This is a genomic window from Micromonospora sp. NPDC003197 (genome assembly GCF_053590565.1).
Genome location: NZ_JBSFTE010000028.1, coordinates 1 through 57671 on the forward strand (window position 1 = coordinate 1; position 57671 = coordinate 57671).

Annotated in this window: 52 protein-coding genes (1 of these 52 running past the window's edge); 37 read left to right on the top strand and 15 right to left on the bottom strand. The window is 69.2% G+C overall.

Annotated features, from left to right (window positions below):
• Positions 1–101 precede the first annotated feature (101 nt).
• Both ACWDV4_RS24870 and ACWDV4_RS24875 read right to left on the bottom strand, forming a co-directional pair.
• Entirely contained in the window at positions 102–824 is a 723-nt protein-coding gene (locus ACWDV4_RS24870; protein ID WP_449983080.1) for a hypothetical protein, read from the bottom strand.
• Positions 825–997: 173 nt separating this feature from the next.
• On the bottom strand, positions 998–1549 hold the full coding sequence (locus ACWDV4_RS24875; RefSeq protein WP_449983083.1) for a SigE family RNA polymerase sigma factor: 552 nt from the start codon (positions 1547–1549) through the stop codon (positions 998–1000).
• 125 nt (positions 1550–1674) lie between these two features.
• Between ACWDV4_RS24875 and ACWDV4_RS24880 the strand changes: the two genes are divergently transcribed.
• Positions 1675–2070, top strand: a complete 396-nt coding sequence (locus ACWDV4_RS24880; RefSeq protein WP_449983085.1) for a hypothetical protein — start codon at positions 1675–1677, stop codon at positions 2068–2070.
• 13 nt (positions 2071–2083) lie between these two features.
• On the opposite strand, the gene ACWDV4_RS24885 is transcribed toward ACWDV4_RS24880, so the two are convergent.
• A complete protein-coding gene (locus ACWDV4_RS24885; protein ID WP_449983087.1) occupies positions 2084–3265 on the bottom strand; it encodes a serine hydrolase domain-containing protein in 1182 nt (393 codons plus the stop codon).
• A gap of 111 nt (positions 3266–3376) precedes the next feature.
• On the opposite strand from ACWDV4_RS24885, the gene ACWDV4_RS24890 reads away from it, so the two are divergent.
• From ACWDV4_RS24890 to ACWDV4_RS24900, 3 genes are all read left to right on the top strand, one after another.
• On the top strand, positions 3377–3853 hold the full coding sequence (locus tag ACWDV4_RS24890; RefSeq protein WP_449983089.1) for a hypothetical protein: 477 nt from the start codon (positions 3377–3379) through the stop codon (positions 3851–3853).
• Positions 3854–4027: 174 nt separating this feature from the next.
• The gene (locus ACWDV4_RS24895) at positions 4028–4222 is read left to right on the top strand and encodes a hypothetical protein (RefSeq protein WP_449983091.1); all 195 of its coding nucleotides are present in this window, start codon (positions 4028–4030) and stop codon (positions 4220–4222) included.
• Positions 4189–6927 (top strand): helix-turn-helix transcriptional regulator, encoded by a 2739-nt coding sequence (locus ACWDV4_RS24900; RefSeq protein ID WP_449983094.1) that lies wholly within the window; start codon positions 4189–4191, stop codon positions 6925–6927. The genes ACWDV4_RS24895 and ACWDV4_RS24900 overlap by 34 nt, the downstream gene beginning before the upstream one ends.
• Positions 6928–6956: 29 nt before the next feature.
• On the opposite strand, the gene ACWDV4_RS24905 is transcribed toward ACWDV4_RS24900, so the two are convergent.
• From ACWDV4_RS24905 to ACWDV4_RS24920, 4 genes are all read right to left on the bottom strand, one after another.
• Positions 6957–7712, bottom strand: a complete 756-nt coding sequence (locus ACWDV4_RS24905; protein WP_449983097.1) for a hypothetical protein — start codon at positions 7710–7712, stop codon at positions 6957–6959.
• Positions 7713–7729: 17 nt separating this feature from the next.
• Positions 7730–8476 (bottom strand): amino acid ABC transporter ATP-binding protein, encoded by a 747-nt coding sequence (locus ACWDV4_RS24910; protein WP_449983100.1) that lies wholly within the window; start codon positions 8474–8476, stop codon positions 7730–7732.
• Between the two features lies 1 nt (position 8477).
• Positions 8478–9293, bottom strand: coding sequence for an amino acid ABC transporter permease (locus ACWDV4_RS24915; RefSeq protein ID WP_449983273.1), 816 nt, complete (start codon positions 9291–9293; stop codon positions 8478–8480).
• Positions 9294–9403: 110 nt separating this feature from the next.
• Positions 9404–10261 carry an ABC transporter substrate-binding protein gene (locus ACWDV4_RS24920; protein ID WP_449983103.1) on the bottom strand — a complete coding sequence of 286 codons (858 nt, stop codon included), beginning with the start codon at positions 10259–10261 and terminating at the stop codon, positions 9404–9406.
• Between the two features lie 165 nt (positions 10262–10426).
• On the opposite strand from ACWDV4_RS24920, the gene ACWDV4_RS24925 reads away from it, so the two are divergent.
• The 11 genes from ACWDV4_RS24925 to ACWDV4_RS24975 all read left to right on the top strand — a co-directional run bounded on the left by ACWDV4_RS24925 (position 10427) and on the right by ACWDV4_RS24975 (position 19087).
• A complete protein-coding gene (locus ACWDV4_RS24925) occupies positions 10427–10690 on the top strand; it encodes a phosphoribosyl-ATP diphosphatase (RefSeq protein WP_449983105.1) in 264 nt (87 codons plus the stop codon).
• Positions 10691–10734: 44 nt separating this feature from the next.
• Positions 10735–11580 (top strand): ATP phosphoribosyltransferase, encoded by an 846-nt coding sequence (hisG, locus tag ACWDV4_RS24930; RefSeq protein ID WP_449983108.1) that lies wholly within the window; start codon positions 10735–10737, stop codon positions 11578–11580.
• Between the two features lie 68 nt (positions 11581–11648).
• A complete protein-coding gene (locus tag ACWDV4_RS24935; RefSeq protein ID WP_449983111.1) occupies positions 11649–12122 on the top strand; it encodes a PH domain-containing protein in 474 nt (157 codons plus the stop codon).
• Positions 12123–12489: 367 nt separating this feature from the next.
• Positions 12490–13101, top strand: coding sequence for a translation initiation factor IF-3 (infC, locus tag ACWDV4_RS24940; protein ID WP_449983114.1), 612 nt, complete (start codon positions 12490–12492; stop codon positions 13099–13101).
• Positions 13102–13120: 19 nt separating this feature from the next.
• A complete protein-coding gene (rpmI, locus tag ACWDV4_RS24945; protein WP_449983116.1) occupies positions 13121–13315 on the top strand; it encodes a 50S ribosomal protein L35 in 195 nt (64 codons plus the stop codon).
• A gap of 33 nt (positions 13316–13348) precedes the next feature.
• Positions 13349–13741 carry a 50S ribosomal protein L20 gene (rplT, locus tag ACWDV4_RS24950; RefSeq protein WP_449983118.1) on the top strand — a complete coding sequence of 131 codons (393 nt, stop codon included), beginning with the start codon at positions 13349–13351 and terminating at the stop codon, positions 13739–13741.
• 34 nt (positions 13742–13775) lie between these two features.
• Complete coding sequence (locus tag ACWDV4_RS24955; RefSeq protein WP_449983121.1) at positions 13776–14636, top strand: TrmH family RNA methyltransferase; 861 nt, start codon at positions 13776–13778, stop codon at positions 14634–14636.
• Positions 14637–14848: 212 nt separating this feature from the next.
• A complete protein-coding gene (gene pheS, locus ACWDV4_RS24960) occupies positions 14849–15910 on the top strand; it encodes a phenylalanine--tRNA ligase subunit alpha (protein ID WP_449983124.1) in 1062 nt (353 codons plus the stop codon).
• 70 nt (positions 15911–15980) lie between these two features.
• Entirely contained in the window at positions 15981–18530 is a 2550-nt protein-coding gene (pheT, locus tag ACWDV4_RS24965; protein WP_449983127.1) for a phenylalanine--tRNA ligase subunit beta, read from the top strand.
• 4 nt (positions 18531–18534) lie between these two features.
• Positions 18535–18858, top strand: coding sequence for a S26 family signal peptidase (locus ACWDV4_RS24970; RefSeq protein WP_449983130.1), 324 nt, complete (start codon positions 18535–18537; stop codon positions 18856–18858).
• 19 nt (positions 18859–18877) lie between these two features.
• A complete protein-coding gene (locus tag ACWDV4_RS24975) occupies positions 18878–19087 on the top strand; it encodes a hypothetical protein (RefSeq protein ID WP_449983133.1) in 210 nt (69 codons plus the stop codon).
• 6 nt (positions 19088–19093) lie between these two features.
• Here the strand turns inward: ACWDV4_RS24975 and ACWDV4_RS24980 are convergent, their stop codons facing one another.
• On the bottom strand, positions 19094–19804 hold the full coding sequence (locus ACWDV4_RS24980) for a Crp/Fnr family transcriptional regulator (protein ID WP_449983135.1): 711 nt from the start codon (positions 19802–19804) through the stop codon (positions 19094–19096).
• A gap of 539 nt (positions 19805–20343) precedes the next feature.
• Between ACWDV4_RS24980 and ACWDV4_RS24985 the strand changes: the two genes are divergently transcribed.
• From ACWDV4_RS24985 to argH, 13 genes are all read left to right on the top strand, one after another.
• Positions 20344–21258 (top strand): hypothetical protein, encoded by a 915-nt coding sequence (locus ACWDV4_RS24985; protein ID WP_449983137.1) that lies wholly within the window; start codon positions 20344–20346, stop codon positions 21256–21258.
• 5 nt (positions 21259–21263) lie between these two features.
• Positions 21264–23528: a hypothetical protein gene (locus ACWDV4_RS24990; RefSeq protein WP_449983139.1), complete on the top strand. Its 2265-nt coding sequence runs from the start codon at positions 21264–21266 to the stop codon at positions 23526–23528.
• A gap of 2 nt (positions 23529–23530) precedes the next feature.
• Complete coding sequence (locus tag ACWDV4_RS24995) at positions 23531–24385, top strand: hypothetical protein (protein WP_449983142.1); 855 nt, start codon at positions 23531–23533, stop codon at positions 24383–24385.
• A gap of 277 nt (positions 24386–24662) precedes the next feature.
• On the top strand, positions 24663–25841 hold the full coding sequence (locus ACWDV4_RS25000; protein WP_449983145.1) for a macrolide family glycosyltransferase: 1179 nt from the start codon (positions 24663–24665) through the stop codon (positions 25839–25841).
• 38 nt (positions 25842–25879) lie between these two features.
• The gene (locus ACWDV4_RS25005; RefSeq protein WP_449983148.1) at positions 25880–27526 is read left to right on the top strand and encodes a DUF4246 domain-containing protein; all 1647 of its coding nucleotides are present in this window, start codon (positions 25880–25882) and stop codon (positions 27524–27526) included.
• Between the two features lie 146 nt (positions 27527–27672).
• Entirely contained in the window at positions 27673–28677 is a 1005-nt protein-coding gene (gene argC, locus ACWDV4_RS25010; RefSeq protein ID WP_449983150.1) for an N-acetyl-gamma-glutamyl-phosphate reductase, read from the top strand.
• Positions 28678–28720: 43 nt separating this feature from the next.
• The gene (argJ, locus tag ACWDV4_RS25015; protein ID WP_449983153.1) at positions 28721–29893 is read left to right on the top strand and encodes a bifunctional glutamate N-acetyltransferase/amino-acid acetyltransferase ArgJ; all 1173 of its coding nucleotides are present in this window, start codon (positions 28721–28723) and stop codon (positions 29891–29893) included.
• A complete protein-coding gene (gene argB / locus ACWDV4_RS25020) occupies positions 29890–30798 on the top strand; it encodes an acetylglutamate kinase (protein WP_449983156.1) in 909 nt (302 codons plus the stop codon). Before argJ ends, argB begins: the two co-directional genes overlap by 4 nt.
• The gene (locus tag ACWDV4_RS25025; RefSeq protein ID WP_449983158.1) at positions 30795–32090 is read left to right on the top strand and encodes an acetylornithine transaminase; all 1296 of its coding nucleotides are present in this window, start codon (positions 30795–30797) and stop codon (positions 32088–32090) included. Before argB ends, ACWDV4_RS25025 begins: the two co-directional genes overlap by 4 nt.
• Positions 32087–33067, top strand: a complete 981-nt coding sequence (gene argF / locus ACWDV4_RS25030; protein WP_449983161.1) for an ornithine carbamoyltransferase — start codon at positions 32087–32089, stop codon at positions 33065–33067. Before ACWDV4_RS25025 ends, argF begins: the two co-directional genes overlap by 4 nt.
• Positions 33064–33582, top strand: coding sequence for an arginine repressor (locus ACWDV4_RS25035; protein ID WP_449983164.1), 519 nt, complete (start codon positions 33064–33066; stop codon positions 33580–33582). Before argF ends, ACWDV4_RS25035 begins: the two co-directional genes overlap by 4 nt.
• Positions 33579–34790 (top strand): argininosuccinate synthase, encoded by a 1212-nt coding sequence (locus ACWDV4_RS25040; protein ID WP_449983167.1) that lies wholly within the window; start codon positions 33579–33581, stop codon positions 34788–34790. The genes ACWDV4_RS25035 and ACWDV4_RS25040 overlap by 4 nt, the downstream gene beginning before the upstream one ends.
• A gap of 38 nt (positions 34791–34828) precedes the next feature.
• A complete protein-coding gene (gene argH, locus ACWDV4_RS25045) occupies positions 34829–36292 on the top strand; it encodes an argininosuccinate lyase (protein ID WP_449983170.1) in 1464 nt (487 codons plus the stop codon).
• 57 nt (positions 36293–36349) lie between these two features.
• Here argH and ACWDV4_RS25050 read toward each other — a convergent pair whose 3' ends face one another.
• Positions 36350–37177: a DUF72 domain-containing protein gene (locus ACWDV4_RS25050; RefSeq protein ID WP_449983172.1), complete on the bottom strand. Its 828-nt coding sequence runs from the start codon at positions 37175–37177 to the stop codon at positions 36350–36352.
• 201 nt (positions 37178–37378) lie between these two features.
• Between ACWDV4_RS25050 and ACWDV4_RS25055 the strand changes: the two genes are divergently transcribed.
• From ACWDV4_RS25055 to ACWDV4_RS25065, 3 genes are all read left to right on the top strand, one after another.
• On the top strand, positions 37379–37804 hold the full coding sequence (locus tag ACWDV4_RS25055; RefSeq protein WP_449983175.1) for a helix-turn-helix domain-containing protein: 426 nt from the start codon (positions 37379–37381) through the stop codon (positions 37802–37804).
• 9 nt (positions 37805–37813) lie between these two features.
• Positions 37814–38230 (top strand): VOC family protein, encoded by a 417-nt coding sequence (locus tag ACWDV4_RS25060; protein WP_449983177.1) that lies wholly within the window; start codon positions 37814–37816, stop codon positions 38228–38230.
• A 132-nt stretch (positions 38231–38362) separates the two neighbouring features.
• The gene (locus ACWDV4_RS25065) at positions 38363–38713 is read left to right on the top strand and encodes an ArsR/SmtB family transcription factor (RefSeq protein WP_449983180.1); all 351 of its coding nucleotides are present in this window, start codon (positions 38363–38365) and stop codon (positions 38711–38713) included.
• On the opposite strand, the gene ACWDV4_RS25070 is transcribed toward ACWDV4_RS25065, so the two are convergent.
• Positions 38682–39584, bottom strand: a complete 903-nt coding sequence (locus ACWDV4_RS25070) for an aldo/keto reductase (RefSeq protein ID WP_449983182.1) — start codon at positions 39582–39584, stop codon at positions 38682–38684. The genes ACWDV4_RS25065 and ACWDV4_RS25070 overlap by 32 nt on opposite strands.
• Positions 39585–39801: 217 nt before the next feature.
• Here ACWDV4_RS25070 and ACWDV4_RS25075 point away from each other — a divergent pair, with 217 nt between their 5' ends.
• Positions 39802–40455 carry a TetR/AcrR family transcriptional regulator gene (locus ACWDV4_RS25075; RefSeq protein WP_449983185.1) on the top strand — a complete coding sequence of 218 codons (654 nt, stop codon included), beginning with the start codon at positions 39802–39804 and terminating at the stop codon, positions 40453–40455.
• 159 nt (positions 40456–40614) lie between these two features.
• On the opposite strand, the gene ACWDV4_RS25080 is transcribed toward ACWDV4_RS25075, so the two are convergent.
• Both ACWDV4_RS25080 and ACWDV4_RS25085 read right to left on the bottom strand, forming a co-directional pair.
• A complete protein-coding gene (locus ACWDV4_RS25080) occupies positions 40615–42783 on the bottom strand; it encodes an MMPL family transporter (RefSeq protein WP_449983189.1) in 2169 nt (722 codons plus the stop codon).
• A 40-nt stretch (positions 42784–42823) separates the two neighbouring features.
• A complete protein-coding gene (locus ACWDV4_RS25085; RefSeq protein WP_449983193.1) occupies positions 42824–43363 on the bottom strand; it encodes a TetR/AcrR family transcriptional regulator in 540 nt (179 codons plus the stop codon).
• A 233-nt stretch (positions 43364–43596) separates the two neighbouring features.
• Between ACWDV4_RS25085 and ACWDV4_RS25090 the strand changes: the two genes are divergently transcribed.
• Entirely contained in the window at positions 43597–46218 is a 2622-nt protein-coding gene (locus ACWDV4_RS25090) for a phospholipase D-like domain-containing protein (protein WP_449983196.1), read from the top strand.
• Between the two features lie 117 nt (positions 46219–46335).
• Positions 46336–46965, top strand: a complete 630-nt coding sequence (locus ACWDV4_RS25095) for a DNA-3-methyladenine glycosylase (RefSeq protein WP_449983198.1) — start codon at positions 46336–46338, stop codon at positions 46963–46965.
• A gap of 55 nt (positions 46966–47020) precedes the next feature.
• Here the strand turns inward: ACWDV4_RS25095 and ACWDV4_RS25100 are convergent, their stop codons facing one another.
• A complete protein-coding gene (locus ACWDV4_RS25100; RefSeq protein ID WP_449983201.1) occupies positions 47021–49672 on the bottom strand; it encodes an MXAN_6230/SCO0854 family RING domain-containing protein in 2652 nt (883 codons plus the stop codon).
• A 217-nt stretch (positions 49673–49889) separates the two neighbouring features.
• On the opposite strand from ACWDV4_RS25100, the gene ACWDV4_RS25105 reads away from it, so the two are divergent.
• Entirely contained in the window at positions 49890–50768 is an 879-nt protein-coding gene (locus ACWDV4_RS25105; RefSeq protein ID WP_449983203.1) for a glycosyltransferase family 8 protein, read from the top strand.
• A gap of 65 nt (positions 50769–50833) precedes the next feature.
• Here the strand turns inward: ACWDV4_RS25105 and ACWDV4_RS25110 are convergent, their stop codons facing one another.
• On the bottom strand, positions 50834–53095 hold the full coding sequence (locus ACWDV4_RS25110; protein ID WP_449983206.1) for a SulP family inorganic anion transporter: 2262 nt from the start codon (positions 53093–53095) through the stop codon (positions 50834–50836).
• A gap of 279 nt (positions 53096–53374) precedes the next feature.
• On the opposite strand from ACWDV4_RS25110, the gene ACWDV4_RS25115 reads away from it, so the two are divergent.
• Together ACWDV4_RS25115 and ACWDV4_RS25120 are read left to right on the top strand one after the other, a co-directional pair.
• A complete protein-coding gene (locus ACWDV4_RS25115) occupies positions 53375–54643 on the top strand; it encodes a M20 metallopeptidase family protein (protein ID WP_449983209.1) in 1269 nt (422 codons plus the stop codon).
• Positions 54644–54653: 10 nt separating this feature from the next.
• Complete coding sequence (locus ACWDV4_RS25120) at positions 54654–55577, top strand: GNAT family N-acetyltransferase (RefSeq protein WP_449983212.1); 924 nt, start codon at positions 54654–54656, stop codon at positions 55575–55577.
• Between the two features lie 170 nt (positions 55578–55747).
• Here the strand turns inward: ACWDV4_RS25120 and ACWDV4_RS25125 are convergent, their stop codons facing one another.
• Positions 55748–57671, bottom strand: partial view of a S8 family serine peptidase gene (locus tag ACWDV4_RS25125; RefSeq protein ID WP_449983215.1) — the 3' portion only. It continues 2285 nt past the right edge of the window; only the last 1924 of its 4209 coding nucleotides appear in the window; the start codon falls outside the window, past its right edge; it ends in the stop codon at positions 55748–55750.

Below are 57671 nucleotides of genomic sequence, written 5' to 3' on the forward strand. Positions count from 1 at the left end.
TGGTCGCAGAACCAGATACCGGAGACCTCTTCAGTTGTCGATCACCGCCACGCCGTGACCTTGATCAAACCCACCACTTCTGAAACACGCCTTAGTAGCTCCTAGGTTGGCGATACCCCGGTTGGGCAGGTCGGCACCGCAGTCGCGGAGGGTGTCACCGTTTCAGGTGGCGAACCATCCCTCGGGTTCTGCACACTGCCGCCGACGTGTGGACCGCCCGGGTCGATGTGCTGTGGCTGGCCAGTGGTGCCGTAGGCGGTGATCGTCACCCTTTCGGGTCCTTGGTATTCGCCCGAGGTCGTGAAACGGTCCGGCGGCAACGGCTTCGCCGAACGCTGGACCCAGAAAAGCGTCCACCCGGTCTCGGCATTTCGGGTGGTTTCGGCGTCTGCCGCGTGGCCTTCGGACGTGACTGTGATGCGGTGCGCCGTCCTGCTGTACAGCCCGACATCGAGCACACTGTTCGGTCCGAGAGCAAGCTGACTGCTGAAGAACTGGTGCGGCGGATCACCGTCCCGCTTGCCCGCAAGATCCCCACTGGGATCGCGTCCGAACCTGGACGTGTCCCAAACCTGGATCGCGCCGGTGTGCGGGTCACGGAACGCGACGACGAAGCTGGGCTGATCACGGGTTCCGATCAAGCCGATCAGCACGTCATATCGGGCGTTGACGTTCGGCGCATCCAGGGTGGCACCTGTCTCGACCAGAGGGCCAAGCCCAGCTATCTCGTCTTCCTGATGATCGGGGAAAAGGGGCCGGCACGCTGGCCCCCCAGACACCTGTCCAACATCGCCGGAAGTGGGGCCGGAACGACTGACCACCATGACAGCGGGTACGACTCCTATCGCGACGATGGCGGCAGCCGCCACGGCCAGTGTTACCCCCTGCCGAATCCGCACACCTTGGGCTCGGCGACGGATCAGTCCCGCTGGGATGTGCACCGTCAGGTCCGCAGTCTCGGCATCAAGCGCGTGACGCAGGTCATCGATATTTCTCATCAGGACTCCCGGGATTGCGCGGGGACAACCGCCCGCATCGACGGGGCGGTTGATCTCACCGGCTCGACGAGGTCTGGAGACACCCGAAGCTTGGCCAGGGCACGGGCGTTCGTGCTCTTGACCGTGCCGAGCGAGATGCCCAGCTCAGCTGCGGTGTCCTGCTCGGTAAGGTCGAGGAAGTAACGCAGGACCACCACAGCCCGTTCGCGTCGGGTCAGTTGGCGAAGCGAGCGGACAACGCTGTCCCGCCGCGCGATCTGGCCACTGTGGTCCGTACCGTCGGGAATGTCCGGCACCATGCCGGTAAGCATTTCGCGCCGGCGGCGCAGCCCACGCCACCAGTCGGTATGCAGGTTTACGATGGTGCGCCGGGCGTAACCGAACGCGTCTCCCGAACGCACCCGAGGCCAGGCCAGGTAGACGCGAGCAAGCGCCTCGGCGACCAAGTCCTCCGCTTGGGCAAGGTTCCCGCCGCTGAGCAGGCACCCGACCCGGTACAGCCGATGAGAGCAGGTGCGTACAAAGTCATCGAAACTTTCCGGTTCCGGCATCAACCAACCCCTTGGCTCGTGTGTCCTCTCGACATACGAATTGAAGGTCTGGAAAGGTTGCGTGACCGGCCGGACCAGTTCCTTGCCGGCCTCGTGAGGGGGAAAATTGCTCTACTATCGCCCAGATGACGAGCAAAGTCGATGTGGCGCAACGGAAACGACGTCTGCGGCTGCGACCGTTCCATGTCGTGCTGCTCGGTACGGTCGTCATCGCGATTCTGCTGCTCGCGCCGATCCGGATCGGGCCGGGGGATCACGAGCAGAACACCAGTTGCGGCAACGCCCTGGACATGGACCTGAGCCCGTGGCGGAACGTTCCGCAGTATTCGGATAAGGCGTACTACCTGGATCTGGCGTACAAGTCCTGCACCACCAAACGCATCGACCGGCTCGCCCAGGCGGCGGGTGTGCTGTCGGTGACCTTCCTGGTCGTGGCCTTCATGAACCGGCGCGACCGGCGCCAGAGTTCGTCGGCCGAGCCGGGCACCCAACTCAGCCCAACCCAGACCAACGATTCATGAGTTAGCGCGCTGGCTAATCCGGTTGGCGGGACACGACCGCCCGGACTGCCTCGATCAGGCTGGTCGTGCGGGGGTCCGGCTCCATGGTGACGCGGAGTCCGTTCATCACGTACCCGAAGGCGATGCCGTCGGCCGGGTCGGCGTAGCCGAGCGAGCCGCCGTGGCCGGGGAAGCCGAAGGCGGTCGGCGACCACCAGGGCTGGTCCGGCAGGGGGAGGCCGAAGCCGAGCGCCGGCCGGGTCGGCGTCAGCAGCACGCGGTCGATTCCGCTGGCCTGTTCGCGGGTGGCGGTGGCGAGGGTGCTCTCGTCGAGGATCCGTACGCCGTCGACCTCGCCGATCAGGCCCGCGTAGAAACGGGCCAGTGACGAGGCGGTGCAGATGCCGTTGACGGCAGGGATCTCCGCCGTCCAGGTGCGCGGGTCGGCGAGGTCGGGCGGTGGGTCGGTCACTGCCACCGAGCGGAGCAGCAGCGAGGTGGGATCGGTGTACGCGGCGAGCACCTCCCGTAGCGCCTCGGGCATTGCCTCGATGGTGGCGGCGGTGGGCGGGGTGACCGGCTGCTCGACGAGACGGGCGACCCGGTGTGCCTCGGTGGCGGGTAGGCCGATCCAGCAGTCCAGGCCGAGCGGTTTGGCGATTTCGTCGGCGAAGTACGTGCCGAGGCTGCGGCCGGAGACGCGACGTACCACCTCGCCGACCAGCCAGCCGTAGGTGAGTGCGTGGTAGCCGTGCGCGGTGCCCGGCTCCCAGATGGGTGCCTGGGTGGCCAGCGCGTCGATCATCGGCTCCCAGGCCAGCGCCTGCTCCAGCGGTATCGGACGGTCGAGTACTGGCAGCCCCGCCTGGTGGGACAGGAGCCAGCGGACCGGAATGTGGCCCTTGCCCGCTGCCGCGAACTCCGGCCAGTACTCGGCGACAGGTGCGTCCAGGTCGAGTTGCCCGCGCTGGGCCAGCAGGTGCGCGCAGGCCGCCGGCATGCTCTTGCTGGTCGAGTAGACCGCCTGGAGGGTGTCCTCCCGCCAGGCGCGGCCGGTGGTGGGGTCGGCGAACCCGCCCCACAGTCGGACCACCTCCCGGCCGTGTCGGTAGACGCTGAGGGCCGCACCGATCTCGGACCGCATCTCGAAATTCGCCAGGAACGCCTCCCTGACCGGCTCGTAACCCGGCGCCACGGTGCCGCTGACCACGGACATCTGCGCTCTCCTCTCAGAGCGTCGGCCCGGACGATGACCAGTCCGGGTAGTGAACGTCAGGATATCCTGACATCTCAAGTCAGGGAACCCTGACGAACATATGCTTACGGAATGGCGGAGGAGATGGTTCCCGGACATGCGGACCTCATCGGGTTCCGACTGCCGGACGGGACGCTGAGCACCGACGCCGCAGCGCCGGCCGACACCGTCGGCTACCGGGCCCGATGCAGTTGCGGTTGGGCCGGCACCAGCGACTATCCGGCCGCCGAAGAGGGGCGCTGGATGGCCACCTCCGAGTGGAGTGGACACATCAGGCCGATCCTGGCGGCCACACCGCCCGGCTGGCTGCTGAGCCGCTCCGACACCCTCCGGGACAACGTCGCCGAACTGGCTGGCACCTGGCCGTTGCAGGCGCTCGGCGTACTCGCCGAGGTGGAACGCTGGCAACGGCCACTGATCGAACAGGCCGTGCTGGCGGCCCGGGAAGCCGGGCTCTCCTGGGCCGAGATCGGCAACGCGCTCGGCATCAGCCGGCAGTCGGCGCACGAGCGCTTCCGCAACGTCGCTGCGGATTCCCGGCGAAGTTGACCCCGCCCGGTGGTACGCCGCAGGGCGCGGCCTAGGCATGCGTAGGTATGCCTAGGCGGCCCGCGCGCTCCGCTAAGCCCCTGCTGAAGCATGAAGATAGGTAGGCGCTTCCGATGTGACAGAACCCCTGTCAACCGACGATTGATTTATCAGTGGTTGACAAGGAGAAAAGCCATGTTTCTACTTCCGGAGACGATGCTGGCGCTGGCGAACGATCACCACCGTGAGTTGATCGCCGAGGCCGACAGGGAGCGCCTACTTACCAGCGCCCGCCGGGCCCGTCGGACCCGTAACGCCAAGGCCGTCCGCGGACAGGCCGACGGTAGCCTGGCGTCGTGCGGACCATCCGAGGCGGTGCCAGCCCAGTGATGATCGGGCGGGAAAGCGAGCTGCGTCGGTTGGCGCAGCTCGCGGCGGCGCGTGCGCCGGCGGTTGCCATCATCGCCGGCGAGCCGGGCATCGGAAAGACCCGGCTGGTGCAGGAGCTACTGACAAGCGTGCCGGCGGAAACCGTCGTGCTGGTCGGCCAGGCGGAACCCGGCTCGCTGTCCCGGCCGTACGAGGTGCTCCTGGACGCCATCGACGGCCGCCCAGCAAGCGACCCCGAGCAGCTTGCGGCCCTCGCGGACCCGCGGCACAGCCCGATCGAGCGCCTGCACACCGGTCTCGCCATCCTGGCCGACCTGATCGGCGACTCGCCTGCGGTCATCGTCTTCGAGGACCTGCACTGGGCCGACTCGGAGAGCGCCGCGCTGTTCGAACGGATCGCCGACCAGCGCGGGCCGTGGCTGCTCATCGGGACGTACCGGCCGGACGAGGTGACCCGTCGCCAACCCGTGGCTGGCCTGCTGGCCCGGATGGAACGCCGACACACCGTCAGCCACGTACGCCTCGATCGCCTCAGCCCCGCGCAGACCGCGGCGTTGCTGGCGGCGGCCACCGGCGCTTCGGTGCCGATGCGCGCCGTGACGGCGCTGCACCAACGCACCGGCGGCAACCCGTTCTTCCTGGAGGAGTTGCTGCGCGCGCTGCCCGGGTACGACGCGGAGGCGCTGGTCGAGCAGCCGCTGCCGTGGAGTCTCGCCGAGGTGTTACGCCGTCAGGTCGACGACCTCGAGACGGTCAGCCACCGTATCGTGGAGGCGGCCGCCGTACTCGGCCACCGCATCCCGTTCGACCTGCTCGCCGACGTGACCGGTGTGGGCGAGGACGCGCTGATCGCCGTGCTGCGTGACCTGGTCACCCGGGGCGTGCTGGTCGAGTCCGGCGAGGACGAGTTCGCGTTCCGGCACGCGCTGGTGCGCGAGGCGATTGCCGAGCAGATGCTCGGTCGGCAGCGCCGTCGGCTGCACGAGGCGGCCCTTGACGTACTGCTGAGCGGTGGCGCCGCCGACCCGGCCATGGTGGCGCACCACGCCCGGGGCGCCGGCCGGTACGACGACATGGTTGCCGCGGCCCGCCGTGGCACTGCGCTCTACCTCTCCATCGGCTCCGCCTACCAGGCCCTGCAACTGGCGGAGCTGGGCCTCGACGAGGTGCCCGACGACGCCGACCTGCTCGCCTCCGCCGCGCGGGCGGCGTGGCTGGCCGGACTGCTGGAGGACGCCCTGCGGTACGGTCGGCGCTGGCGTGACGTCGCCGGCACCACGACCGACCGGGCCGAGTCGCTGTATCTCCTGGTCCGTATCGCCTGGGAGTCCCGCGAGACCGACGAGATGCGCGCCCTGACGCAGGACATCGGGACCCTGATCGCGCAGCTTCCGCCCGGTGCCGACCAGGCGCGGGCGATGACCGCCATCGCGCAGTCGGCGTCCCTGCGCGGGGACCTCAACGCCGCCCTGCTCTGGTCCGAGCGCGCGCTGACGTTGGCGGACGAATTCGATCTGCCGGCGGTCCGCCTGGCGGCGCTGTTGGAGAAGGGCTGGACGCTCACCGAGCGCCCGCAGAGCGCTGCCGCTGGCCGCAAGATCCTGTCCGCCCTCGTCGACGAGGCCGAAAAGGTGGGCGAGTGGGTGCTGGCCGCCCGTGCCCTCAACATCCTGGTGAACGGTGAGCCACCCACCTCGCCAGCCGAGCACGCCGAGACCCTCGAACGGATGCGGGTCAACGCCGAGCGAGCCGGCTTCGAGTCACTCGCGGTAGCCACCTACTTCCAGGGGCGAGCCCGGCTCGCGGTACGGGCCGGCGACCTGTCCGCCGCAATCGCGGCACTGGAGGAGGGGCGCGAACAGGACCGCAGCTACCAGCGCTGGGGCCGTTGGGCCGACTACCACGGCGTCTTTCTCGCCGGGCTCTACCTGGAGGCCGACGAGCTGGACCGGGTCGAGCAGATCGTCACCGACCTGGCAGTGCTGCCCAACAACCCGGCGACCATGATTCCCGGCCTTGCGTTCCACCTCGCCTGCCGGCGTGCCGACCTCCCGCGCGCCGAAGCGAGCCTGGAGGAACTCATCGCGGCCCTACCCGGGCAGACGTGGCGCAGCAACGAGCAGGCCCACGACCTGATCTCCGCCGCGCTGGACAGCGGTTTGCCGGCGCACCGGCTCGACCAGATGGCCACCGCGCTACTCGACGCCGACGTACGGGACGCCTACTGGACACTCGTCGACGCCCAGCTCGCGGAGGCGCGCAGCCAGCACGCCGAGGCGTTGGCCGGCTACCTGTCCATCGCCGACGCCCACAGCTTGGGGCCGGCGGCCCGGGGCACGGTACGCGTCGGCGCCGCCCGCTGTCTGCTCGCGAACGACCGGCGCGAGGAGGCTACCGAGCAGGTGGTGGCGGCCGTACCCCTGCTGGCCGAGTGGCGTGGCTGGCGGGTGGCCCAGCTCTCCCGAGTCCGCGCTCAACTGGGTATGGCCCCGGTCGACGCGGCACCTGCGGTCACCGGCCCGACCGCCCTGACCCCCCGCGAGCGGGAGGTGGCAGTACTGATCAGCGACGGGTTGACCAACGCCGAGTTGGCCCGGCGTCTCTACATCTCACCGAAGACCGCCGCCGTACACGTTTCGAACATCCTGCGGAAGCTGGGCATCTCGTCCCGGACCGAGGTGGGCGACCTCGTCGGGCAGCACTGAGGCGGCGCGGCCCGACCGGGGTACGGCGGTCAAGGGTTCTTGACGGTGAGCACCTCGACCCTGCCGCTGGCCATATCGGCGGCTGCGGGATGGGGGAGGAGCAGCGCCCATCCGGGTGTCTGCGGTGTCTGCGGCGTCAGCCGGGTCAGGTAGCCGCCGTCGGCTTCGTACCCGAAGATCTCGGTGAGCGGGACGACCCTGCGTGACTCGAAGTGTTTCTGTGCCCGCGCCAGGGCTTTTTGGTCGGCGTCGAGCCGTTCACCCCAGGCGGCGACGGCAGCATGGAGCCGGCGGGTCCGCTCGTCGTCGAGGCGGTCATCGATGATCAGCATGATGGGTATCCGCTCGCCAGCTCCCAGGACGACGAGCGATGTGCGGTACACCTGTCCGAGCACCGCCGCCCGGCTGGACAGGTAGCGCTGGTGATAGGCGTAGCTGCGGGCAGGATGCTTACGTCGACCACATCGGAGGGCGATCACGAGCACGATGGTGAACACGATGACGAACGCGATGGGGATCAGGGGAAGCTCGGAACGGGTCGAGGCGAGACCGTCGTCGATCGCGGCGCACATAGCGGTGATCGCCGCCGCAATCGCGAAGTTCCCGAGGAGGGATGCCCAGCCAACGTAGGGATCGGGCAGTTCGACTCGTCGGGTGAAATCTGCCAGCGTGTCGATGGGCGGAGACGGCACCCGGTCGAATTCGGCGATGGGTGCGACCTCGGTCCGCGTGTTCTCCTCCCACACCTGGTGTGGGTTTGCCGGCCACCTCTCGCGATCCTTCATCGCCGTCAATCTTCCACTCAGAGCCGGCCAGCCTCGATGATCCGGTGCAGGAACTGCCGGGTACGGGCTTCGGTCGGCTCGCCCAGCACCTGCTCCGGCGGCCCCTGCTCGATGACCCGGCCGCTGTCGAGGAAGCAGATCCGGTCGGCGACGTCCCGGGCGAAGCCCATCTCGTGGGTGGCCAGCACCATGGTCATGCCCTCGGACTTCAGGCCACGGATCATGGTGAGCACCTCGCCGACCAGTTCCGGGTCCAGGGCCGACGTGACCTCGTCGAGCAGCAGCAGCCGGGGCGAGTTGACCAGCGTACGGACGATCGCCACCCGCTGCTGCTGGCCGCCGGAGAGCCGGTCCGGATAGGCCCGTGCCTTGTCGGCCAGCCCCACCCGGTCGAGCAGGGCGAGCGCCTGCTCCTCGGCGTCGGCCCGGCTGCGTCGGTGCACCCGCCGAGGTGCCAGGGTGATGTTGTCCAGCACGCTCAGGTGCGGAAACAGGTTGTACGACTGGAACACCATGCCGATGCGCTGGCGTACCCGATCCGGGTCGATCTTCGGGTCGGTGATGTGCTCGCCGTCCAGGTGGATGGTGCCGTCGTCGATGTCCTCCAGCAGGTTGACGCAGCGCAGCAGCGTCGACTTGCCCGAGCCGGACGCCCCGATCAGCGCCACCACCTCGTGTTCGGTCACGTCCAGGTCCAGGCCGTCGAGGACGGCGTGACTGCCGCCGTACGTCTTGCGCAGCCCTCGGCAGGTCAGCAGCGACATGTCACCTTCCCGCCTGTCGGCGCGCGGCCCGCAGCGTCACCCAGTCGGTGACCGCGATCAGCGGAATGGCCAGCAGTACGAAGAGCACCCCGGCCAGGATGTACGGGGTGTAGTTGAACGTCTCGGCGGTGGCGATCTGGGCGGCCCGTACCGCGTCGATCGGACCGGCCAGCGAGACCAGCCCGACGTCCTTCTGTAGCGCGACCACGTCGTTGAGCAGTGGCGGGGCGACCCGACGCACCGCCTGCGGCAGCACCACGTGCCGCATCGCCTGCCGGTAGGTCAGGCCCAGCGACCGGGCGGCGGCGATCTGACTCGGGTGGATCGACTCGATGCCGGCGCGGAACACCTCGGCCAGGTAGCCGCCGTAGGTGATCACCAGCGCCAGTCCGCCGAGCACCAGCACCGACGGCATGCCCTGCAGGCGCAGGCCGGGTACGCCGAGAGTGAGCACATACAGCACGATGATCAGCGGCAGGCCACGGAACGTGTACGTGTAGCCGGTGGCCAGCATTCGGACCGGGAAGAACACCGCTCCGCGCAGGGTACGCAGCACCGCGATCACCAGACCGAGGGCGAGCGCGCCGAGGGCGCAGAAGAACAGCAGCCGTACGTTGAGCCACAGTCCGGTCAGTACCTCGGGCAGCGCGTCCCGGGCGATGGCCAGGTCGAGGAAGGACTGTTTGACCCGCTGCCAGCCGGGTGCCCCGGTGACCGCCACCACCAGCAGGGTGCCGACCACGGCGGTGGAGGCGGCGGCGACCAGCACCGAGCGGATCGTCTGCCGTCGCCGGTACGCGGCCCGCTGCCGCTGGATCTCCGACGGCTGGTAGCCGCCCGGTGTTGTGCCGCCCGGTGCCCAGCTGCCGGGTGCCCCACCGGCCGGCGTCTTGCCGACCGGGGGGACACCGATTCCGTCGTGCAGGGTCACGTCAGTTCGGCCGCGCCCGCCGCCTGGGCGAGCCACTTCTTCTCCAGCTCGGCGAGGGTGCCGGCGTCGCGCAGTTCGTTGACGGCCTTGCTGACGCAGCCGGTCAGCGGCGAGTTCTTGTCCAGCAGCAGGCCGAACGCCTCGGGTACGCCGACCTGCGGCACCTGACCGACGATGGTGGCGTCGGTGATCTCCGCGCCGGTGATGTAGAAGGCGGTGGGCAGGTCGACGACGAGACCGTCGATCTGGCCGTTCTGCAACGCCTTCTTGGCATCGTCATTGCTGTTGTAGACCTGCGGCTTGGCGGTCGGCTTGATCACGTCGGTGATCGCCTGGTAGCTGGTGGTGCCCACCTGCGCGCCGAGCTTGGCGTCCTTCAGGTCGGCCAGCGACGCCTTGCCGGCGATCTTGGAGGACTTCAGTGCGATGACCGTCTGCCGGACCAGGTAGTACGGCCCGGAGAAGTCGGCGGCCTGCTTGCGTTCCTCGGTGATGGAGAACTGGTTGATGTCGAAGTCGAAGTTCTTCGGCCCCGGGGCGATGGCGTTGTCGAACTTGACCCGGGTCCACACCACGTCGCTGCGGGCGTACCCGAGCTTCTCCGCCACGGCGTAGGCCACCGCCGCCTCGAAGCCCTCACCGTTCTCCGGCTTGTTGTCCTTGAACCAGGGCTCGTAGGCCGGCTCGTCGGTGCCGATGGTGAGCTTTCCGGCGGTCAGCGTGCGCAGGGCGTCCTTGGTGCAGTCGGCCTGCGACTGGTTGGTCGGGGCCGGGTCTGCCTCCTGAGGAGCGCAGCCGGCGAGGGCGGCAAGGACGACGGTCGCGAGCGCGACGGGGGCGTATCGGCTGGCCATGGCCGACAGCATAGGGGCGGAGGCCGGAAAAATTCCCCCCTGATGTGGTAGGGATCATCGGCGGGGTCGACAGTCGGGGATTCGGCGTCCACTCGGCGTCCATCTGGTGGGTGGGGGTGACCCGGTGGCAGGGGCCACGCGGTGTGGCTGCGAGAATCCGATTCCGTGAAGACGTTCGAGGAGCTGTTCGCCGAGTTGCAGGCCAAGGCCGCTGCCGGCACCCCGGGCTCGGCGACCGTGGCCGCGCTGGAGCGCGGTGTGCACGCGATCGGCAAGAAGGTCGTCGAGGAGGCCGCCGAGGCGTGGATGGCGGCCGAGCACGAGGGCCCGGAGCGGACCGCCGAGGAGATCTCCCAGCTGCTCTACCAGGCCCAGGTGCTGATGATCGCCGCTGGCCTGGACCTTGAGGACGTCTACCGACATCTCTGAGTGCCCCGACCGATTCCGATCGAACTCGAAGGAGCACCAGAGAAATGCTGCGTATCGCCATTCCCAACAAGGGCACCCTGTCCGGACCGGCCGCCGAGATGCTGCGCGAGGCGGGCTACCGCCAACGCGCCGACAGTCGGGACCTGGTCTGCCGGGACGACGCCAACGACGTCGAATTCTTCTACCTACGTCCCCGGGACATCGCCGTCTACGTCGGCTCCGGTGACCTCGACCTCGGCATCACCGGTCGGGACCTGCTCGTCGACGCGGGCAGCCCGGCCGGAGAGGTGCTCGACCTCGACTTCGGCGGGGCCACGTTCCGGCTCGCCGCCCGCGCCGAGATCGTCTCGTCGGTGGAGCAGATCGCCGGGCAGCGGATCGCCACCGCGTACCCCGGGGTGGTGGAGCGCTACCTGGCCGAGCAGGGCATCAAGGCCGAGGTGATCCGCCTCGACGGCGCGGTCGAGAACGCCGTACGCCTCGGCGTGGCCGACGTGGTCGCCGACGTCGTCTCTACCGGGGCCACCCTGCGCCAGGCCGGCCTGACGATCATCGGGGAGCCGATCCTGCGCTCGTCGGCGGTGCTGATCCGTCGCCTCGACGCCCCGGCCAACGCCCAGGCCGACCAGCTGCTGCGTCGGTTGCAGGGAGTTCTGGTCGCCCGCCAGTACGTGATGCTCGCCTACAACGTGCCGGCCGAGCTGCTGATGCAGGCCAGCGCGCTGACCCCGGGCATCGACTCGCCGACGGTGTCGTCGCTGCACCGGGAGGGCTGGGTCGCCGTGCAGGCGATGGTGCTCCGCGACGAGGTGCACCGGATCATGGACGAACTCTACGATCTTGGTGCCCGCGCGATCCTCGTCACCGACATCCACGCCTGCCGACTGTGAGTCGGACCTGGTGACGGTGCCGCCCCGCGCCGTCCGGTACCTGACCGGCGGATGGCAGACTGGACGGCGTGAGCGGTTCCGAGGTGGTACGACTGCGTCCGCAGCGCATCCGGGTGATGTGCTGGTCCATGGCGGTGGTCACGGTGGTGGTGTTCAGCTTGATCGCCACCTCGCTGACCGGGCCGACCGGTAGCGGGCCAGCCACCTTCCAGCGCGGTGATCAGCTCGCCATGATCGGGCTGGGTGTGCTGGTCGCGCTCGGGATCCTGATGTTCACCCGGTTGCGGGTCGAGGCGGACGCCCAGGGCATCCGGGTGCGCAACCTGCTCGGCTCCTACGACGTGCCCTGGGACGAGGTTCGGGCGGTACGGTTCAACCGAGGCTCGGCCTGGGCCAGCCTGGAGTTGGCCGACGAGGAGCAGCTGAACATTCTCGCGTTGCAGGCGGTCGACAAGGAGCACGCGGTGGCCGGGGTCCGGGCACTGCGGGCGCTGCACGCCGCCCACCAGCAGCAGCAGACCGCCACCACGCAGGCTGGCTAGCCCTCACCGGGGCGCGTCGCGATCGAGGGACGCGCCGGGGTGGCCGAGTCGCGACCGGCCGACCCCACCTGGTAACCTTCGTGAGTCGACCATGCTGGCATGACCGTGTGAATGCACAACCAGGCCAGCCATGAAGCGGAGCGCCTGCTCCCACCCGAGTTGCCGACTGTGGCGGCCGGGTCCGGTCACCGGATCGGCCTAGCCGATCCGGCTGTGCGACACCTGTTGTCGCCGTCGACCGGTCGAGCGGGCCCTGGCATATGCCGGGGCCTTCTGCTTCCCGGGCTGGTTCCCGCCGGGGACCCACCGGGGTCGGCTCAAGTTGAGGAAACGGACTTGAGGAGGCCCCATCAGCGTCGAGCCACGCGTGAACGAGCAGATCCGGGCACGAGAGGTCCGGCTGGTCGGCCCAGAGGGCGAGCAGGTGGGCATCGTCCCGCTGGAGCGCGCTCTGCAGCTGGCCGCGGACGTCGACCTGGACCTGGTTGAGGTTGCGCCGATGGCGCGCCCGCCGGTGTGCAAACTCATGGACTTTGGCAAGTTCAAGTACGAGAGTGCACTCAAGGCGCGCGAAGCCAGGCGTAATCAGCAGCAGACCGTCATCAAGGAGATGAAACTCCGGCCGAAGATCGACCCGCACGACTACGAGACCAAGAAGGGTCACGTGGTGCGGTTCCTCAAGGCAGGTGACAAGGTCAAGGTGACGATCATGTTCCGCGGTCGCGAACAGAGCCGGCCGGAGCTGGGCTACCGGCTTCTGCGGCGGCTCGAATCGGAGATCTCGGACCTGGGATACGTCGAGGCCGCACCGAAGCAGGACGGCCGAAACATGATCATGGTTCTGGCTCCGCATCGGGCCGTCAAGGCGTCCGCAACGGCCGCCAAGGCGGGCTCGCCGCGTGAGCGGGAGGCCGGTGCCGTCGAGGTAGAGGCACCACCGGCCGAGGCGGCCGGACCCGCCGGGACCACCGGCGAGTAATAGGGGAGAAACGTTTCACATGCCGAAGATGAAGAGCCACACCGGAATGGGCAAGCGGGTCAAGGTGACCGGTCGTGGCAAGATCGTGGCGGAGCAGGCTGGCAAGCGCCACCTGCTGGAGGGCAAGACCTCCACCCGCACCCGCCGGCTGACCGGCACGGTCGAGGTGGCCAAGGCCGATGTCAAGCGCATCAAGAAACTGCTTGGCCGCTGACGCGCGCCACTTTGACCTGAAGGAGAAGTTGAGATGGCACGCGTCAAGCGGGCTGTGAACGCCCAGAAGAAGCGTCGTACCCTGCTGGAGACCGCCAGCGGCTACCGGGGGCAGCGCTCCCGGCTGTACCGCAAGGCCAAGGAGCAGGTGCTGCACTCGATGCAGTACGCCTACCGGGACCGTCGCGACCGTAAGGGCGACTTCCGGCAGCTGTGGATCACCCGGATCAACGCGGGCGCCCGCGCCAACGGGATGACCTACAACCGGCTGATCCAGGGCCTGAAGCTGGCCGGCGTCGAGGTGGACCGGAAGATCCTGGCTGACCTCGCCGTCACCGACGAGGCGGCCTTCGCCGCCATCGTCGAGATCGCCCGCGCCGCTGTGGCGGCCGAGGGCACCGGTGGCGCGGCGGCCAAGGCCGCCTGACCCGACCCGCTACACCTGGAACGAGGCGCTCCCCATGACGGCACGACAGTCCGGGGGGCGCCTCGCTCCGATTTCTGCCCCGGAGACCCCACTGTTCACTCCCCGTACGCCCCGGGTGGTCGCCGCGCGCCGGCTGCATCGTCGCCGTGACCGGGACACCACTGGCCGGTTCCTCGCCGAAGGGCCACAGGCGGTCCGCGAGGCGCTGGCCGGACCCGCCGGGGTGGTCGAACTCTTCGGCACCCCGGCCGCCCTGGACCGCTACGCCGACCTGGCCACACACGCTGCCAACTCGGACGTGCCGGTCTCGGCGCTGACCGACGAGGCACTGGCCGTACTGACCGAGACGGTCGCACCACAGGGCCTGGTCGCGGTCTGCCACCACCTCGACGTGCCGCTGGCCGCCGCGCTGGACCGGTCACCCCGCCTGGTCACCGTGCTTGCCGGCATCCGCGACCCGGGCAACGCCGGTACGGTGCTGCGTACCGCCGACGCCGCCGGGGCGGGTGCGGTGGTGTTCGCGGGGGAGACGGTCGACCCGTACAACGGTAAGAGCGTGCGCTCCTCGGCGGGCAGCCTGTTCCACGTCGACGTGGTCCGCGCCGGCGACCCGGCCGGGGTGGTCGCCGCGCTGCGCGCCGCCGGCCTGACCGTGCTGGCCGCCTCCGGCTATGGCGAAACCGACCTGGACGACCTCGCCGACGCCGGTGGCCTGGCCACCCCGACCGCCTGGCTCTTCGGTTCCGAGGCGCACGGGCTCCCCGCCGAGCTGGCCGAACTGGCCGACGCCCGGGTACGCGTGCCGCTGCACGGCCGCGCCGAGAGCCTCAACCTGGCTGCCGCCGCAGCGGTGTGTCTGTATGCTTCAGCCAGAGCACTGCGACGTGGGCTGTGAGCCCCGCAGTCGCAAACCTAGGAGAGGTGACCACCCCGTGATGAGCGCCGTACGGCACTCGTTTAGCCAGCCCGCCGGTCTCGGCGGGCGGCAGGGCTGACCTTTCCCCTGTGCACCTCCCACCGGCGGGCTGCGGCGAAGCCGCGTGTCCGTAAACTCGCCATCGCCGCCCGACGAGGGCTGGCGCCGCCGTGAGGGAGTGCCCGTACGCCATGACCTATCGCAACGATCCGTACGACCCGAAGCAGGTTGCCCTGCTCGACCAGAGTGCCCTGGACGAAGCCGTCGCCGCCGCCGAGCAGGCATTCGCCGCCGCCGGTGACCCCGACGAGCTGACCGCCCTGCGGCACCAGCACCTCGGCGACCGGGCCCCGATCTCGCTGGCCCGCCGGGAGATCGGCGCGCTGCCCCCGGCGGCCAAGTCCGACGCCGGCAAGCGGGTCAACGAAGCCCGCCGGGCGGTCGAGGCGACGTTCGCGACCCGCCGCGAGGAACTGGAACGGCAGCGGGCCGCACGGGTCCTCGCCGAGGAACGGGTCGACGTCACCCTGCCCTACGACCGCCGCCCACAGGGCGGCCGGCACCCGCTGAACACGCTGATGGAGGAGATCAGCGACCTGTTCATCGGCATGGGCTACGAAATCGCCGAAGGCCCCGAGGCCGAGCTGGAGTGGGCCAACTTCGACGCGCTCAACATCGGGCCGGACCACCCGGCCCGGGGCCTGATGGACACCTTCCACCTGGACCTGCCCGGCCTGGTGATGCGTACCCACACCTCGACGGTGCAGGCGCGCACCATGCTGACCCGGCAGCCACCGATCTACGTGGTCTGCCCCGGGCGGGTCTACCGCACCGACGAGTTGGATGCGACACACAGCCCGGTCTTCCACCAGGTCGAGGGCTTGGTCGTCGACAAGGGCATCACCATGGCCCACCTGCGGGGCACCCTGGAGCACTTCGCCCGGTCGATGTTCGGCGCGTCGGCGCAGCTGCGCTGGCGACCGCACTACTTCCCGTTCACCGAGCCGTCGGCCGAGTTCGACGTCTGGTTCCCGGAGCACCGTAGCGGTGCCCAGTGGGTCGAGTGGGGTGGCTGCGGCCTGGTCAACCCGCGTGTACTGCGCGCCTGCGGCATCGACCCGGACGTCTACTCCGGATTCGCCTTCGGCATGGGCATCGAACGGACCCTGATGGTCCAGCACGGGGTGCGGGAAATGCGGGACATAGTCGAGGGCGACGTGCGGTTCACCCGCGCGTTCGGAGTCGGGGCGTAGCGGGATGCGGCTTAGCGGGATGCGGCTTAGCGGGATGCGGAACGAAGCAACGGAGACGGTGGTCTGAGTCATGCGAGTGGGAATTTCCTGGCTACGGGAGTACGTCGACCTGCCCGCCGACCTGTCGGTCGAGGACCTCGAACAGGCACTGGTCGAGCTCGGTATCGAGGTCGAGTCCGCGGTGGACCTGCGGACCACGGTCACCGGGCCGCTGGTGGTCGGCGAGGTACGCGAGATCGAGGAACTGACCGGATTCAAGAAGCCGATCCGGTTCTGCCGGGTGGACGTGGGGGCTGCCAACGGCACCGGCGAACCGCAGGAGATCGTTTGCGGGGCCACCAACTTCGCCCCCGGTGACCGGGTGGTGGTGATCCTGCCCGGCGGCGTACTACCCGGCGGATTCGCCATCGGAGCCCGCAAGACGTACGGGCGTAACTCCAACGGCATGATCTGCTCGGCCCGGGAACTGGGCCTCGGCGACGACCACTCGGGCATCATCGTGCTGCCGGCGGACAGCCCGGCCAAGCCCGGTGACGACGCCCGGTCGGTGGTCGGGCTCGACGACATCGTGGTCGAGCTGGAGATCACCCCCGACCGGGGGTACGCCATGTCGGTGCGGGGCGTCGCCCGCGAGCTGTCCCACGCGTTCGGGCTGCCGTTCCGGGACCCGGGCGTAGTGCCGGCCCCCGGAGCGACCGCCGAACCGGCGTACCCGGTGCGGGTGCTGGACACCGTCGGCTGTGACCGGTTCGCCGCGCGAGCGGTCCGGGGCGTCGATCCGCTGGCGCAGAGTCCCGAGTGGATGCAGCGCCGGCTGACCGTCGCCGGGATTCGGGTCATCTCCCTGCCGGTCGACATCACCAACTACCTGATGCTCGAACTGGGCCAGCCGATGCACGCCTTCGACCTGGACCGGATCTCCGGGCCGCTGGTGGTCCGCCGGGCCGAGGCGGGGGAGCGACTGACCACCCTGGACGGGGTGGACCGGGAGTTGGCCACCGAGGACATGGTGATCTGCGACGACAGCGGTCCGATCTCCCTGGCGGCGGTGATGGGAGGCGAGACCAGCGAGGTCGTCGCCGGCACCACCAACGTGCTGTTCGAGGCGGCGCACTGGGACCCGGCAATGGTCGGCCGGACCGCGCGGCGGCACAAGCTGTTCAGCGAGGCGGCCAAGCGCTGGGAGCGTGGCGTCGACCCGGCCCTGCCGCTGGTGGCGATCGACCGGGCGGTCGCGCTGCTGACCGAGCACGCCGGCGGCAACGCCAGCGACGAGATCCTGGACCTCGACCACGTGTCGGCCCCGACGCCGATCATGTTCGACCCCCAGCTGCCCGGCCGCCGGATCGGCGTCGACTACTCCTCGGCCCGGGTCACCGAGCTGCTGGAACAGGTCGGCTGCGCGGTGACCGAGGGCACCGACCGGCTGGCCGAGGACCCAGGTTCGGTCGCCACTGGTAGCGCCGAACCGGCCGGTCTCGTCGTCACCCCGCCCAGCTGGCGGCCGGACCTGACCGACCCGATCGACCTGGTCGAGGAGATCGTCCGGCTGGACGGCTACCACCGGGTGCCGGCGGTGCTGCCCCAGGCCCCGGCCGGTCGAGGGCTGACCGCCGAGCAGCGGCGTCGCCGCTCGGTGGCCCGGAGCCTGGCCGAACACGGTTACGTCGAGGTGCTCGCCTACCCGTTCGTGGCACCCGAGGTGTTCGACGCGCTCGGGCTGCCCGCCGATGATCCGCGCCGGTCCGCCGTACGACTGGCCAACCCGCTGTCGGAGGAGGAGCCGCTGCTGCGTACCACGCTGCTCGGCCCGCTGCTCGGCACGTTGCGGCGCAACATTGGTCGGGGACAGCGGGACCTGGCCCTCTACGAGATCGGCCTGGTCTTCGAACCGAAGCCGGGAGCCGGTGCGCCGCCCGCCATGGGGGTGGACGAGCGGCCGTCGGACGCCGACCTGGCCGCCGCCGAGGCGGTGGTGCCACGCCAGCCGTGGCACGTGGCGGCGGTGCTCGCCGGTGAACTGGACCCGGCCGGCTGGTGGGGCGCGGGACGTCCGGCTGGCTGGGCCGACGCGGTGGCCGCCACTCGGCTGGTGCTGGCCACCGCCGGCATCCCCGACGAGCGGGTCACCGTCCGGCAGGCCGAGCGGGCACCGTGGCACCCGGGGCGCTGCGCCGAGGTGCTGGTCGACGACGTGACCATCGGGTACGCCGGTGAGCTGCACCCGTCGGTGGTCGACGCGATGGAGCTGCCGAGGCGTACCAGCGCCATGGAACTCGACCTCGACCTGGTACCGCCAGCCCCGGTGGTGCCCGCCCCGTCGACCTCCCACTTCCCGCCGGCCCTGATCGACGTGGCGTTGGTCGTCGACGACGAGGTGCCCGCCGCCGAGCTGCGCCGGACCCTCGCCGAGGGGGCGGGGGAGCTGCTGGAGTCGATCCGGCTGTTCGACGTCTACACCTCGGCGGAGCAGTTGGGCCAGGGGCGCAAGTCGTTGGCGTACAAGCTGACGTTCCGCGCGACGGACCGGACGCTCACCGCTGAGGAGGCGGTGGCTGCCCGGGATGCGGCGGTGACCCAGGCGGCGGCCCGGTTCGGGGCCACTCTCCGGGGGGCCTGACCCGATGGGTACGGCAGTCGTTGTCGTCGTGCTGGCCGGCGTTTTGGCGCTGGTCATCGCGACCTCGGTTTGGCTACGGCGGCGACTGCTGATCGTGTCGGTCGTGGGCCGCAGCATGGAGCCCACGCTGCGGTCCGGGGACCGGGTGTTGGCGCGTCGGGTGTCACTCGCCGCCGTCCGGCGGGGTGATGTCGTCGTGGTGGCGGCACCGGCACAGATGACGGCCGGTTCGTCGGAACCGCAGGCCGGCTCGCCCGGCCTGCTCATCAAGCGGGCGTACGCGGTGCCCGGTGACCCCGGTGACCCCGGTGACCCGGTGACCCGGTGACCCGGTGCCGGTGGACCGGGTGCCGCTTCTGCGCCGGGAGCCGGACTCGGTGGTACCGGCGGGCAGCCTGGTCGTGCTCGGCAGGCTGGCCACCGACCAGTGCGGCCGCTGGGCCCCACGGTTCTGGCACTACGTCGCGTCCCAGCCATCGACGATTGTGCCAGTAGTTGTGAACGCCATGTTGCCTGCTGACGTCACAATCCTGAGCTGGCTCAGCCGTCGGACCTGAGCCGGCTCAGTCGTCGGATTCGAGCTGCGCCATCGCGAGCAGGCCGGTGAGGTCACGTACGGTGATCCGCCGGTAGTCGGTGTCGATCAGGCCGTCGCTCCGTAGTTCCCGGAGTGCCTTCTGCACCGTCGTTTCGGCCGCGCCGCAGATGGTGGCGAGTTCCGGTTGGGTCAGGCGTACGTCGATGACGAGGCCGTTCGGCGTACGACGTCCGTGGGTGCGGGCGATCGCGGCGATGATTCGGGCGACCCGGGTCGACACCGGGTAGGACATGAAGTCGATACGGTGGCGGTTGGACTGGCGTAGTCGGTCCGCCACCATCGCCGCGAGTTCGACGGCCGCGTCCGGGTGGGCCGCGAGGAACGGCTTGAACTGTCGCATGTGGATGACTCGGACCAGGGCCGGGCTGCAGGTGGTGACCGTTGCCGATCGCGGCTTGTTGTTCAACGCCGACATCTCGCCGACGAGGTCGCCACCGACCCGGATGGCGAGCAGCGCGGTCCGGCCGTCTCCTGTCGTCACCGTGACCTTCGCCAGACCCTGGCAGATCAGCACCAGGTGCGAGTCCTGATCCCCCTCGCGGAGCAGGGTCTCATCGGCGTCGACCCGTCTCGCCGTACCGAGCGTCAGTAACTCCGCCAGGCTCGGCTCGGTGAGCCGGCCGAGTAGCGTGCCGTACGGCCAACGCGGGTCGGGGTGGCGGATTTCGTTTCGCACGGGTACTCCTGTCCGACGATGCTCCGAGTCGCGAGACAGCAGCCTAGTCGCACAGTGACGATGGGCAATATCTTTGCGGGACGAGTCGTTTCGTCGGCCTGCTTTGGTGAGGCAACCGGCGGCGAACCGGAGGAGGAGTAGCAGGCCCAATCGGTAGATCGGGTCGATGTCCGTAGAAAAGAGCAGGGATGTCAGGTCGAGGAGGGTGATGCGATCAGCCAGTGCTGGCATCGACATCAGGACGATGAGCGGGTCCGTAACAGCGGAGCGGGACAGGCGGATGATGGCTGATTTCGGCATGACTCCACAACATCCGAATCCGTCGTTGTAGATATCTCCCTGCGAGGGGATGACAGCTTTCCGACCGTACCGTGGCGGTTTTCTCCGTGATCGTCGCTGTTTTGCCCGCGATCATGGAGCGCGCTGGCAGCTGTTTTTGGTGAAACCGTACTTCTACAGGGTCTTCACGTCGGGAGTCGGATTACCTGTTCATCCGTGTCCGTCACCGCGACGGGCCGGTTGTCGAAAGGTGATCTGGCATGACCGAGCCCAGCCCTCCGGACCGTCGATTGCTGATATCCGTGGACATGGAGCGATACAGCCGGCGAGGCAACCTGATGCAGTATGAGGCGCAGCGCGCATTTCAGCAGATGCTGCATGACGCGGCGCGCAGCGTGGGCCTCGATCGGGTGGCCTGGAAGACCCAGCAGGCCGGTGACGGGGAACTCGCCATCCTTCCCGCCGAGGTGAAGGAGCCGACAGTCATCGGCAGGTTGGTGCCGGCGTTGAACCGGTTGCTGCGCCGGTACAACAGCAGCCGACTGCCCGAGGCGCGGATCCGGCTCCGGGTCGCGCTGTACCAGGGGCTGGTGCACCTTGACGGAGCCAACGGTTTTCCGGGCAACGCGGTGAACAACGTCTGTCGGCTGTGTGACGCCCCGCCGCTCAAGCGGGCGCTCAAGGCATTCCCCGATGCCGGGATAGCCCTGATCGTGTCGTCGGACATCTATCGCGACGTGGTGACCGAGTACCCGGAGGAGTTGCGGCCGGAGCGGTTTCGTCAGGTGGAGGTGAACCACCCGGACAAGGACTTCCGGGAGTTCGCCTGGATCTGTGTGGTGGACGAGGACCTGGGACAACTGGCCGTCCTCGATCCGGTGGCGGCCGAATCGCTCGGGCTGATCGGATCAGAGGCCGAGACCGGACGATCCGAGACGTCGGCCAGCTCACAACCGTCCGGCAGTTCGGGCGCGGGGGTGCGGCCGGCCGGTGCGCCGGACGCGGACCGGCGCGGGGGCGGCAGCCCAGGTGCGGCCGGCGGGTCCGGCACCGAGCCGGGTGCGATCCGGACCGGTGACATCCGGGTCGAGGGCCAGAACGCGGTCGGGCACGGCAGCATGGCCATCGGCTCGATTGGCGGCGACTTCCGGCCCGACGGGCCGGCGCGGCGGTGAGCCCGATGCAGGAGGAGAACCATCTCGGCTATCCCGAGCCCGGGGAGCACCAGCCACCGACCGAACCGCCCCCGTCATCGCCAGCAGCACCGTCGGATGAATTCGAGGAGAGCACGTTCGCGACCGACCAGCCGGAGCGCGGCCGCCCGGGTGCCGGGTCCGAACAGGAGACGGGCGTACCCACGCCAGGCGACTTCACCGACGACCAGGACGACCAGCTGAAGCCGCACGACCTGTTCCAGCGACTCCAAGCGTTCGTCGAGCCGAGCGGTGGGATCGAGGTCGGAGACCAGTCGGTCCACGGGCAGAACGCGACCGGCCACAACGCGACCGCCATCGGCGTGGTCAACATAACCACCGCCAGCGAAACGACCGAGGCGGAGGCCTGGCTTGAACCGATCTCCACTCTCCGATTGCGTCGGATGGCGGACGGCTACGCTCCGGCCAACAGCGATGGCGAGCTGAATCAGCGGCTGCGGAGTCAGCGGCTGGTGTTCCTGACCGGTAAGCCGGGTAGCGGCCGGCACACCTCCGCCTGTCTGGCGTTGTCCCAGCGACACGACTCTGACCGGATCGGTGCGCTCTCGGCCACCCGGATCCGTGCCCTCCTCGGTGCCGCTACTCCGCTGCGCAAGGCATGGGGCTACGTCCTGCAACTGGACAAGAGTACGGACCTGGACGAGATGGCGTTCGTCGACCTGGCAGCCCGGTTGGAGGTGCTGGAGGCGAGCGTCGTCGTCATCGACGAGAACAGAGCCGGCTCGTACGAGTTGGACGACCATCTGGTGAGGCATCGAGCCGCCGCACCGGAGACGGTTTTCCGGGTCGGGCTGACCCGCCGCCTCCAGGGCCGATGCGTGGGCGACTGTGTCGACTGCCAGGGAAGCTGTGTCGACAGCTACGTACGGGATGAGTGCGGGGAGCACCCGTCGCTGCTCGCCTACTTCGCCACCCAGCCCCGTAACGCGGAGATAGCCCATGTCGCGCGGCGGATCGCGGACCGGGCACCCAGGGGAGCGGCGTTGACGGCCCTGCTCGAACACGAGCTTCCGGTCAAGCTACGGGCCCGGGCCGAGGAGATCCTGCATCCGGTGCGAAGCGGGAGTACGGCCCTGGCAGCCGACGAGACCGACCGGCTGTGCGCGTTCCGGATCTCCTGTGCGGTGCTGGAAGGGGAGCCGGTCGCGCAGCTGAGTCGATCGGCGCACCGGCTGCTCCACCCGGGGAACGGGGCGGTGGCGGATCTTTCTGGCGGCCTACTACGTCAGCCGGACCTGCGTGAACTCCTCGGTGACCTGCTCTGGCAAGCCACCGGCCAGGACGACCACGGGGCAGCGGCGGGTCGTACGGAGTCCATCCGGTTCACCCTCGCCAACCAGACACTGCCCCTGCACATGTTGGCGGTCGCCTGGCGGGACTGGGGTACCGGGCGAATGCTCGGCTGGCTGGACGAGCTGGTCCGCACCGAGTCACCCGGGGTGCGGCTGGCGGCGGCCCGGGTGATCGGCTGGTCCGCCGGGCAGGACTTCGATGCCGCCGTGGCGGTGCTGGGCCGGCTGTCCCGGGAGCGTAGAGCCGGGTTGCGTCAGGCTGCCGGGGTGGCGATGGTCGGTGCCGCGACACAGCCTGTGCTGCGTACCCGGCTACGACGAGTGGTGGGCGGCTGGGCCACCGGCTCCGCCTATCAGCGCGATACGGCTGCGCGGGCCTATGCGCTGGGGTTGAGCTGGCTCTGGCCCGAGGTGGCGATCGAACAGCTACGCCTGGTGTCGGCGGATCGGATGCAGCGGTACACGCACGTGGTCGCACGGGCCATCGACGAGGTGTACCAGGCAGGACACGCCCGGGTACTCGTACCGGCCCTGGTCGACTGGGCGAACTCGGCGAACCGGGAGGTGCGGATCCAGGCCGCTCGTGCGCTGCGCCTACTCGCGGCCCGCTGGGCGGAGCCACACCGTCCACACTGGCCCGCTCTGCTCGATTTGGTCAATGAAGGAGTGTTGGAGCTTTCGGACGTGGCCGCGCTCTGGGCAGCGGCGCTCAGTCTGCCCGAGACCGCGTACCGGTCCTGGCGGCTGCTCGGGCACTGGATATCCCGCGCACACCCCTATCCGGACGTCGTCGACGCGGTCACCGGTCTGCTCGCCGCAGTGGTCGCCGACGCTCGGCTCGGGAGTCGCCTCGCCCACCAGTACCTGCACGTGTGGCAGCCGAACATGCCGCAGAACAACGTCCTCGACCGTATTCCACAACTATTGACAAGGGGCTGACCATGTCCGTTCCTCCCCTCCCCACCGGTACCGGGCCGACTCGGCCCCGGTCCTTCGGCCGATGGCTGCGGGACCTGGTGGCGGGCCCGCCCGCCCACGTTCCGCTGCTGCCGCCACCGCCGCCACTCCCGCCTTCTCCTCCGGTGGCCGTTACCCAGCAGATCGAACCGGACGAGCCCATTCTCGTGCCGGCCGAACGCGACGCCTTCGACTTCTCCATCTATCCGGTCTACATCTGGTCCGGGGTCGGCCTGCCGGCCCAGCAGCTACGGCTGTACGCGCACCAGTTCGAGGGCTGGGCGCGCCGGACGGTACGCGACGAGGCCATTGGAATCGCCCGGCAGCACGCCCCGCACCAGGGGCGAGCCCTGGAATGGGCACTCAACGAACGGTTCGACAGCCAGAACTGGCCGAGGAACTATCGGATCGACGGACTGGTCCTCAAGTTTCGCCCCCGGGTCCGGGTGGTCCTGGACCAGCGGATCCGGGACTACCTGCGCCCCTACTGGCAGGAGCGGATCAGGATGGAGTGCGACCACGAGTTGGGCCTGCTCCGGGCGAGGCTGGTGGCCGAGCTGACCCGGGAGTGGTGCGAGGTGCTGCGCAGGTTGGAGCTGGAGCCGACGGCAGCGCATGCGTCGCGGTTGACCGACGAGCGGTTCGCGAAGGTGTTCCGGGAGTTCATCGAGGAACAGCGTCAGGTGGTGCCGGACATCGTGGACCTGCTTCAGTACGCGGTCGGGAAACACGACGACCTGGGGCTCGGTCCATCGGAGTTCACCCAGGCGTGGGACGCCGCGCTGCGGACGTACCAGAAGCAGCATGGCTTGACGATCGGTGCCCAGCCGACCCGGTGAGAGCGGGCATCGCCTTCGTGTCGGCAGCGGCGGGTCGAGGGGCGAGTGGGCTCGCTCCCGGCCCGCCGCAGTCGATCCGGTAGAGTGGCGCGCATGATCATCGAGTTCATCCGCCTGCGTTCCGCCTGAGGCGGCGCGTCGTGCCGGTCGTTTTCCGACCGGCCCTCATGTGACCTGGTCGAGCCCTCGTCTGACGGACGGCGAGTGGCCCCGGTCGCGTCCGCGTCGTGTCGCCACCGGATGGCAGCCTTCCTCCGACTCGACAGGACTCTTTTTCATGCGCAAATCACGTCATATCGCCATGGTCGGCAGTACCACGCCGAGCCACATCTATCCTTCGCTTGCCCTGATCCGTGAGCTGGTCGACCGGGGGCACCGGGTGACCTACGCGGTCGGTGAGCCGCTGACCGGCCTGGTCGCCCCGACCGGGGCCGAGCCCATCAGCCATCCGTCGATCCTGCCGCAGGGCGACACCGCCTGGCCGGAGGATCCGGGTACGGCGATGCGGGTGTTCCTCGACGAGGGCATCGCGGTCCTGCCTCGGCTGACCGCCCGCTACGACACCGACCGGCCGGATCTCGTGCTCTACGACATCGGCGGGCTCCCCGGACCGTTGCTGGGAGTCCGGTACGGCGTACCGGCGGTGCAACTCTCGCCGACGATGGTCGCCTGGGACGGTTACGAGGAGGACATGGCGGAGGTCCTCACCGCCATCTACGAGTCACCGTCCGGGCGGGACTACTACGCCACCCTCGGACAGTGGCTGGTCGAGAACGGGATCCACGCGGACCCGCGCTGGCATCTCGCCCATCCGGAGCACGTGTTGTCGCTGATCCCACGGGTGATGCAGCCCCACGCCGAGCGGGTGCCGGATTCGGTGCGGTTCGTCGGCCCGTGCCTCGACCCGGCCCGGCTCGCCGATGCGAGCTGGGCACCACCGGCCAGCGGCCGACGGGTCCTGCTGGTCTCTTTCGGTACGGCCTACAACGACCAGTTGCCGGTCTACCGGGCGTGCCTGAGCGGGTTCGCCGACTCGCCGTGGCACGTCGTACTGGCCATCGGTGACAAGGTGGATCCGGCCGACCTGGGGCCGCTGCCGGAGAACGTGGAGGTGCACCGCCGGGTGCCGCAGTTGGCGGTGCTGGCCCACGCGTCGGCCTTCGTCACGCACGCGGGGATGGGCGGCTGCACCGAGGCGCTCTGGTTCGGCGTGCCCACGGTGGCGATCCCGCAGGCGGTGGACCAGTTCGGCAACGCCAACCTGTTGGTCGCCAACGGTGTCGGCCGGCAACTGTCGGCCGACAAGGTCACCGCAGCGACCCTGCGCGCGGCGGTGGACGCGGTCGCCGACGATCCGCGGTTGCGGCAGCGGCTGGCCGAGATCCAGGCCGAGGTACGCGCCAACGGTGGCCTGCGGCACGCGGCCGATGCGGTGGAGACGTTCCTGGACCAGTGACCACGGCGACTACCTGAACGAGTAGTCGCCACGTCAGGGTGCCCGCCGCAGGACGTGGCGGCGGGCACCCATCCTGTGGCCACATCTCGTTCCTCATCTCCGGTCAGTGTGGGAAAAGGTCGGGGCCGGAAAACGTCGGTCCACTGGCATATCCTGGCCGCCCCCAGGAAGCCAGTGAGAGATGCGAGAGAATGACTAAGCTGCCTGCTTTCCCGCTGCCCTTTGCGAGTTACCCCAGTACGCCAGCCGTGGAACCCCGGACGCTGCGGGAACTGCAGATGATGCAGCTGAGCGCCCACATCCGGGCAAAGCCGCAGTGGTTCGTCAAGATGCACGACGCCGACATCGTCGCCAGGTGGACGCGGGAAGCGGCTGCTCAGGGCCTGACCGAGGCGCAGATCCGTTATGTGCTCGCCGAACTGGCGCACTACGCCGAGCTCCGGGACGAGTCGACCGGCATCGAGGTGTCCGCCGTCGACGGGGTGTGGCAGTCGGACACGCTGATTGACAGCGAGTTGAGGTCCCGGCTGCGGGAGGCGGTGCGGGTGTTGGAAGAGGTCCCCGAAGCTGAGCAGGACTGGCATCCGGGATCGAACGAGCAGGTGCTAGATCTGGTGCATCCCTCCCTGTTCTGTCTCGTACGCCACGTGAGCCCCATCGACGACTCGGCCTGGAAGAGCTCTCCCAACGTTCAGCCGTACACGTACTCGGAGAAATTCCAGTGGCTTCCCACGGATGTCGAGGTCGACGACGACGGCAACGCTGTCTTCGGTTCGTACGTCAACAACGTCCACCCCGTGGCCCATCGCGACCTCGAATCCGTCCTGCCTGTCCTCTTCGCGCGCCTGCGTCCGATGTTTGAAAACGTGCTCACGGATCTGCGCCAGCCGCAGCCCCTGCGGATCACGGCCGAATCCTGGGCCTGGTATGACAATGCCCCGGACCAACCGGTCGAGCCGACCGACGGCGACGAGGCGGCCCGTGATGCATACAACGTAGCCATGGAAGAGTGGTCGGAGACCCGCCGCCCGGTCGTCCCGGACGCCCCGGTCTTCAGTCCGCCCGCACTCCCGGACAACTCCGCTCGGGTCGACCTGCGTGGCCGCCGGCTACAGGTCATCGTCAAGCTCGCCAACATTCACCTCACCCCGGACAAGCCTGAGTACCCCGGAGGTAGCTGGCATGTCGAGGGGATGCTGAACGAGCGCATCGTCTCGACCGGAATCTACTACTGGGACAGCGAGAACATCACCGCCAGTCAGCTCAGTTTCCGGACGGCGATTGAGGATCCGGACTACGAACAGGACGACGCCACCGGTGTGCGTGAGGTCTACGGTCTGGAGAACGAGGACTCGCTCAATCAGGTGCTGGGGTCGGCGGACACCCACGCGGGCCGCTGCCTGGCGTTCCCGAACATCCTCCAGCATCGGGTCGCCCCGTTCCGCCTCGCGGACCCCACCCGGCCGGGACATCGCAAGATCCTGGCCTTCTTCCTGGTCGACCCATCGGTGAAGATCGTCTCGACAGCCGACGTGCCGCCACAGCAGCCATGGTCTTCGACCTCGACGATGACGCTGGAGCAGGCCAAGGAGTACCGCGAGCAACTGATGCAGGAACGGAAGTTCTTCGTCGACGAACACAACGAGGAGTTGTACGAGCGAGAGTTCTCCCTCTGCGAGCACTGAAGCGTGTTGGTGCCCACCGTCGGGGTGGGCACCAACGGCTGGCCGCCGGCGGGGTGGCTCGTTGCATGACCATGCACTCGGCTGCATTGAGTTGCGGTCGGCTGGTGTGCCTGCTAGGTTCTTCGCATATAAATGCGGAGGCGGTTATGGGAATTCGGGTAGCGGTGGCCGGGGCGAGTGGCTACGCGGGTGGGGAGTTGCTGCGTCTGATCGCCGGACACCCAGAGTTCGACATGGTGGCCGCCACCGCGTACAGCCAGGCCGGTGCGCCGGTTGCTGCCGTACATCCGCAGCTCACCGGCCTTGACCTGGTGCTCGGCGCGACCGATCCGGCGGTGCTGGCAGAGGCAGACCTGGTCTTCCTGGCCCTGCCGCACGGCCAGTCGGCGGCGCTGGCCGCCGCCCTGCCCGGGACGGTCAAGGTGGTCGACCTCGGGGCCGACCACCGGTTGCGCGACGCGGACGCCTGGACCCGCTACTACGGCGGCGAGCACGCCGGGGCCTGGACCTACGGCCTGCCCGAGCTGCCCGGTCAGCGGGCCGCCATCGCCGAGTCGAGCCGGGTGGCCGCCACCGGCTGCTACGCCGTGGCCACCACCCTCGCGCTCGCCCCGCTTATCGCCGCCGGGGCCGTCGCGCCCGAGGACGTCGTGGTGGTCGCCGCCTCCGGCACCTCCGGAGCCGGCCGGGCCGCCAAGGCCCACCTGCTCGGCAGCGAGGTGATGGGCGACCTGTCGGCCTACAAGGTCGGCGCGCACCAGCACGTCCCGGAGATCAAGCAGGCCACCGGCGCGACCAGCCTGTCGTTCACCCCGGTGCTGGCCCCGATGCCGCGCGGCATCCTCGCCACGATCACCGCCCGTCCGGCGGTGGCCGGCCCGGACCCGCGCACGGTGCTCACCGAGGCGTACGCCGATGAGCCCTTCGTACGGGTGCTGCCCGAGGGGACCTGGCCGCACACCAGCGCCACCCTCGGCGGGAACTCCTGCCACCTCCAGGTCACCACCGACGTCGACTCCGGTCGGGTGATCGTCTCCAGCGCCATCGACAACCTCGGCAAGGGCGCCGCCGGGCAGGCCATACAGTGCGCCAACCTGATGCTGGGCCTGCCGGAGACGGCCGGCCTGCCCGCGTACGGGATCACCCCGTGAGCGGTTGCACCATCCGGATCGACGAACGGATCGAGGAAACGGCATGAGTGTCACGGTGCCGAGGGGATTCCGGGCGGCCGGGGTCGCCGCCGGACTCAAGAGCAGCGGTGCGGCCGATGTCGCCCTGGTCCTCAACGACGGGCCGGACGCCACCGTCGCCGGCGTCTTCACCGCCAACCGGGTCAAGGCCGCGCCCGTGCTCTGGTCACAGCAGGTCGTCCGGGGCGGTGTGGTCCGCGCGGTGGTGCTGAACTCCGGCGGAGCCAACGCCTGCACCGGAGCGCCCGGGTTCCAGGACACGCACGCCACTGCCGAGCACACCGCGACCAGCCTCACCAACTCACTGCCCCGGATGATCGTCGGGGCCGGCGAGGTGGCGGTCTGCTCGACCGGGCTGATCGGCGAGCGGCTGCCGATGGACAAGTTGCTGCCCGGCGTCCGCTCGGCGGTCCGCGAACTGTCCCGCGACGGCGGCCCGGCCGCCGCCAGCGCGATCATGACCACCGACACCAGGTCGAAGATGACCGTCGTCGCCGGTACCGGCTGGACCGTCGGGGGCATGGCCAAGGGGGCTGGCATGCTCGCCCCGGCGATGGCCACCATGCTCTGCGTACTCACCACCGATGCGGTCGCCGGTCCGGATCTGCTCGACGCGGCGCTGCGGGAGGCGTGCCGGGTGAGCTTCGACCGGATCGACTCCGACGGCTGCATGTCGACCAACGACACGGTGCTGCTGCTGGCCAGCGGGGCGTCCGGGATCGAGCCGACCCTGGCCGAGCTGACCGCTGCGGTGACCTCGGCCTGCCACGACCTGGCCCAGCAGCTCCTGGCCGATGCCGAGGGGGCCACCAAGGAGATCGCCATCGAGGTGGTCGGCGCGGCCGACGAGACCGAGGCGGTCGAGGTCGGCCGCTCGGTGGCCCGCAACAACCTGGTCAAGACCGCACTCTTCGGCAACGACCCGAACTGGGGTCGCGTCCTCGCTGCGGTCGGCACCACCAGCGCCACCTTCGAGCCGGACGAGATCGATGTGGCGGTCAACGGGGTGTGGGTGTGCCGGTCCGGGGCCGCCGCCGAGGACCGGTCGAAGGTCGACCTCTCCGGCCGGTCGGTGACCATCCGGATCGACCTGCACGCCGGCCCGGCCAGTGCCACCGTCTGGACCAACGACCTGTCCCACGCGTACGTCCACGAGAACTCGGCCTACTCGACATGAGCGCACCACTGTCCCGCGACCTGAGCCAGGCACAGCAGAAGGCGGCCACCCTCATCGAGGCGCTGCCCTGGCTGGCCCGCTTCTCCGGCTCCACCATCGTCGTCAAGTACGGCGGCAACGCCATGGTCGACCCGGAGCTGCAACGGGCGTTCGCCGCCGACATGGTCTTCCTGCGCTACGCCGGGCTGAAGCCGGTCGTCGTACACGGCGGCGGGCCGCAGATCTCGGCGATGCTGGGCCGACTCGGCATCGCCAGTGAGTTCAAGGGCGGTCTGCGGGTCACCACGCCCGAAGCGATGGACGTGGTTCGGATGGTGCTGGTCGGCCAGGTTGGCCGGGAACTGGTCGGCCTGATCAACGGGCACGGGCCGTACGCCGTGGGCCTCTCCGGTGAGGACGCCGGCCTGTTCACGGCGGTACGCCGGCCGGCGTACGTCGATGGCGAGCCGGTGGACGTCGGCCAGGTGGGCGACGTCGACGAGGTCAACCCCTCGGCGGTGACCGACCTGATCGACGCCGGCCGGATCCCGGTGATCTCCACCGTCGCGCCGGACGCGGACGGGGTGCTGCACAACCTCAACGCCGACACCGCCGCCGCCGCGCTGGCGATCGCGCTGGACGCCCGCAAGCTCGTGGTGCTGACCGACGTGTCGGGCCTGTACGCGGACTGGCCGGACACCAGCAGCCTGGTCTCCCAGATCACCACCGACGAACTGGCCGAGCTGCTGCCCAGCCTGGAGTCCGGGATGGTGCCAAAGATGGAGGCCTGCCTGCGGGCGGTGCGCGGCGGCGTCCCGGCCGCACATGTGGTCGACGGCCGGGTCGCCCACTCCACGCTGTTGGAAGTCTTCACCTCGGAAGGATTTGGAACGATGGTGGTACCCGCAGAGACGAGTGAGGCATGACCACGCTGGTCGACCGCTGGTCGCAGTCCATGATGGACAACTACGGTACGCCGCAACTCGGCCTGGTCAGCGGCAACGGTGCCACCGTGGTCGACGAGGCCGGCCGGGAGTACCTCGACCTGGTTGGTGGGATCGCGGTCAACGCCCTCGGCCACGCCCACCCGGCCGTGGTGGCGGCGGTGTCCAAGCAGATCGCCACCCTCGGGCACGTGTCCAACCTGTTCGTGGCCGAGCCGCCGGTGGCACTGGCCGAGCTGCTGCTCGCCCTGGCCGGTCGGCCGGGACGGATTTTCTTCGCCAACTCCGGGGCAGAGGCCAACGAGGCCGCCTTCAAGCTGTCCCGCCGCACCGGCCGTACCCACATCGTCGCCACCTACGGCGGGTTCCACGGCCGCACCATGGGGGCGCTGGCGCTGACCGGACAGCCGGCCAAGGCCGACCCGTTCCGGCCGCTGCCCGGCGAGGTCACCCACGTCCCGTACGGGGATGTGGCCGCCCTGGAGAACACCGTCACCGACGGCACCGCCATGGTGATCCTGGAGCCGATCCAGGGCGAGAACGGTGTGATCGTCCCGCCCCCCGGCTACCTTGCCGCTGCCCGGCGGATCACCGCCGAGCACGGCGCGCTGCTGGTGCTCGACGAGGTGCAGACCGGCATCGGGCGGACCGGGCACTGGTTCGCCCACCAGGCCGAAGGCGTGGAGCCGGACGTGGTCACCCTCGCCAAGGGGCTCGGCGGCGGGCTGCCGATCGGCGCGTGTCTGGCCTTCGGGCCGGCGGCGGAACTGTTCGGTCCCGGCATGCACGGCACCACCTTCGGTGGCAACCCGGTCAGCTGTGCCGCCGGCCTGGCGGTGATCTCCACGATCGCCAACGAGGGGCTGCTCGACCACGTCAAGCGGGTCGGGGAACGGCTGCGGCACGGCATCGAGGCACTGGGACATCCGCTGGTCACCGAGGTACGGGGCGCCGGTCTACTGCTCGCCATGGAGCTGAACGCGCCGGCCGCCGGTGCGCTCGCCGGGGTCCTGCGTGACGCCGGTTTCCTGGTCAACTCGACGCAACCAGCTGTCATCCGGTTGTCGCCGCCGCTGATCCTCAGCACCGACCAGGTGGACGCCTTCCTGGCCGCGTTGGCGCCCGCGCTCGACGCGGTCGCACCCGCCCCCGACACGGCAGAATCGGCTCCACCGGCAGCCCTCGCCCCGGCCACCCCCTCTCCACTGGCCGCCCCCGATTCGGCCGTCCCTTCTCCGCTGTCCACCCACGACGACCTGGACCACCCCTCGTGACCACTCATTTCCTACGCGACGACGACCTGACCCCGGCCGAGCAGTCGACCGTGCTCGACCTGGCCGAGCAGATGAAGGCCGACCGGTTCGCCTTCCGGCCGCTGGCCGGCCCGCTGGCCGTCGCGGTCCTGTTCGACAAGCCGAGCCTGCGTACCCGGGTCTCGTTCGAGACCGGCATCGCCGAGCTGGGTGGCCATCCGGTCATCGTGGACACCCAGACGACCCACTTCGGGCGCGGCGAGTCGCTGTCCGACGCCGGTCAGGTGCTGTCCCGCTACGTCTCCGCCATCGTGATGCGTACCCACGGCGACGACCGGCTCGCCCAGGTCGCGGCGGCGTCCAACGTACCGGTGGTCAACGCCCTCACTGACGGATTCCACCCCTGCCAGCTCCTCGCCGACCTGCTCACCATCCGGGAGCGGTGTGGCGGTACGGCCGGCCGGACCCTGGCCTACGTCGGGGACGCGGCGAACAACATGGCCCACTCCTACCTGATCGCCGGGGTGACCGCCGGAATGCACGTACGGGTCGCCGGTCCGGCCGGCTACGACCCGTCACCCGAGGTGGTGGCCCGTGCCGAGGAGATCGCCACTACGACCGGTGGCTCGGTGCAGGTGCTGCGCGACCCGGCGGAGGCGGTGGCCGGGGCCGACGTGATCGCCACCGACACCTGGACCTCGATGGGGCAGGAGAACGACGGCCAGGATCGACTCACGCCGTTCTGGCCGTACCAGGTGAACAAGACGCTGCTGGCGCTGGCCGCACCAGAAGCGATCGTGCTGCACTGCCTGCCCGCCCACCGGGGCGAGGAGATCACCGACGAGGTGCTCGACGGCTCGCAGAGCGTGGTGTTCGACCAGGCGGAGAACCGGCTGCACGCGCAGAAGGCACTGCTGGCCTGGCTGCTCTCGCCCGCGCGGGCGGCGGCTGGCCCGGTACCAGGAGAGCCGGCGACCCCAGCGGAGTCAGTGTCATGACCAGTAGCCCGATCACCCGTACCGCCCGGCACGCCCGGATCATCGAGCTGATCCGGGACAAGGCGATCCGGTCGCAGACCGAGCTGGCCGAACTGCTCGCCGAGGAAGGCGTACAGGTCACCCAGGCCACCCTCTCCCGAGACCTGGAAGAGTTGGGTGCGGTCAAGGTACGCGGCGGCGACGGACCGGCCATCTACCTGATCCCGGAGGACGGCAAGCGTCCCCTGCGCGACGCCGAGCAGGCCCCGGCCCGGCTCGTCCGGCTGCTGCGGGAACTGCTCAACGGAGTCGACTCCAGCGGCAACATCGCCGTGCTGCGTACCCCACCGGGCGCGGCGCAATACCTGGCCAGCGCGTTGGACCGAGCGGGTCTGCCCGAGGTCGTCGGCACGATCGCCGGTGACGACACCATCCTCGTCGTGGCCCGCGAGGCTGTCGGCGGCGCCGAGTTGGGAGCGAAGCTCTCCGCCTGGGCCGGCCGGGAAGAGAACGTTGAAGGGAACACCGCACCATGACCGAGCGGGTCATCCTGGCGTACTCCGGGGGGTTGGACACCTCGGTCGCCATTCCCTACCTGGCCGAGCAGACCGGTGCCGAGGTGATCGCGGTCGCGATCGACCTGGGCCAGGGCGGCGAGGACCTGGAAGCCATCCGGCAGCGGGCGCTGGACTGCGGCGCGGCCGAGTCGGAGGTGGTGGATGCCCGTGAGGAGTTCGCCGCCGACTACTGCCTGCCGGCGGTACGCGCCAACGCCCTCTACATGGACCGCTACCCGCTGGTGTCGGCGCTGTCCCGGCCGCTGATCGTCAAGCACCTGGTGGCAGCGGCCAAGAAGTACGGCGGCACGATCGTGTCGCACGGCTGCACCGGCAAGGGCAACGACCAGGTCCGGTTCGAGGTCGGCCTGGGTGCGCTCGCCCCGGACCTGAAGGTCATCGCCCCGGCCCGGGACTTTGCCTGGACCCGGGACAAGGCGATCGCGTACGCCGAGGAGAAGGGGCTGCCGATCGACGTCACGCGCAAGTCGCCGTACTCGATCGACCAGAACCTGTGGGGCCGTGCGGTGGAGACCGGCTTCCTGGAGGACATCTGGAACGCCCCGATCGAGGACCTCTACTCCTACACCGCCGACCCGGCCGAGCAGCGTGACCCGGACGAGATCGTGATCACGTTCGACGCGGGCGTGCCGGTGGCGATCGACGGCGAGACGGTCACCCCGTACCAGGCGATCCTGGAGCTGAACCGGCGGGCCGGCGCGCAGGGCGTCGGCCGGCTGGACATGGTCGAGGACCGGCTGGTCGGCATCAAGAGCCGCGAGGTGTACGAGGTGCCGGGCGCGATCGCGCTGATCACCGCCCACCAGGAGCTGGAGAACGTTACCGTCGAGCGTGAGGTGGCCCGGTTCAAGAAGGGCGTCGACCAGCGCTGGGCCGAGTTGGTCTACGACGGTCTGTGGTTCTCCCCGCTCAAGCACGCCCTCGACGCGTTCGTCGACGACACCCAGAAGTACGTCTCCGGCGAGGTGCGGATGGTCATGCACGGCGGTCGTGCCGTGGTCACCGGCCGGCGCTCCGAGGCGAGTCTCTACGACTTCGGGCTGGCCACCTACGACACCGGCGACACCTTCGACCACTCCCTCGCCAAGGGTTTCGTGCAACTCTTCGGCCTGCCCAGCCGGCTGGCCGCAGTCCGGGACGCTCGGCTGGGCGGTTTCGTACAGTGAGCCCCCGCAGTCGCGAACGAAAGGCAAGCTCAGGAATGATGGGCGGCGTGGACGACAAGAGCCTGACCGAGAACAGCGCTGGAACCAACCGTACGAGTCTGTGGGGTGGCCGGTTTGCCGGCGGTCCCTCGGAGGCCCTCGCGCGGCTCTCCGTCAGCGTTCAGTTCGATTGGCGACTGGCCCCGTACGACCTGGCCGGCTCGCGGGCACACGCCCGGGTACTGGCCCGGGCGGGGCTGCTTGACGCCGAGGAACTGGGCAAGATCCTCGCGGCCCTGGACGACCTGGAGGCCGCCTGTGCCTCCGGGGCGTTCCGCCCCACCATTGACGACGAGGATGTGCACACCGCCCTGGAGCGGGGTCTGCTGGAACGCCTCGGCAGCCTGGGCGGCAAACTGCGTGCCGGTCGGTCTCGTAACGACCAGGTCGCCACGGATCTGCGCCTCTACCTGCGGGATCACGCGCGGGGCGTGGCCGAACGGCTGGTCGAGCTGGCCGACGCGCTGGTGGAGCAGGCCGGGCGGCACGTCGACACCCCGGCACCGGGCATGACTCACCTGCAGCACGCCCAGCCGGTCACCTTCGGGCACTGGCTGCTCGCCCACGTACAGCCGCTGCTGCGGGACCTGGACCGGATGCGCGACTGGGACAGCCGTACGGCGATCAGCCCGCTGGGCGCTGGGGCGCTGGCCGGCTCGTCGCTGCCGCTGGACCCGGTACGGGTGGCCCGGGAGTTGGGCTTCACCGCCCCGGCGGCCAACTCGATGGACGCCGTCGCCGATCGGGACTTCGTCGCCGAGTTTCTGTTCATCACCGCGCTGATCGGGGTGCACCTGTCCCGCCTCGGCGAGGAGGTCGTGCTCTGGACGTCGCAGGAGTTCGGCTGGGTGGAGCTGGACGACTCCTTCGCCACCGGGTCGTCGATCATGCCGCAGAAGAAGAACGCGGACATTGCTGAGCTGGCCCGGGGCAAGTCCGGCCGGCTGGTGGGCGGGCTGATGAGCGTGTTGACCATGCTCAAGGGCCTGCCGATGACGTACGACCGGGACATGCAGGAGGACAAGGAGCCGGTCTTCGACGCGGTCGACACCCTGGAACTGCTGCTGCCGGCCCTGGCCGGGATGATCTCCACGATGACCGTACGGGTCGACCGGCTGGTCGCCGCCGCTCCGGTGGGCTTCTCACTGGCCACCGAGGTGGCCGACTGGCTGGTCCGCAAGGGCGTGCCATTCCGCGACGCGCACGAGATCACCGGTCGACTGGTGGCGCTCTGCGCGGCCCGGGACTGTGCCCTGGACGAGGTCTCCGACGAGGACCTGACCGTGGTCAGCGAGCACCTCGACCCGGGGGTACGTGAGGTGCTGTCGGTCCGCTCGGCGCTGGCCGCCCGTACCACGCCCGGCTCGACCGGCCCAGGTCCGGTCGCGGATCAGCTCGCCGCCGCTGCCGACAAGCTGGTCAGCTGGCGGGAGTGGGCAGCCGAGCAGGTCGTACCCCGCTGAGGTGTTAGGAAGGGCCCCTTCCTATGCAAAAAGCGATAGGAAGGGGCCCTTCCTAACTCAGAAGAGGGTTAGTGGTTCGGCGGGGATCGGTTCGGGCAGTGTCGCCAGTGCCGGTACGCGGGCCCGTACGTCGTCGTGGAAGCGCCGGGCGAGTACGGGGGCGTCGGCGTTGTCCGGGGTGTGGATGAACACGGTCGGCGACCGGCCCTCGCGCAGCCACTCGACGGTGATGTCGACCCAGCGCTGCCAACGTTCGACGGTCTGGGCGTCGTCGTCGCGGCCGAGGTACCGGACGATCGGCCGGTCGGTCAGTGCGTGCGTGCGCAGCGGCAGCCGCGGCTTCTTGACCCAGGCGTCCCGTTCGGCGTTGCTGCTCGGCGGGGCATGGAAGAACGCGGTGGTGTCGAATGGCACCCACTCGGCGGCTGCGGTGGCGAGTACCCGTTCCAGGAGTTGGGTCGACCGTGGCTCGGTGAAGAACGCGGGGTGGCGGACCTCCACGGCGTACCGGTGGGTCTGTGGGAGTCGGCGTAGGAAGCGGGCGAGTGTGGGTACGTCGTTGGGCCCGAACGACCCCGGCAACTGGATCCAGAGGGCGTGCGCCCGTGGCCCGAGCGGCTCGATCGCGTCGAGGAACACGCGAAGTGGCTCGTCGACGTTGCTGAGGCGGCCTTCGTGCGTGATGACCTTCGGTACTTTGACCACGAACCGGAAGTCGGGATCGGTCTGCCGCGCCCAGGAGGCCACGGTGTCCCGGGACGGGGTGGCGTAGAAGGTGGTGTTTCCCTCGACCGCGGTGCACCAACTGGCGTAGTGCCGGAGGCGTTCCTGGGCTGGCAGGGGGTGGGCCACCAGGCGTCCCTGCCACGACTTGTGGGTCCACATCGCGCATCCCACGTGAAGATGCATCCCCGATCCCTTCGACAATCGCCCAGCCGCTCGGCCCGCTTTGTTCTCGCCGGGGCGTCGGCCTCCCGGCTGGTCACGCTATCCGGGAGCGTGATCGCGCTAACCGGGAGTGTGTGATCACGCTATCCGGGCGCGGTCCGGCGAGGTGCCGGGCATCCGGGCTGGTGTAATTGCGGCGTGAGTCGTGCCGTCGAGGAGTCCAACCGACGCCTGCTGCGCGCCCGAGACGCGATGGACCGCGCGTACGCCGAGCCGCTGGACGTTCCGGCACTGGCCCGGATCGCCCATGTTTGCCCGGCACACTTCATCCGTACGTTCCGGGCCACGTTCGGCGAGACGCCGCACCGCTACCTCCAGCGGCGGCGGGTGGAGCGGGCCATGTTCCTGCTGCGGGAATCGGAGCGCAGTGTCACCGACGTCTGTATGGCGGTTGGCTTCACCAGCCTGGGCACGTTCAGTCGGACGTTCCGCGACATTGTCGGCGAGTCTCCGACGGCGTACCGGAAGCGGGCAGTGGCCCCGGCCGTGCCAGGCTGTTTCGCGATGGCCTACTCACGCCCCGCGTCACTTTTGGAGAAGCCTCGGGACGTTGCCGGGCGTTAACGTGATTGCATGCTTAATAAATTCTCTATTTCCCATATCTTCGTCTTTGACCAGGATGAGGCACTCGACTTCTACGTCGGCAAGCTGGGCTTGGAGGTAGCCGACGATGTGGACCTCGGCCACATGCGCTGGCTGACCGTACGGGTGCCGGGCGACGACCCCGACCGCGTCGTCCTACTGGAAAAGCCCGGCCCACCGTCGATGGACGAGAAGACCGCCGAGCAGGTACGCGAGCTGATCGCCAAGGGTGCGAGCGGATTCTCGATCGGCTTCCACACCGACGACGCCCGCAAGGCGTACGAGGACCTCAAGGCCAAGGGCGTCGAGATGGTGGACGGTCCGAACGAGCAGTCGTACGGCATCGACTTCGGTGCTCGGGACCCATTCGGCAACCACTTCCGGGTGGTGCAGCCCACTGTCGCCTGACCTGTGGTGATCCGGGCGTCCCGGTGGATGGGCTGAGGAGCCCCACCGGGACATCCCGGATCACGATGGTGGCGCCTGCTGGGGAGCAGGGACTCTGTTGCAGCTTGATTTGAAATCTGTCAAGGTAGGGCTGTGTCGAAACAAGCACCCCCGGTCGACCTTGAGTCAGTGGCCTGTTGCTCCCCGCTGGCGGTGCGCCCGCTGGACGCCGACCAGGCGTCGGCGGTCGCGCCGATGTTCAAGGCGCTCGGCGACCCGGTGCGACTGCGGTTGATGTCGATGATCGCTCCGGTTCCCGAGATCTGCGTTTGTGATCTGACCTCGGCGTTCGATCTGTCCGGGCCGACCATCTCCCACCATCTGCGAGTGCTGCGTGAGGCGGGCCTGGTGGACGCGGAGCGTCGGGGCACCTGGGTCTGGTATCGGGTCAGGCCGGAGGCGTTTCGCCAGCTCAGCTCGTTGTTGGAGATCTCCGCCCGCTAGGAGCATCCGTCATGCCGCCCTCGGTGCCCCCGACTTCTCTGGAGAGTTCGGTTACGTCGTCAATGGTGAGGCGAAGGTCGACTGCGGCGATGTTGTCGGTCAGGTGGTCGAGCGAGCTGGTGCCGGGGATGGCCAGCGTCGCCGGTGACGTCGCGAGTAGCCAGGCCAGGGCGACCTGTGTGGGTGTGGCCCGGTGGCGGGCGGCGATGCTCGCGAGGCGGGCCGTGTCGAGCTGGGCCCTGCCGCCGCCGAGTGGAAAGTACGGTACGTAGGCGATGTTGTCCTGCTCGCACCGCGCGAGAACCTCGGCGTCGCTGCGGTCGTGGATGTGAAACTGATTCTGCACTGCGGCGACCGGGGCGATGGACCGTGCCTCGGCGAGCTGGGTCAGGTCCACGTGGCTGACGCCGAGGTGTCGGATCAACCCCTTGCGGCGCAGGTCCGCGAGGACTGTGAAGCGTTCGCCGAGTGATTCGCCGCCGGCTTTGCCCATGCCGCCCACGCGCAGGTAGACCAGGTCGAGGTGGTCCTGGCCGAGGCGGCGTAGATCCTGCTCGACCAGACCGCGCAGTTGAGCGGCGCCTGCCTCGTCAGGGGAACTGACCTTGGTGGCGATCACCAGGTCATTCGGATACGGCGACAACGCTTGCCGGATCAGCTCGTGCGCGTGGAGGTCGCCGAATCCGTAGGTGCCGGCGGTGTCGATGTGGTTCACACCGAGTTCCACGGCACGGCGTAGCACCGCGACGGCTGTCTCCGGATCGCGAATCGAGCCGCCGAGGGCGAGCCGCATTGCGCCGAAGCCGAGCCGGTTGACCCGCAGGTCTGCGCCCAGCCGAAAGGTGTTGGCCGCGATCATGTTCACGTTCATGCTCCGTCGTGTCGTGTCGTGTCGACCGGGATTGGTCAACTGTGGTAGTGGTCGGCGAGAGCGCTGAAGGCGGCCTTGGGCTCCCGCCGCATGTCCGGATAGGTGTCACCGTTGCGATCTTCGAGAACTGGTCGGGGGATCTGACGGCCCGAGACTAGAAAGAAAAGTGCGCGCACGCAAGTTTGCGTGCGCGCACCTTAGTTGGGATGCTTGGCTGGTGACGATACGACCGACCGGGCTACGTGAGCAGAAGAAGCAGGCCACCAGGGAGGCGCTGCGCGAGGCAGCCCTGCGGCTGGCCCTGACGCACGGACCGGAGAACGTGCGCGTCGACGACATCGCCGAGGCGGCCGGAGTCTCGCCGAGGACCTACAACAACTACTTCTCCAGTCGCGAACAGGCAATCGTCGCCGCTGTCACCGCCGAACGGGAAGCCCGAGTCGCGGCGGCGGTAGCCGCCTGCCCCGCCAGCGTCGGCCTCGCCCACGCCGTGGTCGAAGCGATCGTGGAGCAGTACACCGCCCCAGGAGAGCAACATCGCGACGCGCTGCTGTTGATCACCACCCGCCCCGCGCTGCGCGAAGCGTTCGTCGACACCGCCACCGCGATCGAACACCCCCTTACCGACGCGATCGCCCAACGCCTGGGCGACACCGATCCGCACACCGCCCACGTGCTCGCGGCCAGCGTCGCCGCCGCAATTCGGGTCGCACTCGACCAATGGGCACAGCCAAGCACCGTGAACCCCACGACCGGTGGGCTCGTCGTACCCTCCGGATCGCTGGCTGATCTCCTCCGCGCCGCGCTCGCACTACTCGCCCCCGCACTCGACGCCGCCGAAGAACGAGCACAACAACGCTCGCCTCAGTGACCAGGGGCAGCCAACCAGGCTCGACCTGCCTGACGGCGACCGACGTACGGCGAACCCGGTCGGGAGTGGGGTGCCAGAAAACGGCCGGGAGAGGGGCACCAGAAAACGGCCGGGACCCGGCCGCCTGCGGCGACCGGGTCCCGTGGACCGAGTTATTGATCAGACGCGAGCCGGCTCGCGCTCCGGCTCTGTGCTCAGGTGCTCGCGGAGCCGCTCGCCCTCGATGTCGACGTTCGGCAGCACCTTCTGCAGCCAGCGCGGCAGCCACCACGCGGCCTTGCCGAGCAGCGACATCACTGCCGGCACGAGCGTCATCCGGACGATGAAGGCGTCGATCGCCACCCCGATCGCGAGGGCGAAGCCCATCGACTTGATGATCGGGTCCTCGACCAGGATGAAGCCGGCGAACACCGCGGTCATGATCAGCGCGGCGGCGACCACCACCCGGCCACCGTGCCCCATGCCGTTGATGGTGGCCTGCCGGGGGGTGTCGCCGTGTACGAAGTCCTCCCGCATCCGCGAGACGAGGAAGACCTCGTAGTCCATCGCCAGGCCGAACAGGATGCCGATGAGCAGGATGGGCAGGAAGCTCACCAGCGGGCCCGGGGTGTCCACGCCGACCAGGCTGCTCAACTGACCGGTCTGGAACGTCAGCACGGTGAGGCCGAAGGTGGAACCGACTGTCAGCAGGAAGCCCAGTGCCGCCTTCAGCGGCACCAGGATGGACCGGAACACCAACATCAGCAACAGCACCGACAGGCCCACGACGAGCAGCAGATAGATGGGCATCGCGTCGGAGAGCTTCTCGGAGACGTCGATGCCGACCGCCGTCTGACCGGTCAACGCGATGTCGGCACCGTCGATTTTCGCGACCTTGCCCCGGATTTCGTGTACCAGGGTCTCGGTCGCCTCGTCGGTCGGGCCGGTCTTGGGAATCACCGCCAACAAGACGGTTTGCCGATCGTCGCTCATGTTTGCTGGGGCGACCGTTAGCAGGTTCTCGGTGCCCTCCAACGCTGCGGTGACGGCACCGACGGTCGTGGCGGTCTGTTCCGGCGAGTCGCCCGACACGATCATTGCCAGCCGGCCGTTGAAGCCCGGGCCGAAACTCGCGGTGATCAGGTCGGCTGCCTCGCGAGCAGGGCTGCCTTCGGCGCTGTTGCTGGCATCGGGCAGCGCCAGACGCATATCGGCGGCCGGGATGGCGAGCGCCCCGAGGCCGAGTACACCGACGAGGAGCACCGGTACCCGCAGCCGGATGACGATCCTCGCCCAGCGGAAGCCGAACCCCTCGGGGCGTACGGCGGACTCGGTGCGTCGCTGCTTGCGCGACAGGATGCGGGTGCCGACGAAACCGAGCAGGGCGGGCAGCAACGTGATGGCGACCAGGACGGCGATCGCGACGGTGGCGGCGGCGGCCAGCGCCATCAGGGTCAGGAACGGGATGTTGACCACGGCCAGGCCGGCCAGCGCGATGACGACGGTGGCGCCGGCGAAGACGACGGCGGAGCCGGCAGTGCCTACCGCCCTACCCGCCGCCTCCTCGGGCTGGAGCCCTTCGGTGAGGTACTCCCGGTACCGGGAGGTGATGAAGAGCGAGTAGTCGATGCCGACCGCCAGGCCGAGCATGAGGGCGAGTACCGGCGTGACGCTGGTCATCTCGATGGTGCTGCTCAACGCGTACAGGCCGGCCATGCCGACGCCGACCCCGATCAGCGCGTTGAGCATCGTCATGCCCGCCGCGATCAGCGAACCGAACGTAATGATCAGTACGACCAGCGCGATGACGACGCCGATGGCTTCGCTTCCACCGATCTCCGGCTCGGTGGTCATCACCTCGCCGCCGTGTTCCACCTGGAAGCCAGCGGCCTTCGCCGCCGCGCCGCTGTGCAGGTACGCCTCGCGCTGCCCGTCGGTGACCCCGTCCGCCCCTTCGACGAACTGCACCTGGATCAGCGCGTGCGTTTCTTCAAGCGAGATGGCGCGAGCCTGGAACGGGTCGACTGCCGCCAGCACACCGGGCAGGGAGTTGGCCTCCTGGACCAGCGCCTGTACCTGAGCCGTGTTGGTCGGGGTGGTCAGCTTCTGACCGTCCGGCGCGGCCACCACGATCGTGCCGGTAGCGCCGCTGGCCTCAGGGAACTCTTTCTTTAGCTGGTCGATCGCGCGCTGGGACTCGGTGCCCGGCATCGTGAAGTTGCTTGCTGTCGGGCCCATGAACGCCAGTGCGGCGGCACCGAGCGCCGCCAGCGCTGCGAGCCAGAGAACCAGCACCAGCTTTCGGCGCCGGAACGAGGCTCGGCCCAGCCGATAGAGCAAAGTTGCCATGTCGCTTCCTTGTCGAGGGGCAGGGTTGGTGGATCGAGGGTCAGGTGGTGGCCGGCAGGGTCCGTCTCGCCAGGTCGACGAGGATCGGTCGCAGCTCGGCGTCGTGCTCCTCGTCCCGGTCGAGGACGAGCGCGGTGATCCCACCGAGCAGCACCTCGGCGGCGACCCGCGCTGCCGGGTCGGTGGAACGACCGGCGACGGCGCTGGTCAGGTTCTCGATGAGGGGCCAGTAGGCCTCGAACGCGGGTTGCCGCAACAACTGTCGAACGGTGTCGTAGATGAGCGTGACTTCCCGTCGGTACCGGAGAACCAGGTCGAGGAATCCGTCGATGGCCACGTCGCGAGCCGCGACGGCGTCGAGCTGGCGGAGTCGCGCGTCGAGTTCGGTGAAGTCCCGGACGGCAGGGGCGAGGAGGGCGAGGAGGATCGCTTCCTTGCTGTCGAAGTGGTACAGCAAGGTTGCCTTCGAGCAACCGACCTCGACCGCGATGTCGTGCAGCGAGGTGCCCCGGTACCCGCTGTGGGCGAACTGGCGAGCCGCAGTAGCCAGGATCCGGTCGCGGGTCTTGCTCAGGGCCATCGGTTACCTCCGCCTCACAGCATGCCTGACCGATCGGTCAGTTGCTGACCGATCGGTCAAAAATGTGGGCTACCTAACTGTCGGTGATGAAATTCTGTGAAGACCCACGCTGCGGAGATCGGCGGCTATCATTCGCCGGGGTGACGGCTGCTCCGGCCGGCCCTGTCTCGTCCCACCACCAAGGGGGCCCTGTGCGCCATCACTTCCGCGTCACCCGCCGGTCGTCTGGTCTCGTGTGGATTCTGGCTGTGCTGCTGGGAGTCGTCGTACCGATCGGTTCGCTGGCGCTGACCGTCGCGCCAGCCGGGGCGTCGACGGTCGCCGCTGCGAGCGACAGCAGCAGCGTGCTGTTTCTCCGGCCCAACCTGGATCCGGTACCGGACTCGGCCTATGCCGCGCCAGACCGACTCCCACTCGGGGCCTATCAGGACACCCGACTACGCGACGAGATCGCCACATTGGTCGCGGCCAGCGTTCCCGACTCCACCCTGTACGCCTCGCTGTACACCTTCACCGATCAGGGCATCACGAACAGCCTGCTGGCCGCCCATGCCCGAGGAGTCAAGGTCAGGTTGCTGATCGAAACCTGCACCGGCGACGACCCGGCCACCTGCGGCCCGTCGACCCAGGTCAGTGCCCTGATCGCCGGGCTGCCCAGCCACACCCCCTCGGCGGTCGGCTCCTGGGTGAAGCAGTGCTACCGGTCCTGCGCGGGTGGCGGCGTGGGGGTCAACCACAGCAAGTTCTGGGTCTTCAGCGAGCTGTCCGATCGTCGTACCGACGTCACCGTCGTCACCTCGGCCAATCCCACGAAGCCGCAGCAGCAGATGTGGCAGGACCAGCTACAGATATCCGGCAACAGCGCGTTGGCCACCGCCTATCGCAGCTACGTCGAGCGGAAGGTCACGGTCACCGGAACCAGCAAGGTGTACGAGACCGGGCACGTGGACGCCGGCAATTTCCGGGTCTGGTTCTCGCCCCGCAACTCACCGAGCACCGCGGAGGACGCGACGATCAACGCGTCGTTCAACCCGCAGAGCACCCGGCACGATGTCGTCGCCGCGGCCATCGACGACGTACAGTGCTCCACCAGCCGTACCGACGACGTCATCCAGGTCGCCATGTGGGGGTTCCGCGCGGCTCGGACTGAGGTGATCGACGCGCTGGGGGACAAGCTGGCCGCCGGCTGCACGGTAGAGGTAGCCACCGGTGAGCATCAGGACGCGCTGCCCGCCCTGACCGCCCGGGGGATCCCGGTCTACTCGATGGATCCAGGTGGGTGTCGACAGTCCTTCTTCGGTGTGGGTAGCGGGGTCAACTCGGAGTGTTCGGACGGCAGCATCCACTCGAAGTACCTGGTGATCCAAGGAGTGTCGCGAAAAGACCAGCAGATGCACCGGTACGTCTACGCCGGCTCGCACAACCTCACCAACGGGGCGCTGAAGAAGAACGACGAGGTATTCATGCGAGTCGACGACCAGAGCCTCTTCGACGCGTACGCCGCGCACTTCACCGCGATCAAGCAGGCTGCGGTCGTCATCGCCCCGAACCGGTACCCGGACGCCACATTCGCCACCGCCAACGCGGTCAACACCGGTGACCAGTTCACCCCGGCAGTCGCCTCGTACCAGGACTCGGCTGGCCGGCACCAGTCCGTGCTGGCCTTTGCCTCCGGCTCGCGAAGCAACCTCAACAATGAGATTCGACTGGGCCGGTTCGTCGACGGCGTACGCCAGTCCGACGTCGTGGTACGCACCGGTGGCAGTAGCACCTCGTGGAACTACCGCACCCCGGACGTTGGTCTCACCTCGACCGGGGAGGCCGTGGTGGTCTGGGCCGACGACGGCAACGGCAACGGTGGGTACGAGATCCGGGCCCGTCGGGTGCGGGTGGACGGCACCATGGGCCCGGTGCTGAACATCAACAGCCAGGCCGACGGTGACCAGAGCGAACCCTCCATCGCGGTGCTGCCGGACGGGCGGTTCGCGGTCGCCTGGCAGGACAAGTCCACGGCCGGTGCGAGTTCCATCCGGTACGCCAGTTTCTCGGCCACCGACACCCGGCTCTCCCCGGTGACCGGCGGGTACGACGTTGCGGTGCGGGCGGTCAGCGGGGGCACCTACCGCAAGCCGGACCTGGCGGTCGACCCGACCGGTACCGCAGTGGTGGCGTGGGAGGACGACGCGGATGGCAACGGCGGCTACAGCATCCGGGCCGCCACCGGCCCCCTCGACGGGACGTTCGGCAGCGTCATCGCCGTGCACACCGGGACCTTCTCCGACGGGCAGCAACTCGACCCCACAGTAGCCAGCACGGCATCCGGTAAGTGGTACGTGGCCTGGGCCGACTACCACGACCAGCGGACCGGCTACGACGGCCGACCCCAGTCGATGATCTACCTACGTGCCTTCGCTGGCTCGACGGCCCTGTTCGCGCCGAAGACGGTCAGCGGCCCGATCTACCGGTGGGCGACGAACACCGGGCAGTACGCGGTGACCAGCCAGACGCCGTACCAGTCGGATCGGGTCGGCCGGCAGTCCCGTCCGGACATAGCGGTGGACGGCGCCGGCAACGCGGTGCTGGTGTGGCAGGAGAGCGGCCAGGCCAGCGGGCTGACCAGTGCCCGTAGCGGCACCGAGGTGTGGGCACGGGGGATCGACGCGACCGGTAGCACGACGAACCTCTTCCCGGAGTATCGCCTCAGCGTGTTCACGGCGAACCAGCAGGACGCGCCAGCGGTCGGGGTGGACCAGTCGGGCATGCTGACCGCCGTGTACGTGGACGACTGGGACGGCAACGGCGGCACCCAGCTGAGGATCAGGTACGGCCTACGAAACTGTGCACAGCTCTGCTGAGCCGGAAATCGTGGCGAACCCTGGGCATGATGGCGTGCACCACATCGCGTTGATGGCGTACGCCACATCGCCACCCCTGGTTTTGCCGAGCTCCGCTGGTCGTCGTTTCCTTGACCGATGGACTACTCGTGGCTTCGGCGGCCAGCCGGTGAGGTACCCGAGGCTGCACAGATGCTGCTCGGTTGGGAGCTTTCGGCCGGCGGTGTCCGGATCAGGCTGACCGAGGTCGAGGCGTACGCCGGAACGGGGGAGGATCCGGCCTCGCATGCCCACCGGGGGCCGACGCCCCGGACCAGGGTCATGTTTGGGCCGGCTGGACACGCTTACACCTACTTCGTGTTCGGCGTCCACTGGTGTTTGAATGTCGTCTGCGGCGACGACGGCGAGGCCGCGGCGGTGCTGCTGCGCGCAGGTGAGGTCATCGACGGGGTGGATGTCGTCCGCAAGCGCCGGGGGGAGGTGGCTGACCGGGATCTGGCGCGAGGACCAGCCCGGCTGGTGGTGGCGCTCGGGATCACCTCGGACGCGAACGGCACCTCCATGGTCGATGGAAGTGGCCCATTGCTGCTGACCCCGCCGACCCGGCCGGTCGACCCGGCGCTGATCGTCGCGGGGCCGCGCGTCGGGGTGGCCGCCGCGCACGACGTACCGTGGCGGTTCTGGATCAGCGGTGACCCGACAGTCAGCCCGTATCGCCGGCATGTGCCCCGTCGACGGGTCACGAGAGCATCCGGTGGGGTTGGGTAGTCCGGTTACTCGATCAAATGCTGGAACTCCGCCGGCGTCGACCTAGGGCGGGTGGTTACCGGGTAAGCAGACCGACCAGTTGCGCGGCATCCAGCAGGTCGACCCGGTTGGCGTCCAGTTCCGCCCGGTGCAGGGCGTACACCTGCGCTCCGTCGGCCAGTTCGACGTCACCGCGTACCAGGGCGGCGAACCCGGGCAGCGGGGCGTCGTCGACGGTCTGCGGCGTACTGCTGGCGGTCTCCGGCTCTTCGCCGGTGGGCACACCGTCGGCCGGGCCGAGTGCCGTGAGCCGGCTGGCGAACGCCAGCACCGATTCGCCCTCGCCCCGCCGGTAGGTCACCAGGCTGCCCGTGCGGTCCCGTACGTGCACCGTCCGGGTGCGGGCCGCCGCGTGCCAGCAGGCCACCTCCCAGAGGCTGACCCGGTGGCCGGCGGTGAAGTACCGGTTCACGGCGGTGGTGAGCCGCCCGAGGGTTTCCGCATATCGGGCCACGTTGTGCTGACCGCCGGCACCGCCGAGGGTGGCATCGACCCAGCAGAGGGTCCGGGTTTGCAGGTCGACGAGGAGCGGGGTGGCGATCCGGACGTTGCCGGTGAGGTCGAACCGTTGCTCGACCGCCTTTGGCTCGAATGGCCGGCTGTCCCGACCCGGGTCACCCATGAACCCGGCGAACGCGTCGGTCATGGCCTCGAACGGCACGTCGTTGTAGCTGAAGACGATCATTGTGAGGTACCGGATGCCGAGCTTGCGTAGCGCGCGCAGGTCGAGGTCGACGAATTCACTGGCCCCGAGCGGCGCCGGGGCCGAGGTGAGGTCACCGGAGTGCACCGCGGCCGTTTTGCCGTACCGGAGTTCGGTGTAGTCGCACCAACCGACGGAATGCCCGTTGTTGTCGAACATCGCCACCGACAGGTCGAGGTCGACCTGGGCCTGCGCCGGTTCAGTCCAGTGCACGAACAACCGGACGATCCGGCCCGTCGGCAGTGGCTGGCGGCTGCCCCGGGGCAGCCGGACCAGCGATGGGGCGGCGGTCCGTTCGGTGAAGGGCGCGACCAGGTCGACCAGGGCCGCGTCCAACAGGGCCGTCTCGACGGGGGGCAGGCTGCCGGCACGGGCGAGGAACTCGTCGGCCAGCAACATGTCCAGTTCGCCGCCGAGATCGGCCGACAGCCGGGGCCGGCGGTCCGACTCGGTGAACAGGCGGGCACTGCCGCCGCGCGGGAAGTAGAGCCGGGTGTTGGCCGGCCAGGTCGCGGCGCGTACCGCCCCGAGCGCGGCCAGTAGCACCCCGGGCGCGACGGCCGGCACGGCGTCGCCGACCGTCGACACCAGGGCGTCACCATCATCGGTACGACCCGCCAGCGCCACCAGCCGGCGAAGTAGCTCCCCCGGGCGTTGTGCGGCCAGCCGTACGGTGGTCTCCAGGTCGCCGGTGGCCATGGCCGTCTCGACCCGTCCCGCCCAGCCGTGTAGCCGCAGTCGGTTTCCGGCGCGGCGTAGCACATCCGAGTGCTTGTCGGCGGTCTGCGCCAGCAGCCGCCCGAGCCGGGTCGACTCGTCGATGGTGGTACGTCGTAGGACGGCGAAGGCAACTGCCGCCCGGGGATGCCGGTGTGCCTGTTCGAACGGGTGTAGTTGCTCGGCTGCGTGCAGCCAGGCGACGCGGTGCCGGCGCAGGTCCTCCGCCACGGCGGGCAGCGGCAGTGCGTCGAGCCGGTCGAGTAGTGCTCGGCGTACCCGGCGCGGCAGCGAGTGGTGCCGCTGCGGCGGGTCGACCAGGCCGGGATCGCCGCCGTGTAGCACGTACAGCAGGCGAAGTACGTCGGTGGCGGTGTCGACGTGGGTGGCGAGCAGTTCGGGTAGCCGGTCGGCGAGTGCCGGGTCGGCGACCAGCCGACCGAGCACCGTCGCGCGGGTCTCCCGAACCGGGATTCGGTCCGGCAGCCAGCCCAGGTCGCCGTGCCCCACCCGATTCAGCAGTACGGTCAGGTCCGTTCGGTCCTGCGGGGTCAGCGGAGTGTGTCGGTCCAGCAGCCCGTTGATCAGCTGATGAACGGAGCGGTTCAGGTCGGCGGCGAGTTCCAGTACGGCGGCCCGACGCGGCATTTGGATCGGCTTGCCGCCCTTCGGTGGTGCGGCAACCGGTAGGAACGGTTCCTGCAGATCGATGCGACCGTGGCACAGCGGGCAACCGGAGTAGTCGGTCATGTCCCAGCAGGCATCGCAGATCAGGTGGGCGCAGGGCGCGACCGGTCGGACGGTGCGGGTCCGTGCACAGTGCACACAGGGCTGATCCGGTTCCTGACGGAGCAGGGTGAAGACCCGCTGGAGGTAGAGGTCGTAGGTGTCGGCCGGGACGCTACGCGGAAACTTCCGGAACAGCGGCACGTGCGGCACGTCCGCGCCGACCAGGTTCTCCAGCGTGGCCAGTAGGCCCAGGCCAATGGCGGCGAGCGCTTCGGTCGTCTGCCCGGCCAGGTGATCCCGCAGTCGTGGGCCCAGCAGCCAACCCAGCGACAGCAGGTCGGCTTCCAGCGCCAGCAGGCCGTTAGCGGTCGATACCGGCTGGCGACCCGACTGTTTGATTCGCTGCCCGCCACCGGTCAGTAGTCCGGGAGCGACCAGACCCGTCCGGCGGAGCAGGACCGCTGCCAGCGGTTCGCCCTTGGCACCCGTCGTCCAGGTCGCAACGGCCAGGCCAGACACGGTCAACCTCCGCTTGCAGGGGCCGGACAGGTACGGCGAGGGCGGAGATCGGGCGCACTAGTTTCTTTTAAGTAAAAAATAGAAGGAAGCACGCCCAGGAGCCGCCCTCGCCGTAGCACGGAAGGCTACCGGTGAACGTGCTACGGGCGCATCCGGGTTTATGACCCCGGTTTTTTGGGACCACCAGACTCCGCCCATCCCGGTAGCATCCCGTCACATGCCAGACGCTCCTCCGGTTGTAGATGGAAGCAGTCCGGCCCCGACGATCCGAGTGGCGACGGCCACCGACCGGCGATACCTGCCGTACGCCGCCGCGATGGCGCAATCGTTGGCCGCCCACCGCGACCCGGCCAGCCTGGTCGAGCTGACGATTCTGCACTCGGACGTATCAGCGGACGAGCAACGGCGGTTGGAACGGGGAGCCAACGGGATCACCGTCCGCTGGATCCGGATGGACGCGGACAGCTACCAACGGTGGGGGATCGACCCGGACCCAATGCTGCTGGCCCCGCAGTACTTCAGGTGCCTGCTACCCGAGGTCTATTCGACCACCGTGCCTCGGGTGATCTACATCGACGCCGACACACTGGTGCTCGACGACCTCCGTCCACTCTGGGACTGGCCGCTCGCCAGCCAGCCGGTGGCGGCCGCCGGCGACCTCGTCTCCGTCATCCGCGATGCCATCAGCCACTGGCAGGAACTGGGGCTGGACGGCGACGCCCCATACTTCAACTCCGGAGTCATGGTGGTCGATCTCGGGCGGTGGCGGGACGAGGGCATCGGCGAACGCGTGCTCCGCCGATGCCAGCTCGACCGGGACCGGCTCCTGATCCGGGGCCGCTGGCCGCAGTACGACCAGTACGGCTTCAACGTGCTCCTGCAGAACCGGTGGAGCCGGTTGCCCGACCGGTGGAACCACTTCCCGGAGCGGCCCGCCACCCGCCCCGGAATCGTGCACTTCCTGGGCGACACCAAACCGGGGGCACCCCGGACCCGGCCGGAGTTCACCCGGCTTTTCCATCAGGCGGTGGACCTGACCGGATGGGCCGGTTGGCGGCCAACCCCGACCCCGCCACCTGCCCTCGTCGTGCCGTGACCGGCCAGTGCCGTGCAGTGCCGTGCAGTGCGGTGCAGTGCAGTGCCGTGCAGTGCAGGGCAGGTTTATGGCACCGACTCGTCCTGGCCGGCTGGGGCGAGTCGGTCCTCGCCCGCCGGGGCGAACTGGCCGGTGGCCTCGTCCAGGATCAGGGCCGTGCCGTTGCCGATGTCGAACATCATCCCGACCAGGCGTACCCGCCCCTCGGCCTCGGCTCGCTGGACCGCCGGCAGCCGGCGTAGGTTCTCCAACTGCTGCACCACGTTCAACCGGCCGAGCTGGTCGACCGGATTTCGCTCACATTGGACACTCCGGGCTCGCTGCACCGACGGCAGCCCGTGTAGCAACCACCCTTCCACCGAGGGCATGGTGGGCCGGTCGTGGGCGTTGGCGAGCAGCGCGGTCATCGCTCCGCAGCCGGAGTGCCCACAGACCACGATGGTGCGGACCCGCAGCACGTCAAGGGCGTACTCCACCGCCGCCAGGGTGGAGTCCCCGACCGCGTGCGGCCCCGGGACGAGCGGACCGAGATTACGGACGGTGAACAGGTCGCCCGGCCCGCTGCTGGTGATGATGTTCGGTACGACCCGGGAGTCGCTGCAGGTCAGAAAGAGAGTGGAGGGCTCCTGACCGTGCTTCAGCTCGCCGAGCACGTCGAGGATCAGCGGGGCGGTACGCCGGTGGAACTCGTCCACCCCGGTGAGTAGTTGATCCACCCCCTCCGGATGGCAGGCGGACTGCCAGCTCGACCAGGGTGCCAACCAGCGGGGGACCGGAGTCTGACTTGCCCGACCCCGAGGTGGCCGGCCGGCCCGAATGCTGCTGAACACCGAGGAGGACACCTCGTCGATGAACACGTCGCCACCACTGCGCTCGTGGCTGCGGATCCAGTTGTCCAGCATCTCGTAGGCGGCGTGGTCCAGGTAGTCCACCAGCAGCTCAAGGCGTACCCGGCTGCCGGCCGGGATGGTGGCGAGTTGTCGGGCCAGGCGGGGCAGGGAGAGAAAGGTCAGGGTTCCCGCCGCCACGACCCGCCACGGGGCGGTCGGGTTTTCCGGGGCGACGACCTGCACCGGGGCGTGTAACGCGCGGTGCAGTGCGAAGAGTAGGGCCGCCGCGATGCCCAGCAGGATTCCCTGGAGCAGATTGAGTAGTACCACCCCGAGTAGGGTTACCAGGTAGACCAGCAGTTCGCCGTGCCTTGCCAGGGTCCGCATGCGGGCCCAACTCACCGCCAGTCGGATTCCGATCACGACCAGCAGGCCGGCCAACGCGGCCAGCGGAATCTGCCGGACCACTGGGGCCAGTGCCAGGGCGAAGACCGCGATCCAGATGCTGTGCATGATGGTGGAACCGCGGGTACGGGCACCGGCCAGGACGTTCGTGGTGCTCCGTACGACGACGCCGGTCACCGGCAGTCCACCGGCCAAACCGCACAGGGTGTTGGCCGCGCCCTGCCCGACCAGCTCCCGGTTGAGGTCGCCTGGTGGCCCCTCGTGCATCCGGTCTACTGCCATGGCGGAGAGCAGCGACTCCACGCTGGCGACCAGGGCGACGGTGAGGATGGCCAGCAGGATGCCACCCCATCGGCCGGCGGGTAGCTCCGGCAGGGCCAGCGAACTCAGCAGCTCGGTCGGCAGGGAGACCCGAGGCAGTGCCATCGGCAGCGAGACGAGGGTCATCACCGTGACCGCGGCCAGGGGCGGCGGGACCAGGTTCAACGGTCGAGGCAGGATCGGCCACAGTACGGTGAGCGCGACCGTACCCAGGCCAACGATCGCGGCGGCCGGGATGTGCGCGGTGAGCTGTCCGGGCAGTTCGAGCAGGTTCTCCCGGGCGGAGGTGAACGGGTCTCCGCCGAGTAGGACGTGCAGTTGGCTGAGGACGATCGTGACGCCGATTCCGGCGAGCATGCCGTGAATGACGGCGGGACTGATCGCCATCGCCGCCCGAGCGAGCCGGCTGAGGCCGAGCAGGATCTGCACCACTCCGCTGGCAAGAGTGATGAAACAGGTGACCCGCCAACCGTAGAGAAACACCAGTTCGGCGACGACCGCGGTCAGACCGGCGGCCGGGCCGGAGACCTGTAGGGGGGCACCACCGAGGACGCCGACGACGATGCCCCCGATCACGGCGGCGATGATGCCCGCCTCGACCGGGGCATTGGAGGCGACGGCGATGCCCAGCGACAGGGGCAACGCAACGAGGAACACGACCAGGGACGCGCCGAGATCCGGTCGCCACGGCCAGTGACGGAACCAGGACCGGGTGGTGGTGTAGGACCGGCTGAGACGACGGGGGACACGTGGTGGTGAAGCGGCGGTCATGGCAGCTCCTTCCAGCAGGGGCGGGCCAGACCCGCCGAAAGGACTAACGTCCGAATCGGCCGTTCGGCGACGAGACGCCGTTAACGGTGGGTGAAGTTTCAGCCGGAGTCCTGACTCGACCCTGGGTGATCGGCGGATTGGTGTCGGTGTCCATGGCAGCGGCGTGCGCCGATCGACGGGGCATGCGCTGATAGCCTCCGATCAGGCCCGCGCATGGGGTCTCCGGCGAGGTGCCAGCGGTGCCGTCAGCCAGGTCGGGTGAACGCAACGAGGAGACCGATGAGCCTGCGACAGGATGCGAAGGCGCTTCAGGACGACCTGGCCCACCTGCGGCGGGAACTGCATCAGATTCCGGAGATTGGCCTGCACCTGCCCCGTACCCAGGAACGGGTGCTCGCCGCGCTCGACGGCCTGCCGTTGGAGATCAGCACCGGCACCGAACTGTCCTCGGTGACCGCCGTGCTGCGCGGTGGTCGCCCGGGACCGGTAGTGCTGCTGCGTGGTGACATGGACGCCTTGCCGGTCACCGAACAGACCGGATTGGACTACACCTCCCAGCACGACGGTGTCATGCACGCCTGCGGACACGACCTACACACCGCCGGCCTGGTCGGCGCGGCCCGGTTGCTCGCCGCCCGGCAGGAAACCCTCACCGGCGATGTCGTGTTCATGTTCCAGCCGGGGGAGGAGGGCTGCGACGGCGCAGGGCACATGATCGCCGAAGGGGTGCTGACCGCGGCCGGCCGCCCGGTCGACGCCGCGTACGGGCTGCACGTCCTCTCCTCGTTGCTACCCACCGGGGTCTTCTCCTCCCGGCCCGGCCCGCTGATGGCTGCCTCCGACGGGCTCTTCGTCCGGGTCGTCGGGGCCGGCGGGCACGGCTCCCGGCCACACGAGACACTCGATCCGATACCGGTGGCCTGCGAGATGGTTACCGCCCTGCACACGATGGTCAATCGGCGGTTCGACGCGTTCGAGCCGGTCGTGATTACGGTCGGCTCGTTCCACGCCGGCACCCGGCGCAACATCATTCCGGACGACGCGAGCTTCGAGGCGACGATCCGCACCTTTTCCACGGCGGTCAGCGACCAGATGGCGGCGGAGACGGTACGGCTGTGCCACAACATCGCCGCCGCGCACGGTCTGCGGGCCGAGGTGCGTTACGACCGGGAGTACGGGGCGACGGTCAACCACGCCGCCGAGCACGACTTCGCCGCCGAGACCGTACGGGAGGTCTTCGGTGAGGAACGCTTCGAGCCGTTGACCAACCCGATGACCGGATCGGAGGACTTCTCCCGGGTGCTCGACCGGGTGCCGGGTGCCTTCGTCTTCCTCGGTGCCTGTGCGGCCGATCAACCGGCCGACGCCGCGCCCAACCACTCGCCCCGGGCCGCGTTCGACGACAGCGTGCTGGCCGACGGGGCGGCGCTGCTCGCCGAGTTGGCTGTCCGCCGGCTCCACCGGCCGTCGGTGTCGGGCAGCACCCACCTACCGGACGTGCCCCGCCCACGGGGAAATTGGAAGGCGACGGAGTTGCCACCCGGGTAGGTTGCCGCCCATGTCGATCATCGTTCGGGACTTCCAGCCGGCCGACGCCGAGGCGGCAGCCGAGACCAAACGGGCGGCGATGCCGTACCTGGTGCTCACCCCGGAACTGGTCGCCTGGCAGGTGGCCCATGCTCCCGGCCAACAGCGGCACCGGCTGTTGGTTGCCGAGGTGGACGGGCGGGTCGTCGGCAGCGCCAGTACCGGGATCTTCACTGAGAGCAGCAAGCCGGGCCAGGGGTTCATCAACCTCAGTGTCGCTCCCGGCGGGCGGGGTCGGGGTGCCGGCACTGCCCTGCTGGCCGCCGCCGAGGATTACCTGACCACGCTCGGGGCGAGCACGGCGTACGCGTGGGTGTGGGACGACGAGGTGTCGACCGGTTTCGCGGAGCGGCACGGCTACCAGCGCAGCCGTTCGTCCTACTTTTCCCGGCTGGACCTGACGGCCGTTCCGCTACCGCCGCTACCGCCGTTGCCCGAAGGGGCGCAGTTGCGTACCGCCGCCGACTTCGCCGACGACCCCCGGCCGCTCTACGACCTCGACGTCGAGGCCGCGGCAGACGAGCCCGGCGATGTGGACAGCGATGCGATGAACTACGAGGACTGGCTCACTCTCTACTGGAACCGCCCCGACCTGGATCGGGAGCTGACCTCGGTGGTGATCATGGATGGCAGGGCGGTCGCGTTCAGCGTCGCTCAGACCGACCGGCGCGGGCGATACTGGTCCGGGATGACCGGTACCCGTCGCGCCTACCGGAACCGAGGACTGGCCAAGCAGGCGAAGGGCGACTCGCTGCGCCGGGCCCGGCTTGCTGGCTGCACCGAGGCGTTCACCGGTAACGACACCGAGAACGCACCCATGCTGGCGATCAACGAGTGGCTCGGTTATCGGATTGCCGCCCGCGAGTGGCGTTACCTTCGCGACCTGAACGGCTGACCCAGCTGCCGCGCGGCGCGACAGAAGCTGGCCTGCCGCGCGGCCCGACAGAAGCTGGCCTGCCGCGCGGCCCGACAGGAGCCGGCCGGCCCGACCGGGACACCGCGCACTGTGGTGTCCCGGTCGGGTTGAGTCTTGCTCCTGCCCACCGGACCCGGCGGGCAGCCGGATCAGTGGCGGATCGGCAGTCGGTAGACACCGCCGGACTCGGTGCCGGCGAACAGCCACCGGCCGTCGGGGCTGGCAGCCAGGGATCGCACCGACGGGTCCGGCAAGCCACCGCCCATGTTCAACCAGGAACGTCCGCCGTCCACGCTGAACAGCACGCCGCGTCCACCCTTGAGTAGTCCGGCCTCGGAGTAGGCCGTGGTGCCGGCGTAGAGCACCCCGCCGACCTCGATGACCTGGCTGACCCGCATCGGCAGCCCATGCTGCCCGGCACCGAGCTGGTGCGCGGTGGTGAAGCGCCGACCACCGTCGGTGCTGACCCGAATCTCCGCCCCACCGACCACCATCCGTCGGCCGTCGAGGTGGATCGCGGTGACCGGGCCGTCGAGCACCTTCACCCGGGTGACCCCGCCGTCGTCGGAGCGCCACAGCCCGGTCTGGTCACCGAGCCACACCCGCTTCGGATTTTGCGGGTCGCCGGCCATCGCAGTGTACATGGCCCTGTGGTCGATCTTTTTCCAGCTAGTGCCGCCATCCCGGGTGACGAACAGGCCAGCACCCTTGATGTCGCGGTAGGAGATGAAGAGTTGCCGGGGGTCAGCCGGGTGCACCAGCAGCCCCGACGGAGTGAGGTCGCTCTGCAGGACGTCCGACCATGTGTCGCCAGCGTCGTTGCTGCGGACCAGGCGGGTGCCGTAGAAGCCGTTCATGTAGAGCTTCCACACCGTACGCGGGTCGTCCGGCGCAGCCGCCAGCCCGCGTACGGTGTGGCCCACCCGACCCTCGCCCGCGGAACTGCCCCACTCCAGCTTGTCCGGACCGGACGGCAGCGCGGTGCGGTAGACGTCGACCGGGGTGCCGAGCAGCAGTTTGCCGTCGGTGACCAGCATCCGATCGGCGGACACCCCGGGTACGCCGAGCCGCGTGTAGTTCGTGGCGTCGGTGGTGGCGTAGACCCCGGTGTTCTCCAGCCCGAACAGCAGGGTCTGGTTGTCGTCCGGCCACTGAGCCAGGTCGTGGGTGATCCCCTCCAGCGGCTTGGTGATCTTCGTCCAGGTCCTGCCCCGGTCCCGGCTGAGGAACGTCTGCCGGTTACCGTCGGTGATCAGGTTGTCGCCAACGCCGCTGAGCGAGAACAGGCTCGTCGGCTTCAGCAACTGCTGCCAGCTCCGCCCCTGGTCGGTGCTGCCCAGGATGGTCTTGTTCATCAGGCCCACCGCGACCATGTCCCCGGCCACCGCCAGATGCATGGGCCGGCTGGCGAAGTCGCCGGCCGAACGGACCAGTTGCGGGGTGCCGGACGACCCGGCCCACCGCCACACCCCGTCGCTGGTCGCCACGTACAGGTCGGTACCGGCGAACTCGGCCGCGCTGACGCTACCCTGCCACGGCGCGGCAGTCTGGGTCCAGCTGTCGCCACCGTCCCGGCTGGTCCAGATCATTCCGCCGCCCAGCGCCACCAACGCCTCACCGGCCGGGGTCTGGACGAACTCGTCGAACACGACGTCCGGCAGCGGCAGGGTGCGCCAGGTCTGCCCGGCGTCGTCGGTGCGCAGCACCTTGCCCTGGTAGGCGGGGTCACCGACGGTCTCGACCGCGGCCCACATCCGGTCGGCCCGCTTCGAGTCGATCAACACGGTGGGGCTACCACCGGCGACCGGGGTGATCCGCTCATAGCGCCAGGTGCGGGCCCGGTCCTTGGTGATCCATACCCCCGGGACGTACGGCGTCGTGACGGCGAGCCGGTTCGGGTCGGCCGCCGTGGTGGACATCAGGCCACCGGAGGAGTACGGGCCGATCAGCTCCCACCGGGTGCGCCCCGGTTCGGCGGCCACCTGGAAGGAGGCCCGGCCGACCAGCTTCTTGCCGGTTGCCGTGGGCACGGTCGTGGTGACCGTGTAGACACCGGGCACGTCGCCGGTCACC

Excerpts from the sequence above, each read along its gene's own strand:
- ACWDV4_RS24870 (WP_449983080.1), bottom strand. The coding sequence starts at position 824 with ATGGTGGTCAGTCGTTCCGGCCCCACTTCCGGCGATGTTGGACAGGTG.
- ACWDV4_RS24875 (WP_449983083.1), bottom strand. The coding sequence starts at position 1,549 with ATGCCGGAACCGGAAAGTTTCGATGACTTTGTACGCACCTGCTCTCAT.
- ACWDV4_RS24880 (WP_449983085.1), top strand. The coding sequence starts at position 1,675 with ATGACGAGCAAAGTCGATGTGGCGCAACGGAAACGACGTCTGCGGCTG.
- ACWDV4_RS24885 (WP_449983087.1), bottom strand. The coding sequence starts at position 3,265 with ATGTCCGTGGTCAGCGGCACCGTGGCGCCGGGTTACGAGCCGGTCAGG.
- ACWDV4_RS24890 (WP_449983089.1), top strand. The coding sequence starts at position 3,377 with ATGGCGGAGGAGATGGTTCCCGGACATGCGGACCTCATCGGGTTCCGA.
- ACWDV4_RS24895 (WP_449983091.1), top strand. The coding sequence starts at position 4,028 with ATGTTTCTACTTCCGGAGACGATGCTGGCGCTGGCGAACGATCACCAC.
- ACWDV4_RS24905 (WP_449983097.1), bottom strand. The coding sequence starts at position 7,712 with ATGAAGGATCGCGAGAGGTGGCCGGCAAACCCACACCAGGTGTGGGAG.
- ACWDV4_RS24910 (WP_449983100.1), bottom strand. The coding sequence starts at position 8,476 with ATGTCGCTGCTGACCTGCCGAGGGCTGCGCAAGACGTACGGCGGCAGT.
- ACWDV4_RS24920 (WP_449983103.1), bottom strand. The coding sequence starts at position 10,261 with ATGGCCAGCCGATACGCCCCCGTCGCGCTCGCGACCGTCGTCCTTGCC.
- hisG (WP_449983108.1), top strand. The coding sequence starts at position 10,735 with ATGCTGCGTATCGCCATTCCCAACAAGGGCACCCTGTCCGGACCGGCC.
- rpmI (WP_449983116.1), top strand. The coding sequence starts at position 13,121 with ATGCCGAAGATGAAGAGCCACACCGGAATGGGCAAGCGGGTCAAGGTG.
- rplT (WP_449983118.1), top strand. The coding sequence starts at position 13,349 with ATGGCACGCGTCAAGCGGGCTGTGAACGCCCAGAAGAAGCGTCGTACC.
- ACWDV4_RS24955 (WP_449983121.1), top strand. The coding sequence starts at position 13,776 with ATGACGGCACGACAGTCCGGGGGGCGCCTCGCTCCGATTTCTGCCCCG.
- pheS (WP_449983124.1), top strand. The coding sequence starts at position 14,849 with ATGACCTATCGCAACGATCCGTACGACCCGAAGCAGGTTGCCCTGCTC.
- pheT (WP_449983127.1), top strand. The coding sequence starts at position 15,981 with ATGCGAGTGGGAATTTCCTGGCTACGGGAGTACGTCGACCTGCCCGCC.
- ACWDV4_RS24970 (WP_449983130.1), top strand. The coding sequence starts at position 18,535 with ATGGGTACGGCAGTCGTTGTCGTCGTGCTGGCCGGCGTTTTGGCGCTG.
- ACWDV4_RS24985 (WP_449983137.1), top strand. The coding sequence starts at position 20,344 with ATGACCGAGCCCAGCCCTCCGGACCGTCGATTGCTGATATCCGTGGAC.
- ACWDV4_RS24990 (WP_449983139.1), top strand. The coding sequence starts at position 21,264 with ATGCAGGAGGAGAACCATCTCGGCTATCCCGAGCCCGGGGAGCACCAG.
- ACWDV4_RS24995 (WP_449983142.1), top strand. The coding sequence starts at position 23,531 with ATGTCCGTTCCTCCCCTCCCCACCGGTACCGGGCCGACTCGGCCCCGG.
- ACWDV4_RS25000 (WP_449983145.1), top strand. The coding sequence starts at position 24,663 with ATGCGCAAATCACGTCATATCGCCATGGTCGGCAGTACCACGCCGAGC.
- argC (WP_449983150.1), top strand. The coding sequence starts at position 27,673 with ATGGGAATTCGGGTAGCGGTGGCCGGGGCGAGTGGCTACGCGGGTGGG.
- argJ (WP_449983153.1), top strand. The coding sequence starts at position 28,721 with ATGAGTGTCACGGTGCCGAGGGGATTCCGGGCGGCCGGGGTCGCCGCC.
- argB (WP_449983156.1), top strand. The coding sequence starts at position 29,890 with ATGAGCGCACCACTGTCCCGCGACCTGAGCCAGGCACAGCAGAAGGCG.
- ACWDV4_RS25025 (WP_449983158.1), top strand. The coding sequence starts at position 30,795 with ATGACCACGCTGGTCGACCGCTGGTCGCAGTCCATGATGGACAACTAC.
- ACWDV4_RS25035 (WP_449983164.1), top strand. The coding sequence starts at position 33,064 with ATGACCAGTAGCCCGATCACCCGTACCGCCCGGCACGCCCGGATCATC.
- ACWDV4_RS25040 (WP_449983167.1), top strand. The coding sequence starts at position 33,579 with ATGACCGAGCGGGTCATCCTGGCGTACTCCGGGGGGTTGGACACCTCG.
- argH (WP_449983170.1), top strand. The coding sequence starts at position 34,829 with ATGGGCGGCGTGGACGACAAGAGCCTGACCGAGAACAGCGCTGGAACC.
- ACWDV4_RS25050 (WP_449983172.1), bottom strand. The coding sequence starts at position 37,177 with ATGTGGACCCACAAGTCGTGGCAGGGACGCCTGGTGGCCCACCCCCTG.
- ACWDV4_RS25060 (WP_449983177.1), top strand. The coding sequence starts at position 37,814 with ATGCTTAATAAATTCTCTATTTCCCATATCTTCGTCTTTGACCAGGAT.
- ACWDV4_RS25070 (WP_449983182.1), bottom strand. The coding sequence starts at position 39,584 with ATGAACGTGAACATGATCGCGGCCAACACCTTTCGGCTGGGCGCAGAC.
- ACWDV4_RS25080 (WP_449983189.1), bottom strand. The coding sequence starts at position 42,783 with ATGGCAACTTTGCTCTATCGGCTGGGCCGAGCCTCGTTCCGGCGCCGA.
- ACWDV4_RS25085 (WP_449983193.1), bottom strand. The coding sequence starts at position 43,363 with ATGGCCCTGAGCAAGACCCGCGACCGGATCCTGGCTACTGCGGCTCGC.
- ACWDV4_RS25095 (WP_449983198.1), top strand. The coding sequence starts at position 46,336 with ATGGACTACTCGTGGCTTCGGCGGCCAGCCGGTGAGGTACCCGAGGCT.
- ACWDV4_RS25105 (WP_449983203.1), top strand. The coding sequence starts at position 49,890 with ATGCCAGACGCTCCTCCGGTTGTAGATGGAAGCAGTCCGGCCCCGACG.
- ACWDV4_RS25110 (WP_449983206.1), bottom strand. The coding sequence starts at position 53,095 with ATGACCGCCGCTTCACCACCACGTGTCCCCCGTCGTCTCAGCCGGTCC.
- ACWDV4_RS25115 (WP_449983209.1), top strand. The coding sequence starts at position 53,375 with ATGAGCCTGCGACAGGATGCGAAGGCGCTTCAGGACGACCTGGCCCAC.
- ACWDV4_RS25120 (WP_449983212.1), top strand. The coding sequence starts at position 54,654 with ATGTCGATCATCGTTCGGGACTTCCAGCCGGCCGACGCCGAGGCGGCA.